Source organism: Bacillus cereus group sp. BfR-BA-01381 (assembly GCF_022663555.1).
In the GTDB taxonomy this organism is placed as follows: Bacteria; Bacillota; Bacilli; order Bacillales; family Bacillaceae_G; genus Bacillus_A; species Bacillus_A pacificus.
The window spans coordinates 1-57671 of the sequence record NZ_JAKUFR010000012.1 but is presented as its reverse complement, the minus strand read 5'-3'; the positions used below and the strand labels follow the sequence as shown (position 1 = coordinate 57671).

Sequence of the window (57671 nt, the reverse complement as noted above, 5' to 3'; positions counted from 1 at the left end):
CAATATACCCTTTCTTCATTAATCGTTCAAAAGCCTCATTACCAGGAATACCAAGCTTTAAGAAAATGAAATTTGTTTGAGATGGATAATAGAATACGTTATATTCCTTACAAAATGCGTAATACTGATGTAAACCTTCTTCATTCTTTTTCACACATTCTTGTAAAAATGCTTGATCTTCTAATGCAGCAAGTGCTACAGATTGTGCTACAGTCGATGTATTAAATGGTAACCTTGCTACTTCTAGTTGCCCAATTAACTGCTCATTACCAACCGCATACCCAATACGGAAAGCGGCTAAACCATATGCTTTTGAAAACGTGCGTAAAACCATAAGATTTTCATACTTTTCAAGAAGTGGCAACGTTTGCGGATAGTCTTCTGCCCCCGCATATTCATAATATGCCTCGTCCATAATAACGAGCGCTGACTTAGGAACTGATTCTAAAAATGAAAGTAATTTTTGTTTCTCTACATATGTACCTGTCGGATTATTCGGATTACAAATCCATACGATCTTCGTTTTATCATCTACTTGCTCTAGCATCGCATCTAAATCATGAATGCCATCTTTAAGTGGTACTTCACGAACTTCTGCTCCTTCAATAACGGCATGGTGATGGTATTGCGAGAATGTTGGATTCGCCATTACAACATTTGTTCCTTCGTGTAGTAATGCACGGCTAATCATTTGAATGACTTCATCTAATCCACTACCAAATAGTAGTTGTTCTGCTTTTACACCTAAATGTTCCGCTACTTTTGTCCGAATTTCAAAGGCATATCCATCTGGATAAAGGGCATATTGGCTCGCTAAAGAAGTTAATGCTTCTGTCACACGCACTGAGCAACCGAATGGATTTTCGTTCGATGCTAATTTCACAATTTTTGATAACCCATATTCCCTTTTTACTTCTTCAATATTTTTCCCAGGTACATATGCTCTCAAAGTTAACAATTGCTCTTTTACTCTCATTTTTCTTCCCCCAGTCGTTTTATTCAATTCGATTACAATATGGTTATACTCCCTTACTATAATCGTTTATCATAACCGTCACTATTACGAAAACACTTCTAAATAGGCTCTTCACAGTTGTTACCTATCTTTTTATACCATATTCTTTTGAAATGCCTCTAACGCAATATGAACAGTCTCATCTGGAATAGATACGACATTCACTACCCCATATTCCTGCATAAGTACCATATGAATCGCTCCAGCATTCGCTTTCTTATCTTGTTTCATTAATTGAACGAGACGGTCTACATTCAAATCACTTGGCATTTTTGGATAACCGTACTTTAAAAACCACTGCTTCATCTCTTCATAAGCAAGATTAACCTTATACACTTGCTCACTTAAGAATATAGCAAATAACATTCCAACCGCCACTCCGTCACCGTGAGTAATATTTCCGTATCCTAGTTCTTTTTCAAGAGCATGACCTAACGTATGTCCAAAGTTCAAATGAGCACGTACACCTTTTTCTGTTTCATCTTGTGCTACAATGTTTGCCTTTACAGGAATCGCCTTCGCTAATATGTGGATTAATTTCTCATCACGAAGATCTGCTAATGTTTGCACTTCTTCTTTTAGCCAATGATATAGTTTTACATCACCAATTAGAGCATGTTTTATCACTTCTGCATAACCTGAGCGCCACTCTTTTTCAGGAAGAGACTGTAAAAACGGCGTATGATATACGACTGCTTCTGGTTGATGGAATGCACCTATCATATTTTTACCTAACGGATGATTGATTGCTACTTTCCCACCTACTGCGCTATCGTGAGCTAATAAAGTCGTCGGAACTTGAACAAAGCGAATTCCACGCATAAATGACGCAGCAACAAAACCAGCTAAGTCTCCAATCATCCCGCCTCCAAGTGCGATAATTAAAGAATTTCTATCTAATTTATTTTCAAGAGCTGACGTATGAGCCGCATAGAAATTTTCAAAGGACTTCTCTTTTTCACCACTCGGTACAACGAATGAAAATACTTTTTGCTCTATTTGCAACGCATCTACAACCGTCTGTAAATGTAAAGATGCAACAGCTTCATCTGAAATAATCATGATATTTGATACAGATGGCTTCATATTTTGAACAATCGTTGTCAAATGTGACAACGATTCTTTCCCTACATATACATCATATTCTTTTGATTTCGTTTGAATATGTATGTTTCCCATTAAAATCCCCTCGCATATTCATTATGTCTCTCAATATTTTCACGAATAAGGTCCATACGATCTAATCCGAATTGTTCTATTAAAGCTGTAGCTAATTCCCAAGCTACAACCGCTTCTGCAACGACACTAGCTGCTGGAACAGCACAACTATCTGAACGTTCAATACTTGCTGTAAAAGGCTCTTTCGTATCAATATCGACACTTTGAAGCGGTTTATATAGTGTAGGTATCGGTTTCATCACACCGCGTACAACAATTGGCATTCCAGTCGTCATACCGCCTTCTAAGCCACCCGCGTTATTTGTTCTTCTTGTATATCCATGCTCTTCATTCCACACAATTTCATCATGAACTTCGCTACCCGGTCTATGCGCTGCTTCAAAACCAATTCCAATCTCAACACCTTTAAAAGCATTAATGCTCATCATTGCGGCTGCTAATTTTGCATCTAGTTTTCGATCATAATGCACATAGCTTCCTACTCCAATCGGCATTCCTTCCACAATTACTTCAACGATGCCACCGATTGAATCACCATTTGATTTCGCATCATCAATTGCTTTTATCATTTGATTACCAGCTTCTTCATCTAAACAACGTACAGGTGATGCTTCTGTAATACTTTTTAATTCTTCAATTGAACGATACGTAGTCTCCTTAGCCTCAACACCGCCAATTTCAATTACATGGCCTGCTACTGCAATACCAAGTTCCGCTAACAATTTTTTAGCAACCGCACCAGCAGCAACACGTACTGTCGTTTCGCGAGCCGAAGAACGTTCCAGTACATTTCTCATATCTCTATGACCATATTTAATCGCACCATTTAGATCAGCATGTCCAGGTCTTGGTTTTGTTACTTTCCTTTTCATTTCTTTTTCTTCTTGTTCCGTTAACGGCTCTGCACCCATAATTTTTGTCCAATGTGCAAAATCACGGTTTTCGACAACAAGTGCAATTGGAGAACCTAATGTCTCTCCATGTCTAACACCACTTACAATCTGCACTTGATCTGTTTCAATTTGCATGCGTCTACCGCGCCCATATCCCTTTTGCCTTCTAGCTAACTCTTCATTTATATCATCCGCTACTAATGGTAGTCCGGCTGGAACACCTTCTATAATCGTTGTAAGTTGTGGACCATGAGATTCACCAGCTGTAATATATCGCATACGTTATTCCTCTTTTCGTATATGTATTTATCTCGCTATATTAAGCAATAATATTATCTTTCATTACTCTAAAAATATGAAAGAGTTATGAATACATCAGCCATTCGCTTATTCTCCGATAGGCCTTTACTTTACATATCAATATATCATAACAGCTCTAACTTCGTAACTAATAGACATAAAAAAAGTGCAAGAAGAATACCCCTATTCTCCTTGCACTTTCTACTATTATCACAGTGATTAAAGCGTTTACAAATTATTTCAAAATAATTAGTAAATCCATTCATTCATTAATTTTGAGTAGTCAACTAATTCTTCTTCTTTAAAGAAAATAGCAATCTCGCGCTCTGCACTTTCTAACGAATCAGAACCATGGATAATATTTTTCGCAACAGTTACACCGAAATCTCCACGAATTGTTCCAGGAGCTGCTTCATGTGGTCTTGTTTTACCCATCATGTTACGAGCTGTATCTACTACACCTTCACCTTGCCATACCATTGCAAATACAGGGCCAGATGTAATAAAGTCTACTAATTCACCAAAGAAAGGTTTCTCTGTGTGCTCAGCATAATGTTGTCCAGCAATTTCCGGAGTGACTTGCATTAATTTTGCACCAACTAATTGAAAGCCCTTCTTCTCAAAACGAGCTACAATTTCCCCAATGAAGGCACGTTGTACACCGTCTGGTTTAACCATTAGAAATGTTTTTTCCATAAAAAATCTCTCCACTTCTGAATTATGTATGTAATTGTATATCCCCACACACATATTAACACCCTTATCACAATTGTGCAATAGTTTTGAAATAGAGAGATTATTTTATTTTTTAGAAAAAACACTAAAATTTTCGTTTCCCAATATACTTTGCTACATTTTGTAATGCATACTTTGCTTGTCCACGTGGGAGTGGTTTTATAATTTCTAATGCTTTATGTAAATAACGTTCACTAAACGCAAATGCTTTATCAATAGCATCACTATTCTTTACAGCCTCAATAATTTCTTTCATTTCGTCCGCTGTTGTATTTTCATGTACAGATCTGATTTTTTTACACAGTATCAGATCTTCCATAGCATATAGAGCAGGAAGCGTAATGTTTCCTTGCAATAAATCACCACCAGCAGGTTTTCCAAGTTTCTCTTCTGTGGAAACGAAGTCTAAAATGTCATCAATAATTTGATACGACATCCCTACGAAATAGCCATACCAAAACAGACGACTTACTGTATCACGATTAGCGCCAGCAGCAATCGCTCCTAGTTGGCAGCTTGCAGCAATTAATAATGCGGTTTTTCGCTTTATTCTTCTTAAATATGTTCTTAAATTTTGGTCATAGTTATACTTATCTTTAATTTGTTCGATTTCACCTTTACAAACTTCTAAAATGGTATGCGATAGAGCCTGATGTGCCTCTGGAATTTCAATATTCGTTATACATTCAAGAGACTTAGCGAATAAATAGTCCCCTGTATACATGGCAATACGATCTCCCCATTTCGCATTCACAGTTGCACTACCACGTCGTAAAAACGCAGCATCAATAACATCATCGTGAACAAGAGAAGCCATATGAATAAGTTCTAACGCAACAGCTACATGCTTAATTGCGTCTAACTTATAATCTCCAAATTTCCCTGCAAGCAACACAAATACAGGACGAATTCGCTTCCCACCAGCTTCAATAAGTTGTAATGCCGCCTCTTCTACTAATGGCTGTTCAGAAGCAACTGTCTTTTTTAATTCTTTTTCTATCACATTAATATCCGATCGTAAAAAAGAGTACATAAGTTGTAACTTCATATTGTTCACCTTAACCTAAAACTTCTTTTTTTCTATTTTGATTCTGGTTTCATACCTAAATGCATCGCTGCTACCCCAAAAGTAAATGGCTTCACTTGCACACGTTCAAGTCCAGCTTTTTCGAACATATTAGCCAATTCTTTCATACCTGGGAATGTACTAGCAGATTCTTGCAACCATGAATATTCTTTATAACTTTTCGCAAATAACTTTCCAAATAACGGCATGATATATTTAAAGTATAAAATATAACCTTGTCGAAAACCAATCATTGTTGGTTGAGATGTTTCTAAACAAATTACTTTTCCACCCGATTTTACTACACGCGTCATTTCTTTTAATACGTGCATATAATCCGGTACGTTACGTAAACCAAATCCAATCGTTACATAATCAAATGTGTTATCTTCAAATGGAAGTTCCATTGCATTCCCGTGTAGAAGTTCTACTTGTTTTAATTGTAAAGCCTCTACCTTTTGCTTACCAACAGATAACATATTTTCACTGAAGTCTAAACCAACAACCTTGCCCTGTTCACCCACTGCTTCAGCTAGCGCAATTGTCCAGTCCGCTGTCCCGCAGCAAACATCAAGCGCTTTACTACCTGGTTTTACATCCATAATGCGCATCGTCTCTTTACGCCACGCTTTATGCCTTTGAAAACTAATTACAGAATTCATTACATCGTATTTATCAGAGATTTTCTCAAATACATCATGTACTCTTTCTTCTTTTGATTGTTGCATGCTCGTACCTTCTTCCAATGTAAAATTGCTTATGTCTTCGATTTATCTCTTAACACAGAGTTTATTTCGCTTATATCTGTGTGATTTTCTAAAATTTGATTTTCTTTCTTTCCGAGTTCCATCATCCATCCATTCACAACTGTTTCTGCATCCGCTTTATCGTTCAAAATCTCTTGAACCGCTTGAAAAACAGGTGAATGCTGTTTTTCAACATGTAATTCACATTCTTTTTGGAGACGATTTTTCCCTAGTACATATGTTATAAACGATTTCCAATGCGATAAATGAAAATGATCACATGTTTTTTGCAAAAGTGCAGACTCAATCGTTACTACACTTTCCAGTATGTCATCCATCGTTTTATGCGCTTTTTGATATAACATTATTTTGTGTTCATTAATTTCTTTAATTCCTTCAGCAAGCGCACGAATTAAAACGATATCACGATTCATAGACAATAAGTAATAATATAACCCGCTATAATAATCACCAGCCAGCACTGTTAACTGGCGACGTTTATGCGATTCATTCGCTTCTTCCCCTACTTTATTCGATACTCTTTCATGTGTATCAAGCGCAATTTGCACAAGCATAATCGTTACTACATAATGCTCAATTTGTTCTATATGTAAATTTGCACCTTTTAAAGCACCATATAACAATGCTATTTTCTCTTCATCAATAAATGGTTCTTCAATATAGTTTATAAAATAAGGATGGCGTAATTTCACCATCAATTTCTCTCTTATACCCGCATACCCTCCGTAGATGTCACACACAAAAATCACCCTTGTTTTCTAATTCATAAAACTTATTATAACACATACACTCTATTTTCTATAACCAAAACTTGGCTACTCTTTCCAAACTTCTATCGAACTACATAACATCTTCTATTCTTTTAAGTAGCCTTTCTATTCTCACTCTGCCTTGCTAAAACTATATCATTTATTTACAAAAAAAAAAAAAGAAAAGCAGTTTCCCACTTTTCTTTACTTCGTTTTAATAAAAGATAAAATTTCACTACGTGCTGCAGCATCATTTTCTAGTACACCACGTACTGCTGTTGTTACTGTTTTTGCACCTGGCTTTTTCACACCGCGCATCGTCATACACATATGTTCCGCTTCTACTACTACCATTACACCATGCGGCTCTAGTACTTCCATAATAGAGTTCGCTACTGTTGATGTAATACGTTCTTGCAGTTGTGGACGACGTGCAATTGTATCTACAGTACGAGCTAATTTACTTAACCCTGTCACTTTTCCGCCTTGCGGAATATATGCAACGTGAGCAACTCCATAGAATGGAACTAAATGATGCTCACACATCGAATAAAACGGTATATCTTTTACTAGTACAAGCTCCTCGTGATCTTCTCCGAACACTTTGTGCAAATGTTCTTTCGGATCTTCATGCATACCTGAGAACACTTCTGCGTACATTTTTGCAACACGCTTTGGTGTATCAAGTACTCCCTCACGATTTGGGTCATCTCCGATTGCCTCTAAAATAAGGCGTACTGCATGTTCAATTTGTTCTAAATTAACTTTTGCCATCCGCTAGCCCTCCCGAAAACCTAAAAGTGATACGAACACATTCTAGCATATTTATGTTTTTAAAAGCAAAAAGAAGAGTTTCCAAAAAGGAAACTCTTCTTCCCTGTTAATATGTAAGGATTATTTAACCGCATCTTTTAACGCTTTACCAGGTTTGAATGCAGGTACTTTACTTGCAGCGATTTCAATCTCCTCACCTGTTTGTGGGTTACGACCTTTACGAGCCGCACGCTCACGAACTTCGAAGTTACCGAATCCGATCAGTTGTACTTTATCACCTTGTTTTAAAGCTTCTAAGATAGAATCAAAAACAGCGTCTACTGCTTTTGTTGCGTCCTTTTTAGAAAGGGAACTTGCTTCTGCAACAGCATTGATTAAATCTGTCTTGTTCATGCCATTCACCTCCTCCCAAAGATAAGACTGTATAATGATCATAAAATGAGTCTTACTTTCATTTGTAGGCAATTTTTACAAATTCTATACTACAAAGATGTAGATAAATCATTATCAACGCCTATATTATACGATTCTCCTTTATAATTCAATATTTTTAAGGAAATTGTTACTCTTAAAATGTGAAAATCTGATGAAACTTGACAATTTACAACAATATATTAGATAATGGCTGTTTATTTTCCTATTTTGTATGCGGAAATTTAAAAAATCCCTCTACGATGAGAGGGATTTTTTCTTATAATATAATCGCGATTAATCCGCCAGATCCTTCATTAATAATTCTTTCTAGCGTTTCTTTTAATTTATATCTCGCATTTTCTGGCATTAAAGATAGTTTCGCTTGAATACCTTCCCGAACAATCGAACTCAGCGAACGTCCAAATATATCAGAATTCCAAATTGATAATGGATCATCTTCAAAATCTTGCATTAAGTAACGAACTAGTTCTTCACTTTGTTTTTCAGTACCAATAATTGGCTCAAACGTAGACTCCACATCAACTTTAATCATGTGAATAGATGGTGCTACAGCTTTTAATTTCACACCAAACCTTGAACCGTGACGAATAATTTCTGGCTCATCTAAGCTCATATCAGCTAACGCAGGCGCCGCTACACCATATCCTGTTTGTTTTACCATACGCAGGGCATCCGCCACTTGATCATATTCTATTTTCGCATGAGATAAATCGAGCATAAGCTTCAATAAATGATCTTTCCCTCGAATTTCTACCCCTACTACTTCTTTTAAAATTTGATCATATAATTCATCTGGTGCATATAGATCAATCTCTGCTACGCCTTGCCCCATATCAATGCCAGCTAGGCTCGCTCGATCAATAAATTCATACTGACTAAACTGCCATACGACACGGTCTACATCACGAAGACGTTTTATATCCTTCACAGTCTCTTGAACGGCTTCTTGATAACTTTGGCGTAACCAATGCCCTTCATTTAGCACCATTACCCAGCTCGGAAGGTTCACATTCACTTCTAAAACAGGGAACTCAAATAATGCCTCTCGAAGTACATTGTATACATCTGTTTCTCTTAAACTTTCAACACTCATCGCAATGACTGGGATATCATATTCTTCAGATAAGCTTTGGCGCAATTGCTCTGTATCTGGATGATACGGCTGTACAGTGTTAATGATCATAATGAAAGGTTTTCCGACTTCTTTTAGCTCATTTACGACGCGTTCTTCTGCCTCTATATAATCTCTTCTTGGAATTTCACCAATCGTTCCATCTGTTGTAATTACAACACCAATTGTTGAATGTTCTTGAATTACTTTACGTGTTCCGATTTCTGCAGCTTCATGGAATGGAATAGGTTCTTCATACCAAGGAGTATTAATCATGCGCGGGCCATTCTCATCTTCATAGCCTTTTGCTCCTGGAACTGTATATCCGACGCAATCTACTAATCGAATATTCACTTCAAGACCTTCATCTACTTCGATAGAAACCGCTTGGTTTGGAACAAACTTCGGTTCCGTCGTCATGATTGTACGGCCAGCAGCACTTTGAGGTAGTTCATCCTGCGCTCTTTGACGGTCAGACTCATTTTCAATATTAGGAATAACTACAAGTTCCATAAATTTTTTGATGAATGTTGATTTTCCTGTTCGAACAGCTCCTACAACTCCAAAATAAATATCACCGCCTGTGCGTTCCGCAATATCTTTAAAAATATCTACCTTTTCCAAGTGATTCCCTCCCTCAATATTTTTGGGAATAATTCCACGTTTATAGTCAACTAATACCTTCTCTAACGTTGCCTATAATATCTGATATAATATAATGGTATTCTAGAAGTTCGGACAATATATCATATAATTTTGTCCAATTTCATATGACTATTAAAAAAATACCTTTTGTTTGCATCGCAAGTTGTGTAACATAAAAAACCTTTCTTCTAGAACTTATTCACTAAAAGAAAGGTTCATGACTTATGATTTTAAAAAAATTGGTTCTCCATTCTTTACCGTATACGGTAAAGAATACGCAGGTACAAACGGAGAATCTTTCGAAAGTATATTCCGAATATCTTCCCCCTCCTTAAATTGTCCTTCGTTTTTTTTCAGCGCTTCATATAAGTCGATTCTATAATCAACATAAATTTCTCCCTTTTCATTAATTACAAACGGAAGTCCTTTACCAGAATACGGACTTGTCACTTGCGGTACATCTTTATATCCAAGTTTTTTGAAATCTAATTCATACACACCATCTGAAATTACCTTTTTAAATGGTGGATATTGATGTTCATCTCGATACATCCTAAGCTTTAATGATAATTGCTGAATTTGTTCAGCCATCCTCACATCAATTAACTTTACTGTCGGGTTTGTTTCAACGTCTATTAATACGTATTGATATACTCCCCCGCTTTCATAGGCATTCCCTGGCGCTTCTTGTATGTAACGCGGAGAAATCTTTTGAAAATCGATTGGATATTTTTGATAAATAGGCGTATTCATATCCCGCGTCTTAATTGGCAATATCCCGTCATTTTGCTCCTTAAATGTCGCAACAGCTTTTTGAACGACCTGCAGCTGATCTTCATAAGGCACAGCATTTTGTTTCATATTTTCTTTTGGATACAGACATCCTGTTAAAATGCTCATACAACAAAATATTAAAATAATATGGACTTTTTTCACTAGCAATCACCTTTTCATACTAATATAACTCGCTCCGTACCATTCCCTTTACTGCTGTACAGGTCCACTAAATACAACAAGAAAAATAACAATTCCTGATACAATCATAAGGGTGTACGCTACCAACGCTGTAATCCCTTTCAAAAATTTATTCTTTATTTTATATCTGCTTAGCAAAATAAAACTTACTGCAAAAAACATAAATCCAATTGCCCCTAAAGCAAACCACATTTTTATAAGCCCTTCCGACATATACACACCCCTTTTTATCAATCTATTTTTATACTATTTTAACAAATTAAAATCTTTAAACAAATATAAAAAAGAACATTTTACTACAAATCTAGATAAAAATAAAACCGAAGCGAGTGATACACTCGCTTCGGTTGACCAAATATGCCCAAAACAGCTCTATTCCCATACTTTCATGGCTATCATATGCAATCTACAAACTCTTTGTTTCTCATATTTTATTTTTTAAACATTTTGCTTAACGAGCCAAAATCTGTCGGCATATTATTGTTAATAATCGCTTTTACAATTTGATCCTCTTGTTCTTTCGGCACTTCACGTCCTGCCATAAGAGCCACTTGATGAATCAATTGACGAAGTACAGTCTCATCACGTAAATTCGCATTTTGTACAGATGATGCTAATTTAAAAATATCTTCTTTATTCACTTTCGCTTCTTTTTCAATGTTATTAAAAATGTTGTTATCCATTCTTTTCACCCTCTCCTCAAGTTACTCTTCATCCTATGCAAAAATAAAAAAATGGTGAAAAGACCCAAAAAAATAAAAAGCGACAGAAGTACAATTGTACTTCTGTCGCTTTTCTTTAAAGTAAGTCAGGTATAGCTTCCACTTCATGTTTTCGAACACGCCCCATTAATGAGCCTACTGCATCTTTTACATTATTCCCATTGAATAAGACGTCATATAAAGCAGCTGTAATCGGCATTTCCACTTCCATTTTCTCTGCCAACTCATGCGCAGCTTTCGTTGTTCTTACACCTTCCACAACCATACCCATACTTTCTAACACCTCTTCTAAAGAGTGTCCTTTTCCAAGCAAATTCCCAGCACGCCAATTTCGGCTATGGACACTTGTACAAGTTACAATTAAGTCCCCCATACCAGTTAGACCAGCAAACGTTAACGGATTTCCACCCATTTTTCTTCCTAAACGAGCAATCTCCGTTAAACCACGCGTCATTAATGCCGCTTTCGCATTATCACCTAATCCAAGACCATCAGTTATCCCAGCAGCTAATGCGATAATATTTTTTAACGCACCACCAAGTTCAACTCCAACGATATCTGGATTTGTGTATACACGGAAATAACTATTCATAAACAAATCTTGTACTTCCTCAGCCGCTTCCATACGCTTTGCTGCAGACGTAACAGTTGTCGCCTGACGTAATCCAACTTCTTCAGCATGACTCGGTCCAGACAGTACAACAACATCTTTAATCAAGTCCTCTGGAATTTCTTCCTCAATCACTTCCGAAATACGTTTTGACGTACCAGGTTCAATTCCTTTACTTGCATGAATCCAAGTAGTCGGACCCGCTACATATTTCTTCATATCTTGTAGTACTTCTCTATACGCTTTCGTTGGTACTACAAGCAGTACTACATTTACATCTACTAATGCTTCTTCTAAAGAAGAGTAGGCTACGATTGTGCTTGGCAATGTAATTCCCGGAAGATATCGACTATTCTCATGTTTTGTATTAATCTCATCCATAAGTTCAGAACGATTTCCCCAAATACGTACATCATGCCCATTGTCAGCTAATACCATCGCTAACGCTGTTCCCCAGCTACCTGCTCCAACTACTGTGATTTTTGTCATAAAATCACATCCTCTCCATTAGTCTCTTGCTCTAGCGATAATGTGAATCGGCGTTCCCACAAAGCCAAATGATTCACGTAAACGATTCTTTAAGAAACGCTCATATGAGAAATGCAATAGTTCTGGATCGTTTACAAACACAACAAATGTTGGTGGTTTTACCGCAACTTGTGTTGCATAGAAAATCTTCAGACGACTACCGTTATGCGTTGGCGTTGGATTCATCGCTACCGCATCCATAATTACATCATTTAATACATTCGTTTGAATACGGATACTATGACTTTCATTTACCTCATCGATAACCGGTATTAACGTTTGTGTACGTTTTCTCGTTTTCGCAGATAAGAACACAATCGGTGCGTACTCTAAAAATTGGAAATGAGCACGGATGTTTTCTTCAAATGCTTTCATTGTTTTCTCGTCTTTTTTCACTGCGTCCCATTTGTTTACAACGATAACGACAGCTCGCCCTGAATCATGAGCGTATCCAGCGATTTTTTTATCTTGTTCAATAATTCCTTCTTCACCGTCTAAAACGACTAAAACAACGTCAGAACGTTCAATCGCTCTTAGTGCACGAAGTACACTATACTTTTCTGTACTTTCATACACTTTCCCTTTTTTACGCATACCAGCTGTATCGATAATTACATAATCTTTCCCATCTTTACTATATGGTGTATCGACCGCATCACGAGTTGTTCCTGCTACATTACTAACAATTACACGCTCTTGACCAAGAAGAGCATTTACAAGTGATGATTTCCCTACGTTTGGACGGCCAATTAAAGAGAAACGAATTGTATCTTCATCATATCCGTCTTCTTCAATCTTTGGAAAATGCTGTGCAGCTTCGTCTAATAAGTCACCTAATCCTAATCCGTGTGTACCTGAAATTGGGAATGGCTCACCAAATCCTAATGCATAGAAATCATAAATATCACTGCGCATTTCCGGATTGTCCACTTTATTTACTGCAAGTACAACCGGTTTATTTGAACGATATAATATTTTTGCAACTTCTTCATCAGCTGCAGTTACACCGTCACGACCATTTGTCATAAAAATGATAACATCCGCTTCATCAATTGCTACTTCAGCTTGTTGACGAATTTGTGTCAAAAATGGCTCGTCTCCAATATCAATTCCACCTGTATCAATAATGTTAAATTCATGATTTAACCATTCTCCAGCGCTATAAATACGATCGCGCGTTACACCTGGAATATCTTCTACGATTGAAACTCTCTCTCCAACAATTCTATTGAAAATAGTAGATTTCCCTACGTTCGGGCGGCCTACTATTGCTATTACTGGTTTCGGCATATACTTTCATCCTTTCAACTTGCTTCTGTTTATTATGTAAAAAACCCTTCTTTGTGCAAGAAGGGATTTGCATTCCAGAATATTTCTCAACGTATCAAAACACCTCACATTATAACACACGTTGCTAATGTTTCACAATAATATATACATTCTCTTGTAAGCGATGCGCAATGCCATCTAGAATTGCCTCTAAATTATTTGCAACAAATTCTAATTCCTCTTTAGATTCACAAGTAAACAGAGGAGCACCACCAGCAAATTTCTCCGGGGTCGTTGTAATAACTGCAAGAATTACACTTTCTAACATCATCTCTTATCTCCCCTTCCTTTCGGGGCTTCCGATGACATATGAACAGCACTTTCTAACGTCGGCACGTTCCCTATGACACCTATCGCTTTCTCCGCATCTTGATCTTGTGGCAAGACAAAGATTCCAACCCTGCCATCCTCTAAATCACGCTTTGCTAACGGTACAAGTGCCGGCGTACCAGAATCTCTATAAATTCCTAAAGCAACAGAAACATCATGTAAAATAGCTTGTCGTTGTCCTAAGTTAGAGATTGTCACCATCGCATCAATTGATTTCGGTCTTAAAATAAAACCCATTCCATACTTCATAATTTCCTCTTGTCTTGCTGGCAATCCAATATTCATAATGTAAATATTATCAATATACAGTCCCGCTCCTTCAAAACGAAGTGGAACATGCTCGATATCAACAAGATCATGCAACCTCTTACCAGACATTAATTTTTTCGCGATAAAAAATGCGATGATAGCCATAACTACTCCAGCAATCCATGAACGGAACCCTATATAGGCAAACGTCGTTACAAACGACGTTAACATCGCCAAATAGTTGCGACTTTCAAAAACTAATGCAATTCCTTCAATATATGTATTCCCACGCGGTACAAGCTCATAACCATCTAATTGTTGCAATGTATTTCTTTCCATATTACGCACATCACGAAACTGTGTTGCTGCTAACGTAAGAAACGTAATGGCAGAAAAATCTTTTTTCAATATAGACGGAATCGCAATCGCTCCTAAAGCTGCCGCAATTAACCCCATCGCAATGTGAATAATTTTCCCGTGGAGTCTCGTCGGATATTGCCGCGTATCTGTCCGGAGCATAAGCACTCTCGTTACTGTCCCTGCTATTACGCCACATAAAATGGCCGGTGTATATTCAATCATGTATTACCCTCGCCTTTCTTTTACGTGTTTTCCTCTTAAACTGTTCCATGTGTACGGAGACCTTCGCAATCCAAAATAAAATTGCCATGAATAATGTAGAAACAGCAACGATATCAAAAAACGCTAAACTACCGTAATCGTAAGGAAAATGCAGTTTCCGAAAAATAATTGTCACAAACAATTCTCCCTGCAACATTCCTATATAAAGAGAACATAGTCGTAATATGCGATCCTCATGTAATAAAACAGATGCATATACAAGAGCACTACTTAACAAAAACAACCTGTCCACCACAATCCAAATTGGATCATATACTTCTAACAAATGAAAACTTGTATATAACATTGCAATAATAAGTGCCGAAAGTAAGCTATATAATTTTTTCCAAATAGAATAGAGCGTGAGTCCTATAAAAGCTATACCAGAAAGTAAAAGTGCATTTACTGATACCGTGAATGAAGCAATCGTTACATGTAACGGAGAACAAATAATAAAAATCAATATACAGGCGCTTATCTTCCACCGAATAGAGTCCTTTTTCATAAAAAACGTTGCGACAATCCACCCTATCCAAGCTACAAAATAAAAAGTACTCCCTTCCATCATTTCACCTCCTATGTTTTCCATTATGGGAACTTTTTATGAAAGTTAATCCACTTTCTTCGCGCATAGTTTTTTCATATAACAGCAACACTTTTAATAAGGAGGTGCTATTCATTATGGGTAAAGATCGTCAAGAACGAAAACTAAGAGAATCACGCCGCGTTGAATCTGACCGTGACCAATCACTACAATATCCGGGTGCAACTGGACTTGATACACCTGAGCAAGCTCGAAAACAGAATCAGCACTAATGAATACAAAAAGACGGTTTCGATATTGTACGAAACCGTCTTTTACATATTTCTTCATAATTTCTATTCATATTGAAATAACATTTCACATACAAATCTTTCTAAACTTTATTTTTATCCATACCTATTTTTCTTAGCAAAATTAAGCCTTCTGCAATAATTCAATGGCACATTATCTACATTTTTCAGTCGCAAATTTTACAAGATACTGTTTATATATAGGAATTATTTCATTTTTCTAGAATATCAATTCTATCCCTCGCTTTATATTACTAAAATGAATAGAAAACAAAAAAATCAACCAAACGGTTGATTTTTTATCTCCTACTATAATGCGTCGTATCAATACCACGCTGCGTTAACCAATGATACGTTTCGCCCTTTACAACAAGAGGTACAGATTGTAACTCTTCTATCGTCTTCGCACCGAGAGCTGTCATAATAAATTTCAAATCTGTATGTAGAAGATCAATTTCATCCACTAACTTCTCGATACCATCTTGCATTAAAATGCGTAAAAAGTATCCAGCAAAAGCAGTTGTATTCGCCCCTAATGCGATTGCTTTCGCTACGTCAAGCGCTGTTTGTATACCCCCAGATGCAATAAAAGAGAGGTTATTATTTGTAGAGGTTGCTTCAACAATCGAGGTTGCTGTTTGTATGCCCCAGTTATTAAAATAAGAAAGCATTCGCTGTCTTCTTTCATTTTCAACAGCAGCAAAATTCGTACCACCTTGTCCGCCAATATCCATCGCCGTTACACCTATGCTCGCTAACTGTTGCATTGTTTCCTTACTCATCCCAAATCCAACTTCTTTCACAATGACAGGAACTTTACTATTTAAAACAATTTTCTCAATGCGCCGAAGTACACCAGTAAAGTCACGGTCCCCTTCTGGCATCGTTAACTCTTGTATGACATTTAAATGAATTTGCAATGCATTCGCTTCAATCATATCAACAGCACGCTCTGCCTGTTCGATAGTTGCCTCACTACCTAAATTAGCAAAGAAAATACCATTTGGATTTACCTTTCTGATAATCTTATAAGAAGCAGCCTCACTTTCATCTTTTAACGCCGCCATTTGCGAACCTACAGCCATAGCAAGGTTATGATGTTTCGCTACATATGCTAATTGCTCATTAATATGTAACGTTTTCTCTCCTCCACCACCAGTCATCGCATTGATAAAAATCGGCGAACTTAGTGAAAGTTCGCCGATTTTTGTTTCACATGTTATTGTGTCATAATTTGAATTTGGCAAGCTTTGATGCACAAAATCAATATCATGAAAGCCATGCGTACGAGACTGACCAGTAGAAAGAGCGTATTCAATATGATCTAATTTACGTTTTGCCCTTACCACTTGTACCCCTCTTTATTTCTTTAATTTTTTCAGTTGTTCACCAATAATGTCACTTAATTGGAAAGTAGCAGAATCAGCATTCGGTTCATACTGACTATAATCTTCAGTTACATTATTTTCCTCAAGCGCTTCTTTTATACTTAAAGAAATACGTTTCTCTGCTACATGAACTTCAAGGACTTTCACTTTTACTTCTTGTCCCATTTCCAATACTTCATTTGGATTTTTTACGTGACGATTTGCAATTTGAGATACATGTACAAGACCTTCGACGCCAGGTAAAATTTCAACGAATGCACCAAATGTAACAAGACGTTTTACTATTCCCTCACGAATATCTCCAGCTTTCACTTCACCAGCAATATTTTCCCAAGGTCCTGGTTGAGCTGCTTTAATTGATAAAGAAATACGTTGTGTATCAGCATCCACAGATAACACCTTCACCTTTACCTTTTGACCTTGCTCTAATACTTCAGAAGGTTGCTCTACACGTTCGTGTGAAATTTGTGAAATATGAACTAAACCGTCCACACCTCCAACATTAACGAAAGCACCAAAATCCGTTAGTCGTTGTACTGTTCCTTCCACAACGTCTCCTTCTTTTAATGAAGAAATTGCTTCTTTCTTCTTAGAATCTAGTTCTAATTCTACTACCGCTTTATGCGAAAGGATCACGCGATTTTTTTCACGGTCCAATTCAACAATTTTCACGGCTAATGTTTTTCCTTTATAGTCAGTAAAATCTTCTACATAATGTACTTCTACAAGTGAAGCTGGGATAAAACCACGAACACCAAGGTCCACAACTAATCCACCATTCACGATATCTTTTACAGTAACATCAAATACGTGACCAGAATTAAATTTCTCTTGTAATTCTACCCATGCTTTTTCTGCATCAACAGCACGTTTAGATAAGACAAGATCATTTTCTTCTAATTTAATAATCTTTAATTCTAGTGTTTGATCTAATTCTACAACATCGCTTGCTTTTTCAATATGAACGTTAGCTAATTCACTAATTGGAATTACGCCATCTGTTTTGTATCCAACATTTACAAGCACTTGTTTCTCTTCAACTTTCGTTACAGAACCTGTAACAACGTCACCAACTTGTAATTCTTTTGAATCCATAACTTCTTCATTCATTTTCTCTACCATGGAAATACCTCCCTACAGAATTGACAAAGCATTTTTTATGTATATACGAAATGAAAACAATTGTTTTCATTTGCATGTTTAAGAATTTATCATCACATACGTAAGCTTCATACATTTCACTAGAAAATATATTAAACCTATATAAATAGTATACAGCAAAATCATCTTGAAGAAAGTATGTTTTGAAATATAATAGCGAATATATTCTGAAAGTTTTATCCCTCTTTTATTAACTTCTTACAAATCTGATCATTTGTCAAGGAAAGAGACTCACAATTCACGTATCCTTTACATTTCTATAGAAATAAAAAAAGAAAGGGGCTATGCCCTTTCTTTATTTCGCAAACACTCCTGAAACAATACTCATAATCTTTTGGACAACTTCTTCAATTGATAAAGAAGTTGTATCTAATTCCAATGCATCATCAGCTTTTTTTAGAGGAGAAACTTCACGTTCTGAATCTAATTTATCACGCTGAGCAATTTCTTCTTTTAACTGCTCTAAATTAGAATCGAAGCCTTTATTCATATTTTCTAAATGTCTTCTCTCTGCTCTTTCTTCAACAGAAGCAAGCATAAAGATCTTCACTTCAGCATCTGGTAACACATGTGTACCAATATCACGGCCATCCATTACAACGCCGCCTTTTTCTGCTAACTCTTGTTGACGGCGTACCATTTCTTCACGAACAAGGCGATGTTTCGCCACAATCGATACTCGATTCGTCACCTCAGGTGTACGAATGACTTCCGAAACATCTTGTCCATTTAAAAATACAAGTTGTGTATTTTCTCCTTGCTGAAACTCAATTTTCACATTTTTTACAACTTCCATTAACTGCTCTTCATTCTCAATGTCAACTTTTTGTTCAAGAGCTGCATATGTAATTGTACGATACATTGCGCCTGTATCAATATAAACGTAAGAAAGCTTCTTCGCTACAACTTTTGCAACTGTACTTTTTCCAGCAGCTGCTGGACCATCTATAGCAATTGAAATTCGTTTATCCATTGTAACACCTCATTTTTTCACTTATAAAACAAAACGAAAAGCAGGTATTCTCCTGCTTCTTCTCATTTGCTTCACGTCATTAAATCCTCAATTATTGTAGCATAATCCTTCATAGAAGAAAATGAAAACTACCTATTCACCCGTAAGATTTCTGCTTTGTTTTTTACCATGACACCTTCATAATAAACAATTTTAGATAAATATTTCACTGATGACTTATGTATAAATAACAATTGCACAACAGAAAGACAAATGAATTGTATTATTAATATACGTATAAGCATTCTCTCCATCTTTTTCAACGTAATGGCTCCCTCCTATACTGTATTTGCACATTTCGTTTCGTAATTTTATACATCGTACATATAGCAGTTCATTTTATTGTCATTTTCGAGGCATACTTTTATACATTTCCATTGTCGAATTTACTCAAAACATGTTATGTTCTAAATGTATTTTTTTACTTGAAAGGGGTATAAGCATTGAAAAGAATCCTAGTTTTACACACAGGTGGAACAATTGCAATGGAGGAAGATAAAGAAACTGGGGTCGTACAACCAGGTGAAAAAAATCCTCTTTTAAAATTCATTCCTGATTTAGAAGGCGATGTTGATTTAATCGTTGAAGATGTGTTTCATCTACCATCTCCTCATATGACACCGAGCGAAATGTTACAATTACAAGTCATCATTGATGAAAGAGTAAAACAAGACAACATTCATGGCGTAGTCATTACGCATGGTACGGATACATTAGAAGAAACGGCCTATTTCTTAGATTTAACAGTACAAGCAACTATTCCGATCGTTGTAACAGGCGCAATGCGCTCTAGCAATGAATTAGGTGCTGATGGTCTATATAACTTCTTATCAGCTGTAAAAGTCGCTAGCAGTAGTGAAGCTGCCGAAAAAGGCGTTTTAGTCGTATTAAACGACGAAATTCATTGCGCTACAAACGTAACGAAAACACATACAAGTAATGTAGCAACATTCCAAAGTCCACAGTATGGACCAATCGGTATGGTAACAAAACGTGGTGTTGTATTCCACCATGCTTTAGTACATCACGAAACATATTCAGTAAATAAGGTTTCTAAAAATGTAGTCGTTCTAAAAGCGTACGCTGGTATGGACGATACATTGTTAGCAGCAATTGAAAATCTTCCGGTAGACGGGATTGTTATTGAAGCGCTTGGACAAGGTAATTTACCTCCAAGAACACTTCCTAGTCTAGAGCGACTAATAAATAAAGGAATTCCTGTCGTATTAGTTTCTCGCTGTTTCAATGGCATCGTTCAAGATGTATATTCATATGAAGGTGGCGGCAAACAATTAAAAGATATGGGTATTGTATTCACATACGGTTTAAACGCTCAAAAAGCACGTATTAAATTATTAGTTGCATTAGAGAATACAACTTCTCATGAAGCAATCCAAAACATGTTTATGCATGATTAAAAAAGAAGCTGTCGAAGTTTATTTCGACAGCTTCTTTTTATATTTCTCTTGTTGCAATGGTTTGCGCAATCGCATCCCCATGAAATCGACCGTTCTCAATAAATATTTCATTTGCATTATTTCCAGCAGCAATTACACCTGCAATGAAAATATTTTCAGCGTTCGTTTCCATCGTATCCTCTGCATAAATTGGACGTCCTGTCTCTTCATCAATCCGAACACCCATCTTTGTTAAGAAACTATGATCAGGATGGTAACCAGTCATCGCAAATACAAAATCATTTTGGATTGTATATGCTTCGCCATCAACTGTATACGTTAATGTATGTTCAGTAATTTCTTTCACATGAGCCCCGAAATGCATGTCAATTGTACCATTTCGGACTAACGCCTCAAACTCTGGCAAAATCCACGGCTTTATACTTGGTGAATACTCACTTCCGCGATATAAAACCGTTACGCGTGCACCAGCTTTCACAAGCTCTAAAGCGGCATCTACACTCGAGTTTTTCCCACCTATAACGACTACATCTCGATCAAAATAAGGATGTCCTTCTTTAAAATAGTGAGCTACCTTCTTCAATTCCTCACCTGGAACATTCATATAATTTGGATTGTCATAATATCCAGTTGCTACTACAATATATTTCCCTATATATATTTCTCTACTTCCGTCACGCTTTGTCGTCTCAACCTGAAAAGCTTCTCCATCTTTTTGAACGTTCTCCACTCGTTCAAAAGCATTTACACGTACAGATTTACGTTTTACTACTTCGCGATAATACGCAAGCGCTTGATTTCGAACAGGCTTACGATTTTCTGTAATAAAAGCTACATCACCAATTTCTAATTTTTCACTAGAGGAGAAAAATGTTTGATGAGTTGGATAATTATAAATTGCATTTACAATGTTTCCTTTTTCAATTACTAACGGATTTATCCCTACCTTTTGCAACGAAATTGCTGCTGCTAATCCGCACGGACCGCCTCCAATTATAATAGCTGTTTCTTTCTGCATACTCGGTTCACTCCTAGTCTTCTACCAATACACTATTTATAAAAACAAGAAAAAACCTACTTACAGCAGTAGGCACCTATCTTTATTGTATTCATTTTTCATATATTTGTCATCTAAACGAAACGTACATCCGATAGACATCTGCTAAAAACTGCTGAAATTTAATACCTTGTTTCCCTAATACATTTTCAGGATCAATCTTTCTAGCTGGGTCAAGTGTTTTATGTGATACGATATCTTTTTTCGGATTCAAGCCGAAGTTTTGACATAAATACGCATGATACCACGTAAAACGGGTATATGCTTCCCAAAAGTTAACATCACCGCCATAACAAAGCTCCACTCCAATGGCAGCCTTATTGGCATCATACCCATATAAGTCATTATCTATCGGCACGCCATATCGAACATGGTAGGCAACTTCATTTATAGGAATAATTTCTAATATCGTTTTGTCATCTATAAATGTATGTGCCGAAGCTTTCGGCTGTATTTCATTAAAATAATCCCGATTCCCAATCGCATTGCTACCAGGATTCCCCGTATCATGACTTACAATAAACCTTACTTTAGAAAGAGGAATACCCGGTCGTGAACTTCCATATCCAATATAGTTACGCTCTATAGGAAACATCGCCATTACTACCCACTCCCGCTTCAGAAAATTACCTTACTTCTTTATATATGTATTCGGTAGCAATGTCCTTATAGCATATTTCTTACGCGAAGAGAAAATCGAAAATATTTGATGTGAACACCATAAATAATAAAATACTTACAGCAACTCCATAAAAACCGTAAAACCAAACACAATCTTCTTTCGTATCTAAACCGAAAAATTTATTTACTGATTGTAATAATGTGCCGCGCTTACTTTGTTTGTTTCTTAATACTTCCACTCGTTCTACAACATCTGCTGGCATCATAAATCTTTGGTCTACTGTCATTTTCATCATTTATCTCTCCTTAAAATCATTTCCGTTTTGTTTATCTAAGGAGAGTATAGCACGTTTGTTCGTGTAGAACAAGCGTTCTTTTTAATTTTGTTTTATTTTTCAACAAACCAATTAATAATTACCAATATAAAAGCGATAATTGGCCCTACTACAACCGCACCAAATATTAAAAACAATAATCCTTCTCCGAACACCCGAGCGGTACTTGCTTTTCGGTCTTGCTTCGTTTTTACGAGTTCTCCCTCTAACCTCTTAACCTTTTCTTCTAATTGTTCTACTCGTTCCATCATTTCATTTCCCATTTATAACACCTCACTCTAATACTTCAACAAAAAAACGTGATTCCCTCGAAAGGAATCACGTTTTCTCACAATATAATATTATACCCAACCTCTGAAGCGACTTGCTTCAGCCATTTTACGAACACCGACCATATACGCTGCAAGGCGCATATTCACTTTACGAACTTGTGCTGTTTCATAAATAGAATCAAATGATCTTACCATTACTTTTTCTAAACGTTGTTCTACTTCTTCTTCAGTCCAGTAGTAACCTTGGTTATTTTGTACCCACTCAAAGTAAGATACTGTTACCCCACCAGCACTAGCTAATACGTCTGGAACAAGTAAAATTCCGCGATCTGTTAAAATTTTAGTTGCTTCTAATGTTGTTGGACCATTTGCAGCTTCAACAACAATTTTTGCTTTAATATCATTAGCATTTTCTTCTGTAATTTGATTTTCAATTGCAGCTGGAACTAAAATATCACAATCAAGTTCTAACAATTCTTTGTTTGAAATTGTATTATTAAATAGTTTTGTTACTGTACCAAAGCTATCACGACGGTCTAATAAATAATCAATATCTAATCCATTTGGATCATGCAATGCGCCGTAAGCATCTGAGATTGCAATAACTTTTGCACCTGCATCATGCATAAATTTAGCTAAGAAGCTACCAGCATTACCGAATCCTTGAACAACAACGCGCGCACCTTTAATATCAATGTCGCGTTTTTTTGCAGCTTCGCGAATACAAATTGTAACACCTTTCGCTGTTGCTGTTTCACGTCCATGTGATCCACCTAATACAAGTGGCTTACCTGTAATAAATCCTGGCGAGTTAAATTCATCAATACGGCTATACTCATCCATCATCCATGCCATAATTTGAGAGTTTGTGAATACATCTGGAGCTGGAATATCTTTCGTCGGCCCTACGATTTGACTAATTGCTCGTACATAACCACGGCTTAATCTTTCTAACTCACGGAATGACATTTCACGTGGGTCACAGATAATTCCACCTTTACCTCCGCCATATGGTAAGTCGACAATACCACATTTTAAACTCATCCAAATTGAAAGTGCTTTCACTTCATTTTCTGTTACATTCGGATGGAAGCGAATTCCACCTTTCGTTGGACCAACAGCATCATTATGTTGTGCACGATATCCTGTAAATATTTTAACAGTCCCGTCATCCATACGAACTGGTATTTTCACTGTCATCATACGAACTGGTTCTTTTAATAATTCATATACTTCGTTTGGATAACCCAATTTTTCTAACGCTTCACTGATAACAATTTGTGTTGAATTCAATAGTTCAAAATGTTGTTCCCTTTGTTGTTGTGTTTTTGTTTGAGTTCCCTTTTCGGCTACCATAGTAAGTAAACCCCCTGTAATTTCACTTGTTTAGTAAACCTTCATTGCCTAGTATACACCGTTAAATTTGGAATGCAATAGAAAACGCTAACAAATATATACAAAGTATTTTCTGTTGCAAGCGTTTTCACTATCATTATAGTCCTTTTATTACTTTTAGAAAAGTAAAATACTTAAATATTTAAATATTTTTTATTTTATTCATGTACAGTACTTTGAAAAGAGACATTTAAGTACAATAAAAAAACAAAACCTTAGGTTATATTAGCTAAGGTTTTGTTTTTTCACAAAGTAATTGTGTATTTGTTCAATTGCTTGAGAAGCCATTAATTCTTTACCATACTCCATTAGACGATAAATAGTTGCTGTAGACGGATTACCATATTCCGCTAAAATAGCTATAAAATCTGCTTTCAGTAATTGAATTTGCTCCTCTTCTTCCATCCAAAGATAGAAACGCCCATCCCACGTATATAATTTTCCGCCAGTTACATCAAGGTTATATAAACGATTCGACAGGTTAATTACGTCATCTAGTGTAGCAAACTCATAAAGGATATGCTCGCTTTCATCTAGAGTCACTTGCATTTCAATAAACTCGTCACGGAACTCATCATCTGTATCCGCTTCTTGATGTTCTTTCGTTACAATTACGACCATTCCTTGCGCTTGTAGAGAAAATACTTCAACTGCAATCGGACCATCCGCTTCAAATCCTAATTCTTTATTTGCTTCTTGCATCATATCACGAAATAATTGCTGTACTTTCGGTGCATTTCTCCACAAATCTTCTTTCGTTAATCCTCTTTCAGATAAATCATCAAATGTTAAGAAAATTTTTATCTTATTGTAATTTAATCGTTCCAGCCTCATATCATACCCTCCCTACGCAACCAATGAATATAATTTTTATTATATGAAATAGAAAATAGATGGTTCTTTTCGAACAACTATTCTAACATGTTTAACCAATCATCCCATTCTTCTTTCGTATCACCAATTAGGCTTGTTTGAATGTTCAACTGATCTCGAGCACCTATTTCTCCTATAATCCCAACAGAAAGGTTCTCATTTTTTTCTTGCAAAAAATCCACATAGCTCATTACGTTCTTCCGTTCTCGTCCGTCATCAAAAGAGATGACTACATATTTAGGTCTTATTTGCTCAACAGCTAACGAAATACTATCTTCCGCTAAGCTTGCCCGAATATATATCACATCATATCCTTTTAATCGTAAATACGTTGAGAAAACAAACCCTTTCAACATATTACTTTCTAACACGACAACTTTGTGTATAGAAGAAAACGATGATGCATTATGATATACCATCCCTAGACGCGTTTGTAAAAATGATACGACATATTGGAATTGCACCATTGTAACTTCATTGTTATTTTTTAACGCTAACAATTTATTTGACACTTGAAGAACAATACTTGCTATAACTTTTTCTGTTGCATAAATACTAAAAGCCTCGTTTAACAATGCAGAAGTTGTAATTTCATCAAATTTTAACAAAGCTTGTAGTATATCGTCCACTAAAACAACTTCTCTATCGTAATGTATTTCATTTTGAACATTATTCTGCAAACGATTCCCTTCTAATAATTGAACTGCTTGTCCAATCATCATGCCAGAAGAAACCTTGTCCATTAACCATTTCAAAATTTGAATATGCTCTTCTGTATATAATCGATGCCCCGCATGATTCCGCTTTGGGGCAATCATTTGATATCGTCTTTCCCATGCACGAAGCGTACTTGGTTGAATTCCAATTATATTCGAAACAGCTTTTATATTATATTTTCCGTTTAGAGTTGGCATCATTTCCCTCCGCATAACGTAATAATATGTGTTTGAGCAGGTGCTCGGAAGCGAAGTGGAACCAACGTTGTTCCATACCCATTACTAACAAAAAGAGTCATATTTGAATGCTTATATACGCCACCTTTTAAATATTTTTTAGATGGGAATAATCGAATCTGTCCTCCATGTGTATGTCCACTTAACACAAGTGAAATTTGTTCTTTTCCAGACATTTTATTTATTATATCAGGGTTGTGGCTAATTAATATGCGAAAACCATCTTCCTTACAATCAGCCAACGCTAAATCTAAACGATCACGTTTCAAACCAACATCATCTACACCGAGCAAACAAATTTTCTCTCCTAATTCAGACTCAAATACAACTCTTGTATTATCTAAAACTTTCACATTATTTTCTAATAATAAAGCATCCAATTCATGATATTCAATCTCATAATCATTATTTCCCCATACAAAATAGACAGGAGCTATCGCTCTTAACTTTTGTATATTTGCAGAGATTTTCGATAAAGGGACACCTTTTTCCGCTAAATCACCACCAATAATTACAAGATCTACTTTTCCTTTTACTTGTTCAATTAACGAATTCGAAATGCCCCTTCTATGAATATCTGATATAAAGAATACATTTACTTTTTGAAAACTTTTCGGAAATTCTTCAAATATTAAAGTATGTTCTAGCACCGTATCACGCGTTGCTTCCGTATACATTACAAGAAGAAATATAATACCAATACAAACGAGAGTACTTAATAAGATAATCCATATCATATATTTTTTACTCCCTTCCTCATAAAGATAATTCCCAGTTTTTATAGTAAGTATTTTACTAACTCTCTCGCTTCGTGGACTTATCTTTTATCGGAATTTTTAATTCTTGACCTACATTCACTTCATCTTTTTGTAAATCATTATACTTTTTAATCACTTCGATCCCAGTTTCATCTGAAAAATATTGCTTCGCTATACTTTCTAAGGTTTCTCCCTCTTTCACCGTATGCGTGACAACTTTCTCAGATGATGCCTCGGACTGAGATTTAGCTGAATCAAAGAAAATGACCTCAAATGCACTTTTTCCAGCGTTATTACCATCACTTTTCACCTGAATATATTTATCCGTATACCATAAAATGCTAATTGGTAGTAATATGAATAGAAATGTTAAAACTCGGACGAAAATATGATTCATTTTAAACTTTTGTTTTTTCTCTTTATTTCTATGAATTTCACTACGCGGCGGTAAACCTTCTTTTTCTTCCACTCGCTCAACTTCTAATTCCTCTTCAAAATCAGGAATTCGTCTTCTCATGTTGTTCACCACCACCTTCCATTTATTTTCTTAATTGGAGCCCCATTATAAAATCAACAAGAAAGTGTGCAAAGATTGTTATAAACAAATTTCCTGTCCATTCAAATACATAGCCAAAAACAAAACTAATGAAACAGACGAAACAAAACAAAAATGGCTTTTTTATATACCGAATATGTAATACTGCAAATACGAAACTCGCTATTACAATTCCAAAGTGCGTCTGCACTACACCTCTAAATAAAAATTCTTCTGCAAAGCCGATAATGAATGTAATAACAAGTAGATGCATAACTGACATCCCTTGAAACATCCTATCATTAATACCACCATCATCAAACCAAGACTCTGGAAATACTCGCATTGCAACATAATCTAATAACACAATACCAATCGCTAACAAGCCACCTATTATAAGTATAGACACCGGTTCCCATTTCCACAGACTATACACCGATTTTATATCTCGGAATAGTATATATGCTAGTAAACAACCGATACCGATAATAATGAACTGTGTGATATACAGATTCAACCTTATTTCTTTCGGACTCATATCTTCAATATTATGCCTTTGAATGTTCATCATTCCCCCATCTTTTCTAGACCGAAAAGCTTTTGTAACTCTGTTTCCCAATTATAGTCGAAATCCGATTGTTGCGCTTGTCTTTTTTTATAATCTGTTTTTGTAATATGACAATAGTCGCAGCAATTCTTTAACTCGCCCTCTTTTCTGTAACCGAACTGTCGCAGCAAATATTCACGTCTACATTCTTTCACTTGTATCCATGATTTCATGTTTTCTAGCTCACTATATTTATTACGTAGCCTGATTTCTACTTCAGCTATTAATCTTGTCATAATTTCATCTGACAAGCTCTCTAATATTAATTTTCTCTGTTGTATGATTCCAAGCTTTTCAAGATGATAGCGGATGAAACGCCAATATTGTTCATTAAATCTTGCTGCATTATAACAAATTTCTTCTACCTCTTCTATTGGTAATTCTTTCGTTTGAAACATTCTTTCCTGCAGTAAAGAAAATAAAAATTGTATTTGTGACTGGCTTGGCAATTCATCTTCAATTATTGAAATTGGTAAATCGTGATCTAACGGACTGCATAGTAAAATAGCTATACTAGGTTCACCATCTCTTCCAGCTCTTCCGATTTCTTGTAAATAAGAAGCTATATTAGTCGGATAGTGGAAATGAATAATATATCTCGTATTTGATTTATTTACTCCCATACCAAAAGCACTTGTACATATTACAAGCTGCAACTGGTCATTCATAAACTGCTGTTGAATTAACATGCGCTCTTCATGTTCCATACCACCATGATAGAAAGCGACACCAGCAACGCCTTTTCCTCTTAAATATTCCGTTAAACGTTCTGTCCACGCTCTGCTTGAACAATATACAATCCCCGGCCCTTGTAAATACATCACCTGTTCCAAAAGCGCCTCTTTCTTCTCTTCTATCGTCTCCACAAATTGTACTTCCATTGCTATATTTGGACGATCAATAGAATACACATGCTGCGTCACATTCTCCAAATTCAAACTCTCTGCTATATCTCGGAGTACATCTTTCGTCGCTGTTGCAGTTAATGCTAGCACCGTAGGAGACCCGATATTTTCAATAACTACATTTAGTTTTTTATAATCTGGTCTAAAATCATAACCCCATTGCGAAATACAATGAGCTTCATCTACAACAAATAATGAAATATGAACTTTCTTCAATTCTCTTATTAACAATTCCGACTGCAACATCTCAGGTGAAACAAAAATAAATTTATAGGAAGCTAACCTTTTCATTGCTTCTCTTTTTTCATGTAATGTCCGAAAACTATTAAATGCTATCACTCGGTTTTTCACAACATATTTTAATTGTGTAACCTGATCTTCCATCAAAGATAATAATGGTGATACAACAAGTACTGTCCCTTCTTGCATGAGCCCTGGAAGTTGATAGCACATAGACTTCCCTCTTCCGGTCGGAAGCATCGCTATAACATCTTTTCCTTCCAATAAATCTGTAATTACCCCTTTTTGACCTGGACGAAATTCAGAATATCCAAACCACCTATATAAATATTCCTCAAGTTTCATTTATACCCTCCATCCGCGCCAATACAAGACGAACTTCAAAATAAGAGATACCCTCTCCAACAGCTTGTTTCAACTCACGCAACTTACGTGTTTGTAATGCATCAATTACTTCTGTTACTTTATCTATTTTGTCTTTTTCCATAAACATCTCGATAGAAAAATCTCTTTCTCGCAAAGCAATTTCAACAAAATGATCTTCTATCGTTGCAACCTTTAGATTTCTAATTGTCGCTATTTCTTCTAATGAGCGCCCTTGTCTCCAAAAATTATATGTTTTTTTCGTTGATAAACTAAATAATTCAGCTCTCTCATTTGGATAAGAGATAATCTCAGCTAATAACGGAAATTCATTTTCTTTATCGCGAACTTCTTGTATAAGGAAATGAATTGTACCCCAAAATAAGAAATATACCCTGAAAATATCTCGTTTCGTAATTTCCGCTAACTGTTGCAATGTACAACCGATACGTTCATATCCTGTTAATCTATATGTTACAATCGTCGCTTCTATCACATCACATTTCCCTAAAAGATTATGTATTTCTTTCCATAATCTTTTCGCCAATTCACTTCGCCTATACGGCATACCTGTTAAAAATCGCTTCACCCACACCATTATTTCTGTATCTTGTTGAATAGGAATAAACTTCGTATTATTCTGTTGTAAATTAGATACAGTTTGAATAATTAAAGATAATCTTTTCCAAAACGTTTCACCTAATTCACCATAGTGCAAACCATGCAAATGGGCTGGAAAAGCATACCCTTCCTCCCATGTATGTAACTGCATTTTACCTTTAGGTGTTAACAAATATGTATTTTCATGTATTTCTTGAATCAAATCTGCTTGCAACAACTTTGCAACTTCACGATCATATTCATTTCTATTTAACGATTTATATATTCCAAACAAAAAAGAAATTCGGAACATATTTCCATCTTGTAACGTTTGCGAAGAACGTTTTCCCTTTAATAAATAATAAATAGAAGAAACGGTTCTTTCACCATTCAATTGTTTTAAACAATACAATACAGTATATTGTAGTTGCATTACCGCTTCCACCTTTCAATCTAACTTAATTGCTTTTGATATGATTGCGCCATCTACCGTTACTCATTAAACTTATCATATGGGCAATATATACTTGTATATATTATATTGTACCAAACGAAATAACATTTACGTATTTTGAAAATCTTATGACATAATGCAAAAATTAGTTGACACTCTAATTGATAAGGATTATCATTATAATTTTATGTTGAAAAGTTTTAAAAACCGTTTTACAATAAGGTTATAATTTTTATGGCGAGCTTTTCACATACATATTATCAGGAGGGAAAAAAGATGGCAAAATATACAATCGTTGATAAAGATACTTGTATTGCATGTGGTGCTTGTGGCGCTGCTGCACCAGACATTTATGACTATGATGATGAAGGTATTGCATTCGTAACATTAGACGATAACCAAGGTATCGTTGAAATTCCAGATGTATTACTTGAAGATATGATGGATGCATTCGAAGGTTGTCCAACTGACTCAATTAAAGTTGCTGACGAATCATTCGACGGCGATGCTTTAAAATTCGAATAGTCTTTTATTAACTTCAAAAAATACCCCTCATTCATTTGAGGGGTATTTTTTGTTTTCTATTTTCAGCCTCCTTAATAAAAAACCATTAGTAGTTATATACTACTAATGGTTTTATTTTATATTTATGCATTTTTCATTTTTGCAAATACCCATACTTTCAGGCGTGAGAATAACGCTACAAATACAATTGTTACAACAATTCCTTTAATCAAATTAAATGGTAAGATTGCCGTTACAACCGTTGTTTTTATCGCTTCGCTAGACATAGCTGGTGAATTTAAAAACCAAGTGTAAGCTGGGAATATGATGATGTAATTTAATACACTCATAATGAGCGCCATTGTAATTGTCCCTAGCATTAATCCTGTCGTTAAACTCTTAACAGTACGATACTTCCTAAATAAGAAAGTTGCTGGTCCAATAAATAAACATCCTGCAATAAAGTTAGCAATTTCTCCAACTGGTACTCCCGTTAAACTCCCTTGAATCCCGTAATGTAAAATATTCTTTATCGCTTCTACAATTACCCCTGCAACTGGCCCGAAAATAATCGCAGCGATTAAAGCTGGCACATCACTAAAATCAATTTTTAAAAATGGCGGAAGCCCTGGGAACGGGAAATCCAACATCATCAGTAAATATGCAATACTACTTAGCATTGCTACACTCACCATCTGCACTACACTGTTTTTTTGTTTCATCTTTCTCTCTCCTTTTCCATCGATCATCTCATGGAAAGTGGAAAGGTTCTGCTATGCCTACTTTTTCATAGAACGAAAAAACCCTTTGTGTTTTACACAAAGGGAGAATTTAAGGCACATCAAACAGACGTTCAAATACCTATCTTTTTTGAACGCTTGAACCTCCATCTTCTCCCATCCAGACTGTACTGTCGGCTTTGGAATCACACCAAATCCTGCCTTAACGGCTCGCGGGCTTAGAACAAAATCACATATAGTTCATCACCGCCGGTCGGGATTTTCACCCTGCCCCGAAGATAGACCGATATTCTATTTTCTACTTCATTATACAACAACATGATCGTATTGTGAACAAAAAAATCGTAACTTACTAAAAATAAGTTATTAATTTTACATAATAAAAATCATTCATTATATTTTACAATACACTCCATATTTTTTAGTATTCGGCATTTCTCCTATGAATCCCCTAGTCATATATAATTAAAAGTGATAAGATGTTGAATTGTTAAGATAAGAACATTTTCTGGATTATGGAGGAAATGTCATGAAGAAAGAAAAGAGACACTCTATTCGAGAAACAATGAAAAAAAACTTAAGAAAAGAATACTTTTACTTAAAAAAAGAATTACTTTTCTACTGTCCAATTGATTTAGGCACATTCTCAAGCGAGACATACTATGCTGCTTTCGATGAAGATGGCATCAGTATTTATCAGTATGATAAAAAGACAGAAAGTAAATTAAAATTATGTGAGCGTCATCCATGGAAGAGTTGGAATAAAGTAAAGGTTGATCATTATTTGACAACTTCACAATTTATTTTTCAAGGTGAGCGAAACTGGATATTATCCCTTTTTCAAAAAGGAAAAGAAGCTCAAAAAATAATAGAAGAGCATACATCTTTACAAACTGAAGTTGTTTCCCGCTCTTTCTTAAAAAAGCTTCCTGGTTTCCGTTCTAATGCACCGTTGAATAAATACATCGGCAGCATTTGCTATACTGCACTCATTGCATTTTTATTAAAATGGATGATTCCATTTCAAGGACCACAAATCGCCCTGTACTCTATTTCAATCGGTTGTATGCTTCTTGGTTTACTTTGTTTGACAATTGGTTTAATTGAACCGACTATTGTACTATTTCGAACAAACGAAAAAACAAGAGCGAAAGTATTTTACTTATATAGCTACTTAGCTATTTCTGGATTTATATGTGTCTTTATTTTTTGGTAAAAAAGAGCTAGTTAAACTAGCTCTTTTTTACTTTACATATAATTGTTGATTTGGATAAATCAGCTCTTGTTGCAACCCATTTTTTTCTTGAATTTCCTTAACTGACATTCTAAATTTCCGCGCAATGCTAACTAGAGTGTCGCCTTTTTGGACGACGTATAACGATGAAGAAACTGCTTCATTTCTTTGTTCATGTAAAACAAGCAATGGATTCATCGCATTCTTTTTTGCCATCGTCCATCTTCCTTGATGAACTTCTAAATGTAAGTGTGCACCTCGGGATTCTCCTGTATTTCCTACTTCTCCAATTATTTCTCCTTTTGAAATATAATCCCCTTGAACTACATATCTCTTATTTAAATGTGCATACACAGCCTCATATTCTCCATGTTTAATAAAAACAACGTTTCCATAACTACTTGAATAATAAGACTTTGTTACCTTACCTTCTTGAATAGCTGACACAGGCGCGCCGATCGGTGCCGCTATATCTATACCGTAGTGTTTTCCGTGCCTTGTTCCAAAATAATCACTTATCTGTCCTTCAACAGGCCATGCCCATTGATTTCCCTCTGCGTACACATGTAATTGAGATAAAAATAGTACTGTCAATAACATGACGCCATATTTTAAAGCTTTCATATACATCCTCCGTTTTCTAATTACGACCATACCTTCTCTATTTTGGTATATTACAGAAAAAACTATACAAAAAAAGAAAGTGAATCACTCCACTTCCTTCTCTTTCTTATCACGAAAAACGATTGCACTGCGATTATACTCTACATCTTTTACTTGTAATCGAGCGTTTATTACTCTAGCTACTGCAAATAAATAATCAGATAATCTATTTACATACTTTAGAACAACTTCATTTATTTCTCCTTCTTTTTGCAGGGACACGATACATCGTTCTGCTCGCCTTACAACTGTACGTGCAATATGAATAGCAGCTGCCGATTCGCTTCCACCTGGTAAAATAAACCGTTCTAGCGGTGGTGCTTCTTCTATATACGAATCAATCCTACTTTCTAAGTTTTCGACCATTTCAATTTTTACTTTATAAGGAATTTTCTCGCCTACTATCGCCAAGTCTCCCCCGCAATCAAATAGTTCATGTTGAATATTTTCAAGTTCATTATAAATATCTCCGAAAGACCCGCCTTGTAGTTTAGTCATCGCATATCCAATATGAGAATTCGCCTCATCTATTGTGCCATATGCTTCAACTCGGATATTATCTTTATCCACTCTGCCGCCTATTACACTTGTTGTCCCTTTATCTCCTGTTTTTGTATATAATTTCATCGCTTTACGACACCCCTCTCATCATTCTTCATTCGACTAAGTTAGAAAAAAAGTTCTACTATTATTTATTTAATTGATTTTACAAAAAAATAAACAACAGTAGAACTTTATTCATTATCAACTTTTAAAACGTATATTTAAATTATACGATTCGGTAAATATACAGAGAATGTAGTTCCCTCTCCAACAACACTTGAAACAGCAATTTTCCCATCATGGCCTTGCACAATATTTTTTGCAATCGCAAGCCCGAGTCCTGTTCCACCTTTTTTTCCACGTGTTCTTGCTTTATCAGCTTTATAGAAACGATCAAACAAAAATGGAATATCTTCTTCTGGAATACCAGCGCCCGAATCTTGTACTTCAAAAATAAGACCATTATTTTTCGTATCAATTACAAGCGTTACATGTCCACCTGCGTTCGTATGACGTATTGCGTTATCAATTAAATTCGTCAATACTTGTTCCATACGATCTGCATCAAACGGGTATTGCTCAATTGAATTTTTGAAATCAACCGTTAACGCGACTTCTTTATCCTTTGCAATTCCTTGGAATTTACGACCTATTTTTTCAACGAAAGGATGAATATCAACTTCACCTATATGTAACTCTACATTACCACTTTCCATACGCGCTAAATCTAACAATTCATTTACAAGTTTCCCTAAACGAACGGATTCATCATAAATGATTTGAACAAACTCATTAATTTCTTCTTTTGTTTGCACAATATCATCTAAAATTGCTTCACTATACCCTTGGAGCATGACCATCGGTGTACGAAGCTCATGTGATACGTTCGCAATAAAGTCTTGGCGCATTTTCTCAAGACGGCGTTCTTCCGTCATATCACGCAATACAGCTACAGCCCCACGAATTTTCGTTTGATTGTAAAGCGGCGTCATAAGAACTACATAGTTACCTTTTTGTAAATTAATTTCAACCACTTGTTGTTGTTCGCTTTCTACAACGAGATGGAATAGTTCAACAAGTTCAGAAGGCAGTTTTTTACTGAGCTCTATCTCTTTTTCTTCTTGCCAAACTTGTAAGAAATGTTCAGCCGGCGGATTGATTACAACGACTTCACCCTCTTGATTTAATGTAATAACCCCATCTGCCATACTACTTAAAATACTAGCTAACTGCTCTTTCTCTTGCTGCAGGGCATTCATATTAAACTTCAACTGTTTCCCCATTTGATTTAAGGCTGTTGCAAGCTCACCAATCTCATCTTGAGATACCATAGGGGCTTTTGCATCAAACTTCCCACGCGACACCTCAAAAGCAACCTCACGCATTTTACGAAGCGGTGCTGTAATTCGAGTAGATAAGAAGAATGCAAAGAAAGTTGTTAATATAATCGCAATCCCTGCTGATAAGAATATAAAATCAGTCGTTCTTTCCATGCCTTGTATCGGCACTTGTAAAGATTCGTATACAAACACTGCACTTTGATTTTTTGACTGTACTGGTTTTCCGACAATCATAATATCATTTTCAGTATTTTTATTCTTTCTACTATTAGAGGCTTTTCTAATGTTATTCTTAATTTCTTTTTTGTCTGTAAACACAGCCGCTAATTCTTTATCTTCTTTTAAGTCATCCATTGTAAGAGTGACTAATCCTTCTTGTTTCGGTGAAGAAGATATTTCTTTACCATCTTCTACAATAATGATCCTTGAAAGTGGATCAGAGAATTTATACGCGATATTCTCAATCGTTTTTACATCGGCACCTTCCTCAATTAACTCTGAAACACTTGTTGCAACTTTTTGAAGCCTAGCTTCACTCATATCAACATAATATGTTCTAAAAAACTGTGAAAGTAAAATCGCAACAAATCCAAGCACGAACGAAACGAGAAGTAATATGGTCATCCATAACTTCCCTACTACACTTCTCCAAAGCATCAGTCGTTCACAACCTCAAACTTGTAACCTACGCCCCAAACGGTAACAATCATCTTCGCAGCATCGGGTGATTTTTTACTTAACTTCTCACGTAAACGCTTTACATGCGTATCAACTGTACGTAAATCTCCGAAGAATTCATATTGCCATACTTCTTTTAGCAATTGCTCACGATCGAATACTTTATCAGGCGCTTTCGCTAAGAATAATAGTAATTCGTACTCTTTCGGTGTTAAGTTCACCTCATTACCATCTGCTGTAACACGGTGTGCATCATTATCAATTGTTAAATGAGGGAATACAGTAACATCTTTTGTCGTTGTATCTTGTGTAAAGAATGTTGTTGGTACAGAACGGCGTAAGACCGCTTTCACTCGAAGCACTACTTCACGTGGGCTAAATGGTTTCACAATATAATCATCAGTTCCTACCTCAAACCCTTGTACTCGATTTACTTCTTCACCTTTTGCTGTCAACATAATAATTGGCGTCGCTTTCTTCTCACGAACCCCTTTACATACTTCGATACCATCTTTACCAGGCATCATAAGATCTAATAAAATTAAATCATAATCATTTTGCAGCGCCATTTCTAAAGCTGTATCACCATTGTCTGCTTCTTCAATTGTGTATTGTTCTCTCTCTAAATACATTTTCAACAAACGACGAATACGATCCTCATCGTCTACAATTAAAATTCTTGATTCATTTTCCATTTCTACCCGTTGCGTACTTTTACCACAACGGTTCACACCTACCCTTCTATACTATTATGTTGCGCTATTCTCGTTTATTTAAGCAATCTTCTAAATGTTTCACTTCCCATATTATGCTTCACAAGAATAATAAAGTTTGTTCAATTTTTTTCCAAAACTATGTATTTTTTTTGAACAGTATATAATGTCCTCGACATCATTTTACAAAATCAACCGCTACTTTGTCATGTTTTTCTCAAAAAAGAAGAAAAGTTGACAAAAATAAAATAGGAAAGTGACATACACTCTCCTATTTTATTTCTCTATGCGTATGAATGTAAACCCGCGATAATTAAGTTTACTACAATAAAGTTAAACATAATGATTGCAAAACCAATTACAGCTAACCATGCTGACTTCTCTCCGTGCCATCCTTTTGATAAACGTAAATGTAATACCGCCGCATAAAAGAGCCAAGTAATAAGCGCCCAAACCTCTTTTGGATCCCAGCCCCAAAAACGTGTCCACGCTATTTGAGCCCAAATCATGGCGAAAATTAATGCACCTAATGTGAAAACTGGGAATCCAATTGCAATAGAACGATATCCTATTTCATCTAACAAATCGCTATTCGTATTTTTCACTAACGGCTGAAGTGCCGCTGATACTCGTTTACGTAAAATTAGCCTTAATACGATATAGAGTAACGTTCCGACTAACACTGACCAAATAACAGTATTTAATTTTTTCGCATTTACAATCGCCGGAACCTCAACTGTCGGCTCTAATTTATTTTCTGTAAGTAACTTCCCTTCATGCGGCCCCACTAAAGCCGGAAGATTGTATTTCATTTCCACTTGTTGTTCATTTTTATCAATCCATTGAAACTTTGCTTCATATTTCATACTAGAAAATACCGTTGTCACTCCAATAAATCCAACTGTACAAACAAGTGTGAATACTACCGTCTCTAGCCAAAATGTGCGTTTACTTTTCACTGATTGATCTACATTTTTCAATAAATACATAACGCCCGTAATAAAACTAATTGCTAAAATTGCTTGTCCTGCAGCCGCAGTCGTTACGTGAATATGTAACCAATTACTTTTTAAAGATGGAATAAGCGGTGATATTTCCCTCGGAAACATACTTGCATAAGCAATTAATAAAAGCGCAACTGGTAATGCAAATAGTCCGATTATACTTACGCGGTACATAAAGTACATGACAATAAATGCTCCAACAAGCATCATGCCGAAAAACGTACCAAATTCAAAAAAGTTGCTAACTGGCGCATGACCTGATGCAATCCACCTTGTTACAAAATAAACTGTTTGTGCAATAAACCCTAAAATTGTAATCGTTATTCCTACGTTTGCCCATTTATGGCCCTTTTCTTTAATTGCTCCCCCAAAAAATAGAGTGGCAATTAAATATAAAATAAATGCGGTAAAGAGAAAGTTACTACTTATTTGCACCATATCGTTTCCCCACCTTAACTAATTTTTTTATCGACTACTTTATCATTTGGTTGCGGAATTGCTGTACCTTCTAGTACTCTTTCAATATCTTTCTTTAAACCGAACCAGTTTTTATTCGTATGTCCTGCAATCCACCATTCATCATTAACGCGTTGTATCCAAATACGGCGATGATTCCAATACATTCCTTGAATGACACCAACCATAAATATAAATCCTCCAATACCGAGAATCCAAAGCGTTAAATCTTTCCTTACAGTAAGTGCTGTTGCATTTTGCATTTCCACGCCTGCAAACGACATTTTATATTTATTATTTCCATCAGGTTCTATATTTTGCTGAATACCAACAAAACTCACTTCACCATCTGGTGTTTCAGGCGTAAACATTTTAAATACAAATGCAGGGTTGTTTGGTAATTTTGTTTTTGTATTTGGTCTTCCATTCTCATCAAAATAAAAATCAGGGAAATAGCTTAATAGTTCTAAAGAATAACCATTTCCTAAATCATATTTTTCTGCAGGGTTTGTTAAATCAACTTTAATCGGTCCCCACTTTTGATTATTTTCTTTATTTTGCAAACGGAAGGACATACTTTTAAATTCATTTTCTCTATAACTCAATTGATAAACAGCAAATTGATCAAATTTCAGCGGTTCATTTACTCGAATTTCAACTTCTTTTACTTTTTCCAATTTTGGTTTTTGTCCAGCTATCTTTTCACCTACCGCTTTATATAATACGGCATTCGTTTGGAAGTTTTTCGCAATCATTTTATCACCTACACGGTCAATTGCTTCATCAAAAACTTCCTTGTCCTTACTTTTATCATAAACTTCCTTTATAAACTTCTCACTTTTTAAATAATATTGGCCATCCGTCCCTGGTATTTCTTTCGTTTCACCATCACGTAACCAAAGCGTTTCATCTACATACATACTCGGTAAAAAACGAAGCATCGCACCGAATAAAAAGATAATAAGACCGATATGATTTACATATGGACCCCAACGCGAGAAACGTCCCTTTTCCGCTAAAACGTTTCCGTCTTCCACTTTCACATTATAGTTCGTTTTCTTTAAATTCTTTTGAACTTTGTCAAAATCTCCCTCTTGCGGTGTACCAGTGCCATATAATCTTTGTCTCTTTAAAAAACTAGGGTGCCTTTTTACCCCTTGCTTCTTTAAAGCTTTATAAAGTGGAATGACACGGTCTAAGCTACATATCACAAGAGAAATACCAATTGAAGCAATTAACATCATATACCACCATGAACCGTATAAATTATTAAAGCCTAATTGATAGTATAATTGCCCTAAAAATCCGTATTCTTGCTTATAATATTCAGCTGGTGCAATTCCTGGAGTTATGTACATTTCTTGCGGAAAAATAGTCCCTATCGCCGATGCAGCTAAAGTGATTACAATGAGCCATACACCCACTTTTACAGAAGAGAAAAAGCTCCAAATTTTATCAATAATCGTTTTTGTTTGCGTGAGAGATCTCCGAGCACTCCCCTCATAGCGCATATCCAATAGTTTTATATTTTCATTGCTTTCAAATGGTTTCCCACAAGCTTCACAAAAAACAGTTCCTATCGGATTCACATGTCCACATTCACATTTAATTTCTTTCAACACTCTCACCGCCCCTGTATCTATATGTACTATTGTATATTCTAACCTCGAGTTACCGCAATACTCAGAATTTTTAAACCGAAGGCACTATAGGTAAGCGCCTTGTATGTAAAGGTTTTCTTTATTACGGAGTGATTTTCTTTAAATACTCCTCCAATTGTTCCTTCGTTTGTTCACCTTTAATCTCTTGAATCACCTTACCATCTTTATCAATCAAGAAGCTTGTTGGTAATGGTATTACTCCATACGTTTTTATAATTTCTCCACCTTTATCGATTGCAACGGGGAACTTAAGATCGTATTGTTTCACAAAATTCTTAACAGCAATATCCGTTTCATCTGCATCTAACGCAATGATTTCAACGCCTTTTTCTTTATACTTTGGATATAGTTCATTCATATAAGGCATTTCTTTCTCACAAGGTTTACACCACGTACCCCAAAAGTTTAAAAATACACCTTTTCCCTTAAAATCTTTTAGCTCAATTTTCTTTCCTTCTAAATCTGTCACAACAAAGTTAGGTGCTTCTTTTCCAATTTCCATTTTCTCTTCTTTAGAGAAATATCCTTGATAAAGTGTAAATCCTACAGCACCGCTTAAAATGAGCAGAATAATAACGCGAAATAATAAGCGATTTTTTTTCATATTGTTTCCCCTCTCTTCGACGAGTGATGAATATATGTATTTTTAATAAATCACCAGCGGAGCATTCCACTGGTGAAAGTTTCACAATATCGATTAGCGAGGCTTTGTAGAAGCCAATGCACGTAATTGTTTCACCTCATGCGGTGTCAATTCTCTTGCATCACCAGGTCGCAAGCTACCCACTTCTAAAAAGGCGTAGCGTTCACGCTTTAGTTTCACTACTTTACAGTCTAAAGCTTCAAACATACGACGTACTTGACGGTTACGTCCTTCATGAATTGTTAATTGTACAATCGCCATTTCTTTACGCTTGTCCCAAGAAATAATCTTCACACGCGCTGGTGCTGTTTTTCCGTCTTCTAACATAACACCGCGTTCTAACATGCGAATTTTCTCACCTGTTAGAGGACCTTTTATTTTTGCAACATATGTTTTTTCAACTTTATATCTAGGGTGCATTAATACATTTGCGAAGTCCCCATCGTTTGTCATTAATAATACGCCAGACGTATCATAATCTAAGCGTCCGATTGGGAATAAACGTTGTGTAATTTCCGGGAAAAAGTCTGTTACAACACTTCTTCCTTTATCATCTGATACACTTGAAATTACGCCAGTTGGTTTATATAGTAAAAAATAAACAGGTTCTTCTTTTTCAAGAGGGATGTTATTTACTTCTACTTTATCTTGAGGAGTTACTTTCGTTCCTAACTCCTTCACTATTTTTCCGTTAACTTTCACTTTTCCTTGCTGAATTAATTCCTCAGCCTTTCTTCTCGATGCAATACCTGCTTGCGCAATCACTTTTTGTAATCGTTCCATTTCTTTTTTTCACCTCGAATTTATCTTACCTTACATTAGAAAGACTTGGCAACCGCATACGCTTAACGGCTTTTCGCTTCCTCTTACTTAAACAACATAGCGATGATAATAAACATATAAAGGTCAAATCATGGTTTTACCTTTTATTATTGTCCATATTTTTCATATTGCTCACAATAAAAGTTCATTATTTTGTCAAAAATACCGCATAAAAAAACCACTATTAAGCAACACCTTAATAGTGGTCGTATACGTATTATAAGCGAAATAGCATAAAAAATGAATAGTATTACTTAAACATTAAAGAAACAAACACAATCGAACAAATAATTCCGATTAAATCAGCAAAAAGTCCTACTTTTAATGCATCTCCCATTTTTCTAATTCCAACAGCTCCAAAGTATACTGTTAAAATATAAAAAGTCGTATCTGTACTCCCTTGCATTGTAGAAGCCAATCGGCCAATGAATGAGTCTGGTCCATATGTGGCAATTAAATCGGTCGTAATACTTAAACCAGCAGAGCCCGAAATAGGACGTATAAGTGCTAGTGGAACAATTTCTGCTGGTACATGAATTAAATCTAACATCGGCTTCATTACTGATATCATTGCATCCAATGCACCTGAAGCTCGAAATATAGAAATAGATACGAGCATTCCAACCATAAACGGTAAAATAGAGATTGCAATTTGAATCCCTTCTTTTCCCCCCTCAACGAACGATTCATACGTCGGCACTTTCTTTATCGTTCCATATAAAAGGATAAAACCAATTACACAAGGGATTACCCATAATGATATCGTATTAACAATACTCATTTTTTCCGCCCCTTCCTACTCCTTCTTCGGTAAAAATAGCGATCAATCCAAATCGCTCCGATCATAGAGAGTACTTGTGCAATGAATGTTACCCCAACAATTTCAGTAGGATTCGCTGATTCATACGTCATTCGAATCGAAATGACAGTAGTAGGAATTAAAGTAATCGCTGATGTATTTAACGCAAGAAACGTCACCATAGAACGGCTCGCCGAATCCTTTCCCCCATTTAACTCTTTCAATTGTTCCATCGCTTTTATACCAAGAGGGGTCGCAGCATTACCTAACCCAAAAAAGTTAGCCATCATATTCGATAAAATAAATCCCATTGACGGATGGTCCTTTGGTATTTCTGGAAACAATCTTTTTACTATCGGCATAAAAAGTGACACTAACTTTTTTAACAATCCTGCTTCTTCTGCAACTTTCATTAAACCGAGCCAAAATACTAAAACACTAATGAGTCCTATACAAATTGTTACTGCGTCTTTTGCTCCATCAAATACTGCTTTATTGATTGCTTCCATCGTTCCATTTATCATGGCATATACAATCCCTATGACTGCCATCGCTACCCATACGAGATTAACCATCGCTTCCAACACCTATCATATGAGAAAAAATTTCTTTCACATTATTCCAATATACTCCCGTTGTAGCTACTAATTTTCGTTTACTATAAAATAAATTTCGTTCTCCAACTTTCTCATTGCCAACATAAATTTCTGTCTTTCCAACCTTTACCCCATCCTTAAGTTTCGCACTTTTATCAAGTTCAACTTTTAATACGACATTCTTTCTTTCCTGCTCAGTTAAAGGTACCGCAAAACTATTTTTCGTATAAACATGATTGGCATATTTCTTTTCAGTTATTTCAGCAAGAGCTCCTTGTCCTACAACGTTTGTTTGTTTGAAACGTTCAAAACCTTTATCAAATAAATTCATATGATCATCCCAATCGCTAGAAGCGCTCAAAGTTACGACAATTAAATCTAGTCCATCTTTTGATGCTGTTGTAACAAGGGTCCGTCCTGCTTTCTTCGTAAAACCCGTTTTTCCTCCTGTTGCAAATTCATAATAAGACGTCACAAGTTTATGTTTGTTTTTCCACGGATAATCCCACGAATCCGATTTATACGTTTTTGTCCCAAAAATCTTCTTAAAGGTTTCATTCCCCATTGCATACCTTGTTAAAAGTGCCATGTCATAGGCCGACGAATAATGGGATCCATCTCCATCCAAACCATGTGGGTTTGAAAAGTGAGTATCTTTCATTCCAATTTGTTTCGCCTTTTCATTCATTAAATATACAAACCCATCTATACTCCCTCCTACATTTTCAGCAATTACTTGTGCTGCATCATTACCAGATCTAAGCATGAGTCCGTATACTAAATCCTCTAATTTTACTTTCTGTCCAGGCTTTAAATAAATTGCTGAGCCTTCTACTCTCACTGCTTCATTACTAACCGAGACCATTTCTTTCATTTTTCCTGACTCAGCAGCTAACAAGGCAGTCATAATTTTTGTTATACTAGCAATCTTTTGCGGCTCATGTTCTGCTTTTCCGTATAATACGCGACCTGACTGTTGCTCCATTAATACAGCATTTCGAGCACTAACATTGCTGGTCATCTTTGCATATGTAGGAATTGGTATAACGCTTGCGTACATAATAAGAAGCGTAATGATTACACAAATTCGTCTCATATTTCCCCCCACGTCCTTTTGGCACTTTTTGTACAAGTGTATGCTTGGCCTTTTAAAATATGAACGAAATCTCCCTCTCCTTCCAATAAAAAAGACGCAGAGAACCTGCGTCTAATAAGGTGTCCATTCTATTTGTTTTGCACTTTCAAATCTTTTTTCTACATCCGGCCAATTTACAACATTCCACCAATTTTTAATATATTCATCTTTTCGATTTTGATATTGTAAATAATACGCATGTTCCCACACGTCTAGTACAAGGAGCGGTATCGTATCCCATTGTGTAAATAATTGATGAAGTGTACTCTGCAAAATTTCTAATCTTCCCGATCGCGGAACCCAAACGAGAATTGCCCATCCTGAACCTTCCACTTTAGAGGCTGCTTCTGTGAAATGTTTTTGAAAACGCAAGAAACTTCCAAAATCTTGTTCAATCCGGTGTGAAAGAGCCCCTCTTGGACTTCCGCCGCCACCTTTTTTCATGTTATTCCAAAATATTGTGTGCAAGTAATGACCTGATCCATGAAAAGCAGCTTCTCTTTCCCAATGCTTAATTAAATCAAATTGATTTGTTTTTCTCGCTTCTTCCATCATCTTCTCTGCCTTATTTAATCCTTCCACGTAACTACGATGATGTTTATCATGGTGTAACATCATAATTTCTCTAGAAATATACGGTTCTAACGCATTATATGGATATGGTAATGGTGGGAGTGTATGCCCTCCAATTGGAACAGCTCGTTCACTATCCCCTCTTTCACATAGTTCATATTCCTCTTCTCCCTGCACGAATACTTCCTGCAAATGATGCTGAATATGTTCTACATCATCACTTATTTCATACATAAACTCTGCATCTGTATCATACTCATGCTCTTTCATACGGTCTAATAACGTTTGAATTTTATAAGCAAGCATATGGACATCATACACTTCCATTGCACGGCTATCTAATACGTGAAGAACACTTTCACACCAGCTTTCTACTTCATGAAAGTAATCTGTGAATACACCTTGCTGACTCATGTTACACCCCCTTAATGCTATCCCCTTAAATATATTCAAAGGAAATCCCTTATATAACTGTACAAAAGGAAAAGAAGCTAAGTACCCTTAGCTTCTTTTTCAGAATTAATATTTGTGTAACATCTTTGTTTGGTAATCCGTCTCATAATATTCTAGTTCTTCACGCATCAATTGAAATTTACCTTCTAAATTCTTCATTACTTGCTCTATAGATGCGGGTGGCGTTTGTTGGAAAACGATGGAGTTTTTCCCTGTATAAGCAGATCGACTATTTTCATACCAATGATCACTCTTTGGTGAAAAAAACTCTGCAATTACTTGATGATAAATTTTATATAAAATCTTTTCAGCTGCTGTCTTTCGAAATGGCTGGCTATTTAACAAAACAAAACACGCATCATGCCCTTCTTCACAAAAAACGAGAAGACGTCTTATTGACGCTAATAACCCTTTATAATATTGTTCGTTTCCTGCCGGTGTCTCTTCTAATAAAGAAGGCAACGTATGATAATTTACATAATTGGTTATCAAATGAATAACATCTTCTAAAAACATAGAAACTTGTTCTGTTTGATTTTCCACCATTAGATTAGACATTTTTCCCTCTCCTTTGCCATTTCACGCTATTTCTACTCTTTTATTTTTATGTAATTCAGCCAATATTTCTTGTACTTTCACGACTATTTCCTCATCAAAATATTGTTGGAATTCTTCTATATTATTTAAATACAAACGTTTTTGCATGCGAAGCTCATTCTCTTTCAATAAACAACAGATCGCTACAATATCCCGCAAATATATGTCTTGATTTTCTACTTTACATACCGGATTTCCTTCAAAAGGAGTAATTTCTTGTAAAACTTCTTCAAAATACCGAACATATAAAACAGAAAAGGTTCTTTCTTTATCATTTAATATATATGTCACTTCAGATCTATTAAAGAAATCTTCTGATGTATTAGGTTTTGCTTTCTCTAGCTCATATCCCGCATAACCTATTATAATCATCTACTTCCCCTCTCTTCCTTCTTTCAATTTATTTTAACTTAATTTTCTGACAAACGAAATACTCTTTTAAATATAATCCCTATAAAAAATAGCTTCCTTATACAGGAATTTACCTTTTTATTTTTCTTGAAGTTTGTCATAATAATATTATTGTCTCAGTTTTCTTATACAAGGAGAGTTGTATTTATGTCGTTTTCATGGAAACGTTTCTTACAAATCGGGAAAATTATCTTCCCATTTGTTGTATTAACCATTGTATTCTTTCAAGCAAAAAAAGAATTAGCAGGCATTTCTTTTTTAGAAGCAATCAATACAATTAAAAACATTCCAACCGGAGGAGTCTTTTTAGCAATTACACTTGGTGCATTTGCCGTATCAACAATGTTCTTTTACGACTATGTTATGCTTCGTTATTTAAAAGCGGATATACCTGTCCAAAAGATTTTTCGTATCTCATGGATTGCTAATACTTTAAATGGATTTATTGGATTTGGTGGTCTCGTTGGAGCAGGTGTACGAACAATGCTTTATCGTCCATACATAAAAGAAAATGGCAAACTTATTAAAAGTATCGCCTGGATGACAACCGCTTTTATTAACGGACTCGCTATTCTTTCGTTCCTCGGTCTTATTGGAATATTAGACACAAGTTTTATTTTGCATGAAAAACCGTGGCTATGGCCTGTTTTGATCTTCTTCGCCCTTTTCGTCCCTATATACATCGGCTTTTCTAAACTAAAAAATAGAAAACCAAAGCAAACTGAAGGACAAGTTGAAGGAGAAGAAGAGAAAAACCCAACTGTTTTATACTCATTAGTTTCGTTAGTTGAGTGGGTATCTGCTGGCATTGTTATGTACGTCATACTAATATTATTTGGCATTGATATCGAATTTCAAAAGTTTTTAGGCGTGTATGTCATTGCTGCTTTAGCTGGTGTTGTTAGTCTTGTACCTGGTGGACTTGGTTCATTTGACCTTGTCTTTTTAACTGGGCTCGGACAATATGGCATTGATACAGGCGTATTACTACCTGCTATGTTATTATATCGCCTCGTCTATTACATTTTACCATTCTGCCTTGGTCTTATTTTTGCAGCTTTTGAAATGACAGGCGTGGCCATTAAAAAGTTTGAAGACAAACCTTTTATTGCGCCTGCATTAGAAACAACTGGTGTTATATGGACTTTGCAGCGTGATTTTCTAGGAAAACTAGGTTCATGGGCCTCTGCTGCTTTAACAGTATTTGCTGGATTAATGGTTATTTTATCGACTATTCTACCGACAAGTATAAACAGAGCTCACGCCTTACATATTCTAGCTCCAAAACATCTTATTCAATTTTCTTTTAGCTTATCACTAACATTCGGTATTCTCCTCCTGATCCTTTCACGAGGCATATATTATGGAACAAAGCGTTCTTACTATATGACGATTATTTCTTTAATCGGAGCAGCTATCTTTAATACGCTAAAAGGGATTGATATTGAAGAAACGTTTATTTTATTAATTGTACTCGCTGTATTATATATGCTTCGTAAAAGATTTGTACGCGAGAAAATGGAAGTCTCACTTTCTGATATCGTAAAAGTTTTTATATTCTTACTTATAACTTTATATTTATATAAAAACTTAGGTATTTTATTTGCAGGTGCAAAAGAAGCTTTTAAACCTGATTTTGTCGTTCGTAATATTACGCAAGTAAAACGAAGTGCATTAGCAGCTGCCTTTTTCGTTCCTACATTTTTACTGATTGGCTCACTCATTGCTAATCGTTATCGAAATGAATTTCCCGGGCAACCAGCTAATGATAAAAGATTGCAAAACTTTTTAGATGAACATGGTGGAAATGTACTTAGTCATTTAGGTTTTTTAGGTGATAAACAATTCTTCTTTAGTAGTGATGGGAAAGCGCTCCTTCTCTTCTCTATAACTGGAAAACGTCTTGTTGTGCTAGGTGATCCAATTGGAGATCCTTCCTCCTACCGTACTGTGTTACAAGAGTTTTTAGCTGAAGCTGACCGATTTGGATACATTTGTGTATTCTACCAAATCGAAAGTAAATGGATGAGTTTATATCATGATTTTGGTTATAACTTCTTTAAGCTTGGTGAAGAAGCTGTCGTTGATTTGAACACATTTACAATAACAGGAAAAAAACGTGCCGGTATGCGAGCGACTTTCAACCGTTTTGAACGAGAAGGCTATACATTCTCTATTCACCAGCCGCCGTTCTCAGATGAACTATTTGAAGAATTAAGAAAAGTTTCAGATGCGTGGCTCGGTAGAAAAAAAGAGAAAAGTTTCTCACTCGGATACTTTGATCGTGAATATATTAGCCGTGCTCCTATCGCTACATTATCTGATGCAGATGGAAAAATCATTGCATTCACGACATTTATGCCCGTATATCAAGACGGATCATTGTCTGTTGATTTAATGCGCTATTATCCAGATGCGCCTAGCGGCATTATGGATGCAATTTTCATCCACCTATTCCAGTGGGCAAAAGAAAATGAATACCACTCCTTTAATATTGGTATGGCACCACTTTCAAATGTAGGTTTATCGACACAATCTTTCTGGTCTGAACGGGTTGCTGCTGCCATCTTTAATAATGTTCGTTATACATATAGTTTCAGCGGGTTACGACATTTTAAAGAAAAATATAAACCAGCATGGAGCGGTAAATATTTAGCATTTAGAAAGAATCATTCTTTACCAATTACAATGCTCTCTGTAACAAAATTAATAGGAAAAAGAAAAAACAGCTAAATAGTTAGCTGTTTTTTCTTTTTTGAACTTGTACAATAAATTCTTTTTCATATTTCTTACCATTTATATAGAAATCTCCCCATATTTTGTACGTTCCTTCCGCAGGAAATGTAATACGGTATTGTAATTGTCCATCTGTATCAACAGGGATTGCATATAAAAAATTTTCTCTCGTTTCGTCCACAATATAGAGCGCCTCCACTTCTCCTCTCTCTGAATGTAATTTCAATTTTTCACCCTTTTTCGCTTGAAATTGAAATGTTAACGTCACTGGCTCATTCGGATGCAGTGCACCGAATAAAAGAGAAACTTCATACTCCCCTATTTTTTTTGTAAGTACACTATCGATTGGAAATTTTACTTTTTTCTTATTTTTCTCCTCTATTTCCTTCCCAAAATCTTTCTTCGCAAATGATTGCACAGACTTATTTTTGTCTTCATATAAAAATATTGTATATCCTTCATCTTTCGCTATTTTAGAAGATACCTTATATGATCCATTTCCTGCGAATGTAGGTTTCATTTGTTGTACATGTTTTAATTGTCCGTCTACAATAACTGCCCGAATTTGATCATTCACACCACGCACTTCGCTATTTTTATTATTTAATAATTGAAACACAATATCTGCTTTCTCATTTCCTTTTCCATTTGACACATCCCATTTTACTTCCTGAACATCACCTACAGTCTCTGTTGTTTCTTGATACTTTTTTATGTAAAATCCGCCTACTACAACAAATAGCAAAGCAACGAGTCCAATGACAAGATTTTTCAAAACATCACCTACCATTTTTATAGTCTCTATTCATACAAAACTTCTTACATATATATTCTAGATGATAATTTATGAAATCCTTCTGTTTTGCACATATTACAAATAATAAAAAGATTTTAATTGAAAGGATTCGTAGTGTATAATGCAAATGATATTGATTTCTATCAATACATTATAAGGAGGACTTTTCATGAGTGTACATATTGAAGCAAAACAAGGCGAAATTGCTGAATCTATTCTATTACCTGGTGATCCATTACGTGCAAAATATATTGCTGAAACATTTCTAGAGGACGTTACTTGCTATAATAACGTGCGTGGTATGTTAGGTTTCACTGGAACTTATAAAGGAAAACGTGTATCTGTGCAAGGTACAGGTATGGGTGTTCCTTCTATTTCTATTTATGTAAACGAATTAATCCAAAGCTACGGAGTTAAAAATTTAATTCGCGTTGGAACTTGCGGTGCCATTCAAAAAGACGTAAAAGTACGTGACGTTATTATCGCAATGACAGCTTGTACGGATTCTAACATGAACCGTTTAACATTCCCAGGTTTTGACTTTGCACCAGCTGCAAACTTCGATCTTTTAAAGAAAGCTTATGATGCTGGAACTGAAAAAGGCTTACACGTTCGTGTTGGTAACGTTTTAACAGCAGATGTATTTTACCGCGAAAGCATGGACATGGTTAAAAAACTTGGAGATTACGGTGTACTAGCAGTAGAAATGGAAACAACTGCTCTTTACACATTAGCAGCGAAATACGGTGTAAATGCGTTATCTGTATTAACAGTAAGCGATCACATTTTCACTGGTGAAGAAACAACATCTGAAGAGCGTCAAACTACATTTAACGAAATGATTGAAATCGCTTTAGATGCAGCAATTCAACAATAATACATTAAAGAACTCGTCATACGTCTGTCGAGTTCTTTTTATGTGACTTTTTATAAAAAACTACTTTCGGAAGAGACAGATTTTCTCCTCTACTTTTTTGTAACGTTTGTTATAATAAAGAAATCATTTACAGTATTTCTCACAAGAGGTGACGCAGTGAAAAACAGAAGTATCGTCTTTAAACTATTTCTATTAACATCAACATTATTTACAATCATATTCCTCCTTTTTTTCCTAGGACAATCTCTATTTTTAGAGAAATTTTATATTAATAAAAAAGTAAAAACAGTACAAACTGCTTTTGAGAAGTTTGTAGATGCTTACGAAAAAAGTGATAAAAGTGATAAAAGTTATGAAGAAATTCGAAAACTAAAACAAGAATTTCATGATAAAACAAATGCTGACATGCAATTTTTAAATGCGAATGGCATTATTAAAAGCGACAGCAATTACTATATTGATGTATTTAATCCTAAAAATAATGAAACATATTCCATTCCGCTCAATAATCTTTTAACACCCGAAGAATATAAGAAATTCGAAAACTTAGGATTGAAAAAAGACGATGTGATAAACGTCGTCGGTTTACTACAAAACAATACAATAACACCAATAAAATTGACAACAAATTATAATAGATGGCAAAACGAATATACCAATTCAGATTTTTCATCTATTAATGGTAACCCTTCTAAAAATAGACTTACAAACCGATACAAAACTGTTACTCAAATTGAGTTTACTGGTACGATCTCTAAGTTACAGCTTCCATCGAAAGCCGAGGTTCGTCTTGCAAATGATATTGAAACATTACAAGCCGTTCAATATTTTGCAGAGCTTATTAGAAATGGCACTGCTAACTCGCAGCAATTAAACACTTATATAATAGATAGCGGGGAGAATATAAAGAATAGTATCTTTGTAAAACCTATTATAGAAAATGGAGAGATTACAGAATATGCTTTTGCGATAGCATCCTTGCAACCTGTTAATGAAGCGATGCTCGTTTTGAAAGATTATTATGTCTATGCCTTAATCATCGTATTTCTCGTAATTATTTTGTTATCCTTCTACTACTCAAAAATCATTGTGAAGCCATTAATTAAAATGAATCGCGTTACAAAGAAAATGGCTAATTTTGATTTTAGCGAGAAATTACCTGTAACAGCAGATGATGAAATTGGCGGACTTTCCGGCAGTATTAATACGTTATCTGTAAATTTAAAAGACCGAATCGATCGATTAAATGTTGCCAATACAAAATTACAACAAGATATTGAACGTGAACGTCAATTAGAGAAAACGCGAAAAGAATTCATTTCTGGTGTATCACACGAATTAAAAACACCGCTCAGTGTAATTAGAAGTTTCGCAGAAGGAATTAAAGATGGTGTTAGTAGAGATACGACGTATTATACAGATGTTATTTTAGAAGAAACTGAAAATATGAACAGACTTATTGTTGAAATGTTAGAATTAGCAAAATTAGAATCAGGTACGTACAAACTAGATATGACGACATTCTCAATCGGTGAATTAATTCAACAAGTCTATACAAAGTTATTATTTAGCATGGAAGAAAAGCATTTACAAGTGAACATAGATGTAGACTCTTCTATATTTGTGAAAGCGAATCGCAGTCGTATTGAACAAGTGGTTGTGAATTTACTTAGCAATGCAATTCGCTATACGCCAGATGGAGAAAAAATCCAAGTCTCCGTTATAGCAATGGAAGATACAGTAAAGGTCGAAATTGAAAACACGGGAAACCCTATTCCAGAAGAAAGTCTTGAAAAAATTTGGGATCGTTTCTACCGTTTAGATGCATCGCGCAGCCGTCATACTGGTGGTACTGGTCTTGGATTATCTATTGTTAAAAATATTTTAGACCTCCACGATGCCGAGTACGGTGTATATAATACGACTAATAGTGTTGTATTCTACTTTAATTTACAAAAAGTAAAAGAAGTCAAATAATTTGTCTTAATTTCACTAGGAGTTCACATGAAATTCACACTCTCCCTTTATAGTAAGAGACAAGTTAATCCTTTCCTTTACACATATAAAAGAGGAGAGTGCGTGAAATGAAACAAGCAGGACAACCTATTCAAAACGAAAAACAATTAGAAACTATCAAAAATATACTTTTACAATCTTCGAAACGTGATGGCTTATTATTCGTATTAGCTGTAAATTCTGGCTTAAAAGTAAGTGAAATCTTACAATTAAAAGTTAGTGATGTAATCGATGAAAATGAAAATGTTCGCCATTCCATTTTATTTTACAATGAAAAAGTAAAGAAACATAAATGGTTCGCTGTAAATGAAGACTTACAGCACGCGATCGAAGACTATATGAAAGAACGTAAAACTTGGAAACGTAATGAACCATTGTTAAAGTCTCAAAAAGGAACAAAATCTATTACGAGACAACATGCGTGGTACATTTTAAACAAGGCTGCAAAAGAAGTTGGATTAGAAGGGATTAGCTCACATACACTTCGAAAAACTTGGGGATATTGTGCATACAAATCAGGTGTTGATATCGCATTTTTACAACACTTCTTTGATCATAGTACTCCATCAAAAACTTTAAAGTATATCGGTATTGCTTAATAACTCTTATACATAAAAAAGGTTACCATTTATAAATGGTAACCTTTTTTATGTTTCACATTCTCTTTTCTTGTCTCTCCTATATTGTAGTGGTACTCTAATAGTAAGGGGGAGAAATTATGAACACTTTAACAATTGAATTACCGAAAGAAACGGCTGAAAAACTTGATTTATTAAAACAAGCTTATGAAAAGAAAACAGGTGCTTCTATTTCTGAGAGTACTCTTGTTCAAACACTTATCTCAAAAGAATTTATCCAAGCGATAACTCCTTTTGATTTACAACAATTCATCACTAGCAAAGAACAGCATTAATTGCTGTTCTTTTTTTATACTTTATCCCGCATTAACGGGCAGTAAGACCCCACCTCAAAATTCAGCGGAAGCAAAGAAGTTAGGTGGGGGGCGGGCTACCCGTAAACGCCCGATTGGTTCAACTAATAATCAGTGGGGGATAAACACCCCCCCACTGATTAAAGTTTCACTTTATCAGGGGTTTGCCGGAAATCTACCTCGAAACAATTCCTTACTTTAGCCAAACTTCTATTAGGCATCTCCCTATCGTTACTACCTCACAAAAAATTTTTTATTTATTTTCAGGAAAACCATTGACAATGATAATGATAACCATTATCATTTATTACGAAGCCAACAATTGATGAATCAACCAAACGCTCAGTAACATTGTTACCCCTCTTTTTCATATAGAAAGGCACTGTACATTCCCCCTGTTTGTACAGTGCCTTTCTTGTTTATTATCACTCAAACAAATTTAATTGCTCAGGCTTTGGCTCACCATATGTAATGTTCATCATTTTCATAAGCTGTTTCGCATTATCAGCTGCATCTCCGCCTGAATTATTGTTAAATAGTACGTATATGTCCTTTGTCTTCTTTTTTAATTGTTCTAGTCTTTCTACCCATTCTTCTAATTCTTTATTGTTGTAACGATATAAGCAACGAACCGCTCTCCAATTTTCCCCTTTATCAAGCCAGCCATGAACATTTCGGCCATGAAAACGTATTAACACCATCTCTGCATTCGTTACTTCTAATACGAGTGGTACTGAACCCATCCCTGCTTGTGGCTCATCACAAATTGTATGAATCCATTTCTCTTGCTCTAGAAACTGTAACGTCTTATCTCTCATTTCTGGATAAAACCATGTTTGATTTCGAAATTCTATTGCACACGGCAAACCTTCCATGTTTTCTTTCGTATATCGGAGAAAATCTACATTTTTCTTTTTACAATCAAACCATGGTGGATATTGAAATAAAATCGTTTTTAATTTACCAGCTTCAATTAAAGGAAGAATAGATTGTTTATATACATCAAACATCTCATCGAACGTAGAAAAAGGAATTTCACCTTTCATATGTCCTGTCATTCCTTGATATGCTTTGACGATAAAAGAAAAATCTTTCGGTGTTTCCATTGCCCATTTTGTATAGTTTCGTGCAGGTTGCATCGCATAAAATGAACTATCCACTTCTACTATAGGGAAATACTCACTATATGTTCGTAATTTATTTCTATTTTCATAGGGGTCTATATATAAAGAATCATGATCTCCCCACCCTGTTACTCCAATGAAAAGCAAATATATTCCTCCCTTTTTAACTTCACCTACTATCCATTCTACTCACTTCCTGAACACTTCGACCAATCAATTTCATTAAGTAGTCCCTTCTTTAAGAGTATCCGTATAAAAATATGATATACTAGATGGAAGAATTTTTAAATTGAGGGGTTATTTATTTATGCTTCCAAAAGATGATATTGTGTGTCATGAAAAACGAATAGAAGAATTAGAAAATAAAGTACGTTTTTATGAAGAACTTGTGAATCAATTACCACATCATTTCACATATAAAAATCCACAGATTGGTTTACAAATAAAGAAAACGAGATCAACTCATTCTATTCAAAACATACAAAAAGAGAATAAAGAGGCTGATTTTCAGCTTACTTGCGATTCATTATTTTTATTTAAACAACTTGAAACATACTTTGTTCATATTTTTGATGCTTTTTCACATCATGTAACCTTTGTTGATAATAAAGGAAATATAACTTTATGTAATCAGGCTGCGGCAGATGATTTTGGTGTAGTACGAAATGATATAATCGGAAAACCAATTCAACAATTACTAAAATTACCTGAAGAAAAAATTAAAGCTCTTGAAACATTAAGAACAGGCACAGAAATATATAATGAAGAAGTTTTAGACAAAAACTATGGCATTTTAAATAATCGAATTATTCGTGATTATAACGGAGAAATTTTTAGAGTTATTAGTGTCTTTCATTATTTAAACACAGAACGTGATGCAGAAAAATTTTCGTTAGCAGGGCGAATTGCAGCTGGTATTGCACATGAAGTACGTAATCCTCTTACAACCGTACGAGGTTATTTACAATTTTTACAAGAAACTGTTTCTCCATCTAATAAAGAACTATTTAAAAACTTACTTATTCCTGAATTAGATCGCGCAAATAGTATCATTACAAAATTTTTATCTATTTCAAAAACACGTGAATTTACAAGAGAACCCTTTCCAATTAATACATTTTTACGTGAGTATATTCAACAGTTACTAGCTAGCGAAGTCTTTTTACATAACATTTCAATTGATTATAATTTTTCTACCGAATTAGATGATATTTTAGTTCATATTGATCGTCATGAACTTGTGCAAGTTTTTTTAAACTTATTCCAGAACGCTGTCGATGCTCAAGGAGAAAAAAAACTTTCTATCCAAATTACTAGTTACCGCCTAGATAATTTTGTTCGTATTACTTTCACTGATAATGGGACTGGTATTCCACCAGCGATTCAAGAATATATATTTGATCCATTCTTCTCAACAAAAGATTCCGGTACAGGACTCGGATTGGCAGTAACGAAAAAAATTATTCAAAATCATAACGGTACATTAAAAATGACTAGTAATGAAGATGGCACTACTTTTACTATTTCAATTCCAATCTTACCTAAAACAGCCCTTGAAAGATTAAATCAAGACAAATAAAATCCAATCCATGAGCTACATGTCAATTGTTAAATCCCTCAACAATTGACATGTAGCTTTTTATATTGAACTTTTCTTCTTTACATTATATAAAAAGCTTTAATCAGTAGGTGGTTCTTCATCTCCCACTGATTATCAGCCCTCACCAATCGGGCTTTTATGGGCAGTTGATATCCCACCTAATTTCTTTGCTTTCGCTGAATTTTGAGGTGGGGGTCTTACTGCCCATTAAAGCGGGATAAAACCTTCTCTATATCTTACTTATTTGTTTGCCAAGCGGGCCAATTTCTTATTTTTTTAGAAATGGTAGTTTGTCCATCACGGATTTAGTATAAATTTCATTTTAATATATAGTAATGACTATTGATTCTATGAAAGAAAGGAATGAAAAGATGAACAATAAAAATAAAGGAAAAGTATTTTATGGTAATGACTGTTGCGAAGTCAGAGCTTGTAGTCATATTAACATCTCTAAGTCCGAACTTACAGAATTCGTTAGACTTCTTCAAGCTCTTGGCCAAGCTATTCAAGCTGTCTTTCAAAACCCTTCTCAAAATAATATCGATAACTTGATCGCTGCCCTAAATAACTTACAAAAATTTCTCAATTGCTTAGATTTATCTCCAGCACAAAGACAAATTGGAAATTCTATCATTGCTAATCTATTAACTATTTTAAGAACAACACCTTTCTCATGCGGAGCGTTGTACGTTGAACTACAAAGCCTGCTTAATTATTTATTGTATATCGCTAAGTTATTCAAAGTAGATTGTTGTACGACCGACAAACTAGTTAAACTCATAACAGAGATCCAAGCTATCCTAGTTCAATACGGGTCAGGATGCCTTGGAGGAGGAGCAACTGGCGCTACTGGTGCTACTGGTGCTACTGGCGCTACTGGACCTCAAGGACCGGCGGGTGCTCAAGGTGCTACTGGGCCTCAGGGACCGGCAGGCGCTCAAGGCGCTACTGGACCTCAAGGGCCTCAAGGCGCTCAAGGACCAGCAGGTGTTCAAGGCGCTACTGGACCTCAAGGGCCTCAAGGTATTCAAGGGCCGGCAGGCGCTCAAGGTGCTACTGGAGCTCAAGGTCCGGCAGGCGCTCAAGGTGCTACTGGTGCTCAAGGACCAGCGGGCGCTAAAGGGGCTACTGGACCTCAAGGACCGGCAGGCGCTCAAGGTGCTACTGGTGCTCAAGGACCAGCGGGCGCAACAGGCGCTACTGGACCTCAAG

General features: G+C 35.5%; 62 protein-coding genes and 1 riboswitch (1 of these 63 running past the window's edge). Of the genes, 11 read left to right on the top strand and 51 right to left on the bottom strand.

Features of this window, described 5'->3' with window-relative positions; translation table 11 throughout:
• The 18 genes from hisC to MR079_RS06450 all read right to left on the bottom strand — a co-directional run.
• Positions 1 to 976, bottom strand: the 5' portion of a protein-coding gene (gene hisC, locus MR079_RS06535) for a histidinol-phosphate transaminase (protein WP_139868066.1). It extends 137 nt beyond the left edge of the window; the window shows 976 of its 1113 coding nt (coding positions 1–976); the start codon lies at positions 974 to 976; its stop codon lies beyond the left edge, outside the window.
• 132 nt (positions 977 to 1108) lie between these two features.
• On the bottom strand, positions 1109 to 2194 hold the full coding sequence (gene aroB, locus MR079_RS06530) for a 3-dehydroquinate synthase (RefSeq protein ID WP_242293737.1): 1086 nt from the start codon (positions 2192 to 2194) through the stop codon (positions 1109 to 1111).
• Positions 2194 to 3366, bottom strand: a complete 1173-nt coding sequence (gene aroC, locus MR079_RS06525) for a chorismate synthase (RefSeq protein WP_139868071.1) — start codon at positions 3364 to 3366, stop codon at positions 2194 to 2196. Before aroC ends, aroB begins: the two co-directional genes overlap by 1 nt.
• Before the next feature lie 270 nt (positions 3367 to 3636).
• The gene (ndk, locus tag MR079_RS06520) at positions 3637 to 4083 is read right to left on the bottom strand and encodes a nucleoside-diphosphate kinase (RefSeq protein ID WP_000415885.1); all 447 of its coding nucleotides are present in this window, start codon (positions 4081 to 4083) and stop codon (positions 3637 to 3639) included.
• A gap of 124 nt (positions 4084 to 4207) precedes the next feature.
• A complete protein-coding gene (hepT, locus tag MR079_RS06515; protein ID WP_139868073.1) occupies positions 4208 to 5170 on the bottom strand; it encodes a heptaprenyl diphosphate synthase component II in 963 nt (320 codons plus the stop codon).
• Positions 5171 to 5202: 32 nt separating this feature from the next.
• Positions 5203 to 5916: a 2-heptaprenyl-1,4-naphthoquinone methyltransferase gene (gene menG / locus MR079_RS06510; RefSeq protein WP_242293736.1), complete on the bottom strand. Its 714-nt coding sequence runs from the start codon at positions 5914 to 5916 to the stop codon at positions 5203 to 5205.
• A gap of 29 nt (positions 5917 to 5945) precedes the next feature.
• Positions 5946 to 6695, bottom strand: coding sequence for a heptaprenyl diphosphate synthase component 1 (locus MR079_RS06505; RefSeq protein ID WP_139868074.1), 750 nt, complete (start codon positions 6693 to 6695; stop codon positions 5946 to 5948).
• 213 nt (positions 6696 to 6908) lie between these two features.
• A complete protein-coding gene (gene folE / locus MR079_RS06500; RefSeq protein WP_001151482.1) occupies positions 6909 to 7478 on the bottom strand; it encodes a GTP cyclohydrolase I FolE in 570 nt (189 codons plus the stop codon).
• 120 nt (positions 7479 to 7598) lie between these two features.
• A complete protein-coding gene (locus MR079_RS06495; RefSeq protein WP_001043860.1) occupies positions 7599 to 7871 on the bottom strand; it encodes an HU family DNA-binding protein in 273 nt (90 codons plus the stop codon).
• A 298-nt stretch (positions 7872 to 8169) separates the two neighbouring features.
• A complete protein-coding gene (gene spoIVA, locus MR079_RS06490; RefSeq protein ID WP_000416519.1) occupies positions 8170 to 9648 on the bottom strand; it encodes a stage IV sporulation protein A in 1479 nt (492 codons plus the stop codon).
• 243 nt (positions 9649 to 9891) lie between these two features.
• A complete protein-coding gene (locus MR079_RS06485) occupies positions 9892 to 10605 on the bottom strand; it encodes a hypothetical protein (protein WP_049113550.1) in 714 nt (237 codons plus the stop codon).
• Positions 10606 to 10653: 48 nt separating this feature from the next.
• Positions 10654 to 10857, bottom strand: coding sequence for a DUF2768 domain-containing protein (locus MR079_RS06480; RefSeq protein ID WP_001288995.1), 204 nt, complete (start codon positions 10855 to 10857; stop codon positions 10654 to 10656).
• Between the two features lie 218 nt (positions 10858 to 11075).
• Positions 11076 to 11327 (bottom strand): stage VI sporulation protein F, encoded by a 252-nt coding sequence (locus MR079_RS06475; protein ID WP_000369754.1) that lies wholly within the window; start codon positions 11325 to 11327, stop codon positions 11076 to 11078.
• Positions 11328 to 11442: 115 nt separating this feature from the next.
• Positions 11443 to 12465 carry an NAD(P)H-dependent glycerol-3-phosphate dehydrogenase gene (locus MR079_RS06470; protein WP_000161775.1) on the bottom strand — a complete coding sequence of 341 codons (1023 nt, stop codon included), beginning with the start codon at positions 12463 to 12465 and terminating at the stop codon, positions 11443 to 11445.
• A gap of 18 nt (positions 12466 to 12483) precedes the next feature.
• The gene (gene der / locus MR079_RS06465) at positions 12484 to 13794 is read right to left on the bottom strand and encodes a ribosome biogenesis GTPase Der (protein ID WP_001125893.1); all 1311 of its coding nucleotides are present in this window, start codon (positions 13792 to 13794) and stop codon (positions 12484 to 12486) included.
• A gap of 124 nt (positions 13795 to 13918) precedes the next feature.
• Entirely contained in the window at positions 13919 to 14104 is a 186-nt protein-coding gene (locus tag MR079_RS06460; RefSeq protein ID WP_000979051.1) for a capping complex subunit for YIEGIA, read from the bottom strand.
• Positions 14101 to 14994, bottom strand: a complete 894-nt coding sequence (locus MR079_RS06455; RefSeq protein ID WP_000575281.1) for a YIEGIA family protein — start codon at positions 14992 to 14994, stop codon at positions 14101 to 14103. The genes MR079_RS06460 and MR079_RS06455 overlap by 4 nt, the downstream gene beginning before the upstream one ends.
• On the bottom strand, positions 14987 to 15598 hold the full coding sequence (locus tag MR079_RS06450) for a YphA family membrane protein (RefSeq protein WP_242293735.1): 612 nt from the start codon (positions 15596 to 15598) through the stop codon (positions 14987 to 14989). The genes MR079_RS06455 and MR079_RS06450 overlap by 8 nt, the downstream gene beginning before the upstream one ends.
• 116 nt (positions 15599 to 15714) lie before the next feature.
• Between MR079_RS06450 and MR079_RS06445 the strand changes: the two genes are divergently transcribed.
• The gene (locus MR079_RS06445) at positions 15715 to 15849 is read left to right on the top strand and encodes a YpzI family protein (protein WP_000513900.1); all 135 of its coding nucleotides are present in this window, start codon (positions 15715 to 15717) and stop codon (positions 15847 to 15849) included.
• Positions 15850 to 16166: 317 nt separating this feature from the next.
• On the opposite strand, the gene MR079_RS06440 is transcribed toward MR079_RS06445, so the two are convergent.
• The 4 genes from MR079_RS06440 to MR079_RS06425 form a co-directional block, all read right to left on the bottom strand.
• Positions 16167 to 17216, bottom strand: a complete 1050-nt coding sequence (locus tag MR079_RS06440; RefSeq protein ID WP_242293734.1) for a type 2 isopentenyl-diphosphate Delta-isomerase — start codon at positions 17214 to 17216, stop codon at positions 16167 to 16169.
• Between the two features lie 12 nt (positions 17217 to 17228).
• The gene (gene rpsA, locus MR079_RS06435) at positions 17229 to 18377 is read right to left on the bottom strand and encodes a 30S ribosomal protein S1 (protein ID WP_139868078.1); all 1149 of its coding nucleotides are present in this window, start codon (positions 18375 to 18377) and stop codon (positions 17229 to 17231) included.
• A gap of 334 nt (positions 18378 to 18711) precedes the next feature.
• Positions 18712 to 19389, bottom strand: a complete 678-nt coding sequence (cmk, locus tag MR079_RS06430) for a (d)CMP kinase (protein ID WP_000361265.1) — start codon at positions 19387 to 19389, stop codon at positions 18712 to 18714.
• A gap of 128 nt (positions 19390 to 19517) precedes the next feature.
• Positions 19518 to 19691: a YpfB family protein gene (locus MR079_RS06425; RefSeq protein ID WP_014893178.1), complete on the bottom strand. Its 174-nt coding sequence runs from the start codon at positions 19689 to 19691 to the stop codon at positions 19518 to 19520.
• A gap of 180 nt (positions 19692 to 19871) precedes the next feature.
• On the opposite strand from MR079_RS06425, the gene ansA reads away from it, so the two are divergent.
• Positions 19872 to 20846, top strand: coding sequence for an asparaginase (gene ansA / locus MR079_RS06420; protein ID WP_000822020.1), 975 nt, complete (start codon positions 19872 to 19874; stop codon positions 20844 to 20846).
• Positions 20847 to 20883: 37 nt separating this feature from the next.
• Here the strand turns inward: ansA and MR079_RS06415 are convergent, their stop codons facing one another.
• The 12 genes from MR079_RS06415 to MR079_RS06360 form a co-directional block, all read right to left on the bottom strand.
• Entirely contained in the window at positions 20884 to 21864 is a 981-nt protein-coding gene (locus tag MR079_RS06415; protein WP_139868080.1) for a YpdA family putative bacillithiol disulfide reductase, read from the bottom strand.
• Between the two features lie 109 nt (positions 21865 to 21973).
• The gene (locus MR079_RS06410) at positions 21974 to 22504 is read right to left on the bottom strand and encodes a peptidoglycan recognition protein family protein (RefSeq protein ID WP_139868082.1); all 531 of its coding nucleotides are present in this window, start codon (positions 22502 to 22504) and stop codon (positions 21974 to 21976) included.
• 79 nt (positions 22505 to 22583) lie between these two features.
• Positions 22584 to 22820: a DUF3961 domain-containing protein gene (locus MR079_RS06405; RefSeq protein ID WP_001983018.1), complete on the bottom strand. Its 237-nt coding sequence runs from the start codon at positions 22818 to 22820 to the stop codon at positions 22584 to 22586.
• Positions 22821 to 22912: 92 nt separating this feature from the next.
• Positions 22913 to 23122 (bottom strand): hypothetical protein, encoded by a 210-nt coding sequence (locus MR079_RS06400; protein WP_000526183.1) that lies wholly within the window; start codon positions 23120 to 23122, stop codon positions 22913 to 22915.
• A 78-nt stretch (positions 23123 to 23200) separates the two neighbouring features.
• Positions 23201 to 24487, bottom strand: coding sequence for an NAD-specific glutamate dehydrogenase (gudB, locus tag MR079_RS06395; RefSeq protein ID WP_000225176.1), 1287 nt, complete (start codon positions 24485 to 24487; stop codon positions 23201 to 23203).
• 264 nt (positions 24488 to 24751) lie between these two features.
• Complete coding sequence (locus tag MR079_RS06390) at positions 24752 to 25360, bottom strand: genetic competence negative regulator (RefSeq protein WP_001235392.1); 609 nt, start codon at positions 25358 to 25360, stop codon at positions 24752 to 24754.
• A gap of 77 nt (positions 25361 to 25437) precedes the next feature.
• Positions 25438 to 26313, bottom strand: coding sequence for a MerR family transcriptional regulator (locus tag MR079_RS06385; RefSeq protein ID WP_139868084.1), 876 nt, complete (start codon positions 26311 to 26313; stop codon positions 25438 to 25440).
• Positions 26313 to 27089, bottom strand: a complete 777-nt coding sequence (locus MR079_RS06380; protein WP_139868085.1) for a metallophosphoesterase — start codon at positions 27087 to 27089, stop codon at positions 26313 to 26315. The genes MR079_RS06385 and MR079_RS06380 overlap by 1 nt, the downstream gene beginning before the upstream one ends.
• A gap of 58 nt (positions 27090 to 27147) precedes the next feature.
• On the bottom strand, positions 27148 to 27627 hold the full coding sequence (locus MR079_RS06375) for a LysM peptidoglycan-binding domain-containing protein (protein ID WP_001254344.1): 480 nt from the start codon (positions 27625 to 27627) through the stop codon (positions 27148 to 27150).
• A 22-nt stretch (positions 27628 to 27649) separates the two neighbouring features.
• Entirely contained in the window at positions 27650 to 28213 is a 564-nt protein-coding gene (locus MR079_RS06370; protein WP_001025765.1) for a CPBP family intramembrane glutamic endopeptidase, read from the bottom strand.
• Positions 28213 to 29742 (bottom strand): RecQ family ATP-dependent DNA helicase, encoded by a 1530-nt coding sequence (locus tag MR079_RS06365; RefSeq protein ID WP_242293733.1) that lies wholly within the window; start codon positions 29740 to 29742, stop codon positions 28213 to 28215. The genes MR079_RS06370 and MR079_RS06365 overlap by 1 nt, the downstream gene beginning before the upstream one ends.
• The gene (locus MR079_RS06360) at positions 29732 to 30793 is read right to left on the bottom strand and encodes a YpbB family protein (protein ID WP_014893181.1); all 1062 of its coding nucleotides are present in this window, start codon (positions 30791 to 30793) and stop codon (positions 29732 to 29734) included. Before MR079_RS06360 ends, MR079_RS06365 begins: the two co-directional genes overlap by 11 nt.
• A gap of 297 nt (positions 30794 to 31090) precedes the next feature.
• Between MR079_RS06360 and MR079_RS06355 the strand changes: the two genes are divergently transcribed.
• Positions 31091 to 31339 carry a ferredoxin gene (locus tag MR079_RS06355; RefSeq protein WP_001151996.1) on the top strand — a complete coding sequence of 83 codons (249 nt, stop codon included), beginning with the start codon at positions 31091 to 31093 and terminating at the stop codon, positions 31337 to 31339.
• Between the two features lie 122 nt (positions 31340 to 31461).
• Here MR079_RS06355 and MR079_RS06350 read toward each other — a convergent pair whose 3' ends face one another.
• Positions 31462 to 32040, bottom strand: a complete 579-nt coding sequence (locus tag MR079_RS06350; RefSeq protein ID WP_000810858.1) for an ECF transporter S component — start codon at positions 32038 to 32040, stop codon at positions 31462 to 31464.
• Positions 32041 to 32202: 162 nt separating this feature from the next.
• Positions 32203 to 32342: riboswitch (FMN riboswitch) on the bottom strand.
• Between the two features lie 245 nt (positions 32343 to 32587).
• On the opposite strand from MR079_RS06350, the gene MR079_RS06345 reads away from it, so the two are divergent.
• Positions 32588 to 33274, top strand: a complete 687-nt coding sequence (locus MR079_RS06345) for a hypothetical protein (protein WP_000711807.1) — start codon at positions 32588 to 32590, stop codon at positions 33272 to 33274.
• Positions 33275 to 33301: 27 nt separating this feature from the next.
• Here the strand turns inward: MR079_RS06345 and MR079_RS06340 are convergent, their stop codons facing one another.
• From MR079_RS06340 to MR079_RS06275, 14 genes are all read right to left on the bottom strand, one after another.
• A complete protein-coding gene (locus MR079_RS06340; protein WP_000645699.1) occupies positions 33302 to 33916 on the bottom strand; it encodes a peptidoglycan DD-metalloendopeptidase family protein in 615 nt (204 codons plus the stop codon).
• An 84-nt stretch (positions 33917 to 34000) separates the two neighbouring features.
• Complete coding sequence (locus MR079_RS06335; protein ID WP_000781284.1) at positions 34001 to 34582, bottom strand: cob(I)yrinic acid a,c-diamide adenosyltransferase; 582 nt, start codon at positions 34580 to 34582, stop codon at positions 34001 to 34003.
• 137 nt (positions 34583 to 34719) lie between these two features.
• On the bottom strand, positions 34720 to 36495 hold the full coding sequence (resE, locus tag MR079_RS06330; RefSeq protein WP_139868092.1) for a sensor histidine kinase ResE: 1776 nt from the start codon (positions 36493 to 36495) through the stop codon (positions 34720 to 34722).
• Positions 36495 to 37211 (bottom strand): DNA-binding response regulator ResD, encoded by a 717-nt coding sequence (gene resD / locus MR079_RS06325; RefSeq protein ID WP_000426862.1) that lies wholly within the window; start codon positions 37209 to 37211, stop codon positions 36495 to 36497. The genes resE and resD overlap by 1 nt, the downstream gene beginning before the upstream one ends.
• Positions 37212 to 37513: 302 nt before the next feature.
• Positions 37514 to 38671, bottom strand: a complete 1158-nt coding sequence (gene resC, locus MR079_RS06320; protein ID WP_000250094.1) for a cytochrome c biogenesis protein ResC — start codon at positions 38669 to 38671, stop codon at positions 37514 to 37516.
• Between the two features lie 14 nt (positions 38672 to 38685).
• On the bottom strand, positions 38686 to 40311 hold the full coding sequence (resB, locus tag MR079_RS06315) for a cytochrome c biogenesis protein ResB (RefSeq protein ID WP_103626989.1): 1626 nt from the start codon (positions 40309 to 40311) through the stop codon (positions 38686 to 38688).
• Between the two features lie 121 nt (positions 40312 to 40432).
• Positions 40433 to 40954 carry a thiol-disulfide oxidoreductase ResA gene (gene resA, locus MR079_RS06310; RefSeq protein WP_000742210.1) on the bottom strand — a complete coding sequence of 174 codons (522 nt, stop codon included), beginning with the start codon at positions 40952 to 40954 and terminating at the stop codon, positions 40433 to 40435.
• A gap of 93 nt (positions 40955 to 41047) precedes the next feature.
• Positions 41048 to 41776, bottom strand: coding sequence for a 23S rRNA pseudouridine(2605) synthase RluB (gene rluB / locus MR079_RS06305; RefSeq protein ID WP_000440555.1), 729 nt, complete (start codon positions 41774 to 41776; stop codon positions 41048 to 41050).
• 289 nt (positions 41777 to 42065) lie between these two features.
• On the bottom strand, positions 42066 to 42596 hold the full coding sequence (gene spmB, locus MR079_RS06300; RefSeq protein WP_000029511.1) for a spore maturation protein SpmB: 531 nt from the start codon (positions 42594 to 42596) through the stop codon (positions 42066 to 42068).
• Positions 42593 to 43189: a spore maturation protein SpmA gene (gene spmA, locus MR079_RS06295; protein ID WP_000247807.1), complete on the bottom strand. Its 597-nt coding sequence runs from the start codon at positions 43187 to 43189 to the stop codon at positions 42593 to 42595. The genes spmB and spmA overlap by 4 nt, the downstream gene beginning before the upstream one ends.
• On the bottom strand, positions 43182 to 44306 hold the full coding sequence (dacB, locus tag MR079_RS06290) for a D-alanyl-D-alanine carboxypeptidase DacB (protein ID WP_139868096.1): 1125 nt from the start codon (positions 44304 to 44306) through the stop codon (positions 43182 to 43184). Before dacB ends, spmA begins: the two co-directional genes overlap by 8 nt.
• Positions 44307 to 44417: 111 nt before the next feature.
• Complete coding sequence (locus tag MR079_RS06285; protein ID WP_000082669.1) at positions 44418 to 45332, bottom strand: superoxide dismutase; 915 nt, start codon at positions 45330 to 45332, stop codon at positions 44418 to 44420.
• A 105-nt stretch (positions 45333 to 45437) separates the two neighbouring features.
• Positions 45438 to 45929: a YpuI family protein gene (locus MR079_RS06280; RefSeq protein WP_000067566.1), complete on the bottom strand. Its 492-nt coding sequence runs from the start codon at positions 45927 to 45929 to the stop codon at positions 45438 to 45440.
• Between the two features lie 21 nt (positions 45930 to 45950).
• On the bottom strand, positions 45951 to 46340 hold the full coding sequence (locus tag MR079_RS06275) for a hypothetical protein (RefSeq protein ID WP_000583785.1): 390 nt from the start codon (positions 46338 to 46340) through the stop codon (positions 45951 to 45953).
• 186 nt (positions 46341 to 46526) lie between these two features.
• Here MR079_RS06275 and mprF point away from each other — a divergent pair, with 186 nt between their 5' ends.
• Entirely contained in the window at positions 46527 to 49112 is a 2586-nt protein-coding gene (mprF, locus tag MR079_RS06270; RefSeq protein ID WP_242293732.1) for a bifunctional lysylphosphatidylglycerol flippase/synthetase MprF, read from the top strand.
• A 4-nt stretch (positions 49113 to 49116) separates the two neighbouring features.
• Here mprF and MR079_RS06265 read toward each other — a convergent pair whose 3' ends face one another.
• Positions 49117 to 49905, bottom strand: a complete 789-nt coding sequence (locus tag MR079_RS06265) for a hypothetical protein (RefSeq protein ID WP_139868101.1) — start codon at positions 49903 to 49905, stop codon at positions 49117 to 49119.
• Between the two features lie 175 nt (positions 49906 to 50080).
• Here MR079_RS06265 and deoD point away from each other — a divergent pair, with 175 nt between their 5' ends.
• The 4 genes from deoD (at position 50081) to MR079_RS06245 (ending at position 53717) form a co-directional block, all read left to right on the top strand.
• Complete coding sequence (gene deoD / locus MR079_RS06260) at positions 50081 to 50788, top strand: purine-nucleoside phosphorylase (protein WP_000110707.1); 708 nt, start codon at positions 50081 to 50083, stop codon at positions 50786 to 50788.
• 156 nt (positions 50789 to 50944) lie between these two features.
• The gene (locus MR079_RS06255) at positions 50945 to 52765 is read left to right on the top strand and encodes a sensor histidine kinase (RefSeq protein WP_242293731.1); all 1821 of its coding nucleotides are present in this window, start codon (positions 50945 to 50947) and stop codon (positions 52763 to 52765) included.
• Between the two features lie 107 nt (positions 52766 to 52872).
• The gene (locus MR079_RS06250; RefSeq protein ID WP_000806236.1) at positions 52873 to 53403 is read left to right on the top strand and encodes a tyrosine-type recombinase/integrase; all 531 of its coding nucleotides are present in this window, start codon (positions 52873 to 52875) and stop codon (positions 53401 to 53403) included.
• Positions 53404 to 53522: 119 nt separating this feature from the next.
• Positions 53523 to 53717, top strand: coding sequence for a DUF3924 family protein (locus MR079_RS06245; protein WP_001094859.1), 195 nt, complete (start codon positions 53523 to 53525; stop codon positions 53715 to 53717).
• A 443-nt stretch (positions 53718 to 54160) separates the two neighbouring features.
• On the opposite strand, the gene MR079_RS06240 is transcribed toward MR079_RS06245, so the two are convergent.
• Entirely contained in the window at positions 54161 to 55006 is an 846-nt protein-coding gene (locus MR079_RS06240) for a DUF72 domain-containing protein (RefSeq protein WP_139868105.1), read from the bottom strand.
• Between the two features lie 160 nt (positions 55007 to 55166).
• Between MR079_RS06240 and MR079_RS06235 the strand changes: the two genes are divergently transcribed.
• Together MR079_RS06235 and MR079_RS06230 are read left to right on the top strand one after the other, a co-directional pair.
• A complete protein-coding gene (locus MR079_RS06235) occupies positions 55167 to 56438 on the top strand; it encodes an ATP-binding protein (protein ID WP_139868106.1) in 1272 nt (423 codons plus the stop codon).
• A gap of 392 nt (positions 56439 to 56830) precedes the next feature.
• Positions 56831 to 57671: collagen-like repeat preface domain-containing protein (locus tag MR079_RS06230; RefSeq protein ID WP_242293730.1), on the top strand; the 841-nt coding region annotated here is incomplete at its 3' end.

Bases quoted from the DNA above. Each gene is read 5' to 3' on its own strand.
- MR079_RS06285 (WP_000082669.1), bottom strand. From the start codon at position 45,332: ATGAGTCAGCAAGGTGTATTCACAGATTACTTTCATGAAGTAGAAAGC.
- MR079_RS06495 (WP_001043860.1), bottom strand. From the start codon at position 7,871: ATGAACAAGACAGATTTAATCAATGCTGTTGCAGAAGCAAGTTCCCTT.
- MR079_RS06405 (WP_001983018.1), bottom strand. From the start codon at position 22,820: ATGATGAAAATGACAGTAGACCAAAGATTTATGATGCCAGCAGATGTT.
- MR079_RS06365 (WP_242293733.1), bottom strand. From the start codon at position 29,742: ATGAAACTTGAGGAATATTTATATAGGTGGTTTGGATATTCTGAATTT.
- MR079_RS06375 (WP_001254344.1), bottom strand. From the start codon at position 27,627: ATGAGAAGACGAATTCCTGATTTTGAAGAGGAATTAGAAGTTGAGCGA.
- spmB (WP_000029511.1), bottom strand. From the start codon at position 42,596: ATGAGTATTGTTAATACGATATCATTATGGGTAATCCCTTGTGTAATT.
- MR079_RS06250 (WP_000806236.1), top strand. From the start codon at position 52,873: ATGAAACAAGCAGGACAACCTATTCAAAACGAAAAACAATTAGAAACT.
- folE (WP_001151482.1), bottom strand. From the start codon at position 7,478: ATGGCAAAAGTTAATTTAGAACAAATTGAACATGCAGTACGCCTTATT.
- der (WP_001125893.1), bottom strand. From the start codon at position 13,794: ATGCCGAAACCAGTAATAGCAATAGTAGGCCGCCCGAACGTAGGGAAA.
- MR079_RS06355 (WP_001151996.1), top strand. From the start codon at position 31,091: ATGGCAAAATATACAATCGTTGATAAAGATACTTGTATTGCATGTGGT.
- MR079_RS06370 (WP_001025765.1), bottom strand. From the start codon at position 28,213: ATGAACATTCAAAGGCATAATATTGAAGATATGAGTCCGAAAGAAATA.
- MR079_RS06380 (WP_139868085.1), bottom strand. From the start codon at position 27,089: ATGATATGGATTATCTTATTAAGTACTCTCGTTTGTATTGGTATTATA.
- MR079_RS06480 (WP_001288995.1), bottom strand. From the start codon at position 10,857: ATGTCGGAAGGGCTTATAAAAATGTGGTTTGCTTTAGGGGCAATTGGA.
- MR079_RS06335 (WP_000781284.1), bottom strand. From the start codon at position 34,582: ATGAAATTATATACAAAAACAGGAGATAAAGGGACAACAAGTGTAATA.
- MR079_RS06400 (WP_000526183.1), bottom strand. From the start codon at position 23,122: ATGGGAAATGAAATGATGGAACGAGTAGAACAATTAGAAGAAAAGGTT.
- aroB (WP_242293737.1), bottom strand. From the start codon at position 2,194: ATGGGAAACATACATATTCAAACGAAATCAAAAGAATATGATGTATAT.
- MR079_RS06340 (WP_000645699.1), bottom strand. From the start codon at position 33,916: ATGAAAGCTTTAAAATATGGCGTCATGTTATTGACAGTACTATTTTTA.
- MR079_RS06415 (WP_139868080.1), bottom strand. From the start codon at position 21,864: ATGCAGAAAGAAACAGCTATTATAATTGGAGGCGGTCCGTGCGGATTA.
- MR079_RS06390 (WP_001235392.1), bottom strand. From the start codon at position 25,360: ATGAGGCTGGAACGATTAAATTACAATAAGATAAAAATTTTCTTAACA.
- MR079_RS06470 (WP_000161775.1), bottom strand. From the start codon at position 12,465: ATGACAAAAATCACAGTAGTTGGAGCAGGTAGCTGGGGAACAGCGTTA.
- MR079_RS06410 (WP_139868082.1), bottom strand. From the start codon at position 22,504: ATGGCGATGTTTCCTATAGAGCGTAACTATATTGGATATGGAAGTTCA.
- MR079_RS06460 (WP_000979051.1), bottom strand. From the start codon at position 14,104: ATGATGTTAGAAAGTGTAATTCTTGCAGTTATTACAACGACCCCGGAG.
- MR079_RS06360 (WP_014893181.1), bottom strand. From the start codon at position 30,793: ATGCAACTACAATATACTGTATTGTATTGTTTAAAACAATTGAATGGT.
- mprF (WP_242293732.1), top strand. From the start codon at position 46,527: ATGTCGTTTTCATGGAAACGTTTCTTACAAATCGGGAAAATTATCTTC.
- deoD (WP_000110707.1), top strand. From the start codon at position 50,081: ATGAGTGTACATATTGAAGCAAAACAAGGCGAAATTGCTGAATCTATT.
- menG (WP_242293736.1), bottom strand. From the start codon at position 5,916: ATGCAACAATCAAAAGAAGAAAGAGTACATGATGTATTTGAGAAAATC.
- MR079_RS06475 (WP_000369754.1), bottom strand. From the start codon at position 11,327: ATGGATAACAACATTTTTAATAACATTGAAAAAGAAGCGAAAGTGAAT.
- cmk (WP_000361265.1), bottom strand. From the start codon at position 19,389: ATGGATAAACGAATTTCAATTGCTATAGATGGTCCAGCAGCTGCTGGA.
- MR079_RS06445 (WP_000513900.1), top strand. From the start codon at position 15,715: ATGGGTAAAGATCGTCAAGAACGAAAACTAAGAGAATCACGCCGCGTT.
- MR079_RS06275 (WP_000583785.1), bottom strand. From the start codon at position 46,340: ATGATTATAATAGGTTATGCGGGATATGAGCTAGAGAAAGCAAAACCT.
- hepT (WP_139868073.1), bottom strand. From the start codon at position 5,170: ATGAAGTTACAACTTATGTACTCTTTTTTACGATCGGATATTAATGTG.
- rpsA (WP_139868078.1), bottom strand. From the start codon at position 18,377: ATGGTAGAGAAAATGAATGAAGAAGTTATGGATTCAAAAGAATTACAA.
- resA (WP_000742210.1), bottom strand. From the start codon at position 40,954: ATGAAAAAAAATCGCTTATTATTTCGCGTTATTATTCTGCTCATTTTA.
- MR079_RS06350 (WP_000810858.1), bottom strand. From the start codon at position 32,040: ATGAAACAAAAAAACAGTGTAGTGCAGATGGTGAGTGTAGCAATGCTA.
- dacB (WP_139868096.1), bottom strand. From the start codon at position 44,306: ATGAGACGAATTTGTGTAATCATTACGCTTCTTATTATGTACGCAAGC.
- resE (WP_139868092.1), bottom strand. From the start codon at position 36,495: ATGCTTTGGAGAAGTGTAGTAGGGAAGTTATGGATGACCATATTACTT.
- MR079_RS06245 (WP_001094859.1), top strand. From the start codon at position 53,523: ATGAACACTTTAACAATTGAATTACCGAAAGAAACGGCTGAAAAACTT.
- MR079_RS06280 (WP_000067566.1), bottom strand. From the start codon at position 45,929: ATGTCTAATCTAATGGTGGAAAATCAAACAGAACAAGTTTCTATGTTT.
- MR079_RS06455 (WP_000575281.1), bottom strand. From the start codon at position 14,994: ATGATTGAATATACACCGGCCATTTTATGTGGCGTAATAGCAGGGACA.
- MR079_RS06385 (WP_139868084.1), bottom strand. From the start codon at position 26,313: ATGCCAACTCTAAACGGAAAATATAATATAAAAGCTGTTTCGAATATA.
- aroC (WP_139868071.1), bottom strand. From the start codon at position 3,366: ATGCGATATATTACAGCTGGTGAATCTCATGGTCCACAACTTACAACG.
- gudB (WP_000225176.1), bottom strand. From the start codon at position 24,487: ATGGTAGCCGAAAAGGGAACTCAAACAAAAACACAACAACAAAGGGAA.
- MR079_RS06235 (WP_139868106.1), top strand. From the start codon at position 55,167: ATGCTTCCAAAAGATGATATTGTGTGTCATGAAAAACGAATAGAAGAA.
- rluB (WP_000440555.1), bottom strand. From the start codon at position 41,776: ATGGAACGATTACAAAAAGTGATTGCGCAAGCAGGTATTGCATCGAGA.
- spmA (WP_000247807.1), bottom strand. From the start codon at position 43,189: ATGGTTAATCTCGTATGGGTAGCGATGGCAGTCATAGGGATTGTATAT.
- MR079_RS06450 (WP_242293735.1), bottom strand. From the start codon at position 15,598: ATGGAAGGGAGTACTTTTTATTTTGTAGCTTGGATAGGGTGGATTGTC.
- resC (WP_000250094.1), bottom strand. From the start codon at position 38,671: ATGGTGCAAATAAGTAGTAACTTTCTCTTTACCGCATTTATTTTATAT.
- ndk (WP_000415885.1), bottom strand. From the start codon at position 4,083: ATGGAAAAAACATTTCTAATGGTTAAACCAGACGGTGTACAACGTGCC.
- MR079_RS06345 (WP_000711807.1), top strand. From the start codon at position 32,588: ATGAAGAAAGAAAAGAGACACTCTATTCGAGAAACAATGAAAAAAAAC.
- MR079_RS06265 (WP_139868101.1), bottom strand. From the start codon at position 49,905: ATGGTAGGTGATGTTTTGAAAAATCTTGTCATTGGACTCGTTGCTTTG.
- resD (WP_000426862.1), bottom strand. From the start codon at position 37,211: ATGGAAAATGAATCAAGAATTTTAATTGTAGACGATGAGGATCGTATT.